Origin of the sequence: Nocardia suismassiliense (assembly GCF_900269665.1) — a bacterium.
Classification (GTDB): Bacteria; Actinomycetota; Actinomycetes; order Mycobacteriales; family Mycobacteriaceae; genus Nocardia; species Nocardia suismassiliense.
The window spans coordinates 7810004-7867674 of sequence record NZ_LT985361.1; the positions used below are offsets into that span (position 1 = coordinate 7810004).

Genomic DNA, 57671 nt, shown 5'->3' on the forward strand with positions numbered 1-57671 from the left:
CGGCCAGCTGCGCCAGCTCCACCGTGCGCCGCCGTGCCAGCGCATGCCCCTTCGGCAGCAATACGATCAACGGATCGTCGAGCAACGAAACCTTGTACAGGTCATCCGATTCCGGCTGCTCCGATGAGGCGTCATAGGTGAACGCCAACGTGATGTCACACTCCCCCCGCCGCAACGCCTCCACCGAATCCGGCGGCTCCGCATCGAACAACTCGACCCGGATCCCCGGATGCCGCGTCTTGATCGCCGCCACCGCCGACGGCACCAACGTCGCACTCGCACTCGGAAACGCACACACCCGAACCCGCCCCGTCTTCAACCGGGTAATCGCCGTCATCTGCTGCTGCGCCGCCGAGATCGTCCCCAGAATCCCCGCCGCATGCTGCGCCAGCACCTGCCCCGCATCCGTCAACCGCAACCCCCGCCCCACCCGCACGAACAGCGGCGTCCCCACCGACCGCTCCAACGCCTTCATCTGCTGACTGATCGCCGGCTGCGTATACCCCAAACTCCGCGCCGCCGCCGCAAACGAGCCCGTCCGCACGACCTCGTCGAACACCCGAACATGCCGTGAGTCGAACATCGGTCCAGAATAAGCATTTCTTTGGGGTGCATAGGGTTTCGCGGGGATTGGGGAGAAGAGTCAGCAGGTCGACCCCGCCTGACCTTCGTCAGCTACCACCCATAGACAGAGAAGGGCGTTCCATCCGCAACATGCCGCATAGCCACTTGGCAGTACCCGATCATGTGCTCCGGCAACTCATCGACCGCGAACCACCCGATCGCACTGCACTTCTCAGGTTCCCTCTTGACAGGCTCCCCCTCCCACTCAGCCACAGTGAAGAAGAACGCCACCCTCCCACCAGCCGAGGAGTTGTGCATAACGTGACTGAACTCCACATCCCCCGCCTCGACCACCACCCCAACCTCTTCCTCAGCCTCACGAATCAGCGCAGTAACCACAGACTCACCCGCCTCGAGATGACCGGACGGCAGATGCCACGCCCCATCCTCGAAACCAGTGTTCCACCGCCGCCCGAACAGCACTCGGTCACCACGCCACAGCAACAGGTGAACGTCCCCAGTCACCTTGTGCCGTGGAGGTTTCGTCTCCCGATCAGGCACACAAACAGTTCCACTCATCGGTTGACCCGCTTCTCTCGTAGGGGCCGAACTCCTCGTTGAAGTTCAAAATTTGACTCAATTTGAACTTCGTTTGACGTTCGGTACGAACTGGCTGATGCACGGGCGGAAGCCGTGAGGACGAGACTGTCGGCGCTGGTGGCTGGGTCGTCGTAGAACTAGGGCGAGCCATCGGCTCAGCTTCCACTGGTCTGGCGCCGGACAGACCGTTGAAGTCACGCCATAGTGGCCTCCCACAACGCCGCGACAGGCATCGCCAGCATCTTCGGCCCGAATGGCAAGGTCTGCTGACCGGTGTGCAGAACTATCCCTGCCAGGAAGTCGTTGCCGAGCCGCTCAGCCAGATGTCGGAGACCACGAAAATCGTTCGGGTTCACGGTTGATGCGGCCTTCACTTCGATGCCGACTACCTGGCCGCGCCGATTCTCCAGTACTGCATCGACCTCCACCTGATCTTTGGTGCGGTAGTGAAACAACTCGACGTCCTCATCCGACCAGGTCAGCTGCCGTGCCAACTCAGTAAGGACAAATCCTTCGAGCAGAGGTCCGAACTGTCCTCCTGGCCGAAGCAGGCTACGAGCATCCGCTCCGATCTCGTTGGCGGCGATACCGGAATCAACGAAGGCAATCTTCGGCATCGCAGTCGCCCGCGTGCTGATGTTGCGGGACCACGCCGGGATCCGCTTGATGAGGAACACCTCTTCGAGCAGCGCGAGGTAGCGGGTCACGGTGGTGGCGCTGAGCCCGAGGTCCCGGCTCAGGGTGGCGGTGACAAGAAGCTGGCCCGAGCGGGCTGCCAACATCTGGATCAGCGCACGCATCTCGCTTGTCCGCTCGATCTCGGCCAATTGCTGGACGTCGCGCGCAATGAGATCGCCCACGTACGAGTTGAAGAAGGCACGCCGCCGCTTGTCGTTGGTCCGTGCCAACGCCTCCGGAAATCCACCCCGCACCACGCGATCGGCATAGTCGGCCCGGGGCACCGCCGAACTGTGCCGGATTCCATCTCCCTGGGCGAAAACCGCGTCGACAAAACAGTCCGGCGTGCCATCGATCTCTCCCTGGGAGAAGGGCCACAGTTCGATGGTTTCCATCCGACCGACCAGGGTGTCCGGCAGGGCACGGAGTCCGAGCACGCGCGCCGACCCGGTCAGTAGGAAACGTCCGGGCCGCGGATCCGCGTCCACCTGAGCTTTGATCGACAACAACAGCTCGGGGGCTCGTTGGATCTCATCGATCACCATCAACCCAGGAAAGTCGACGAACCCATCCGGGTCGCCCAATGCGGCCTGCCGGGTAAGAGCGGTATCCAGATCCCGCCACTCCGCGTCCCTGCCTTTGGCGGCCAACCGTACAAGCGTGCTCTTGCCACACTGACGAGCTCCGTTCACCAGAACTACCCGCGTATCTTCAAGTGCCTCGGCAACCATCGTCTCGGCATGCCTAGGCTTCGCAGGGCCGAGAAGTGTCTGCACCACGCGTCCTCCTCGAGTCTGTGGGTGGTGGATCCGTCGCCAGTGTACTGGTGGAATCGTCGCCGACGTTCTGGTGGATTCGTCGCACAGTCCCTGGTGGATATGTCAACACGCTGGTGCTCCATTCGTCGCAGTGCACGGACGACAAGTGGGGTCCGAGCGCAGTTGACGGTGGAACATCAGATTGGCCCAGCGGACGGTGGCGGAGGCGCTGCACGACGCGGGAGTACCGATCCGACCACACGGCGGTCAGCGCCGCAGCTGTACTTTAGGTGTTTTATCGAATCACGAGACGATCACCCAGGACCCTAGAATCTAGCCATGAACCAAGCGGGGGAAGCAAAGCGGATCGCCGCGCTACTCAACCAGACAGAGGCTCTGGCTGAATTCGGCCGAATGGCCCAGGGCGAGGATGATTCCGATGCCGAGCGGGCGGTACGCCAGCTACAGGACCGCTATTCCCTCTGGTACTCGGCTTCGCTCTCTTCGCTGCCTGAGGATCTTCGTGGGCGGTTTATCGACCAATTCGAAGCCAAGCATCCGAACACGAGTCCCAAAATCAAGCAGTTCATTGCCCACCCCAGAAAGCCGTGGGCCCTATACAACTCCGTTCCCCGCTTCATGAAAAGCCATGGCAGATGGCAACATTCGCTGAAGCAGAGCTACGAGGAACCCCTGTTCGAGCAACGCCGTCTCCTTTTGGAAGCCAAAGGGCGGCTGGCCATCAACCCTGACGTCCACGACACCATGGACCAGCTGACAGAGCTGTTTCGCCGACTTCCACCTGCTCTGACCATCTTGGAACGCCCTAATCGTCATGGCCCTGGCCTCACAGTGTCAGACGAATACGACCTCCAGAAGATCCTGCATGCCGTGCTCCGACTTCACTTCGATGACGTGGAGCTGGAAGAGACAACCCCGCGCAGGGCAGGCGGCTCGTACCGGATCGACTTCGTATTACGACAGGAACAAGTGGCGATCGAGGCAAAAATGACTCGGTCATCCTTGGGAACTAAGGAGATTCGGCGGCAACTCATCGATGACATGTTTGGTTATCGAGGGCAGGCAAATGTCGCCGCACTGGTCGCGGTGATTTACGACCCGACTCGGCGAATCGACAACCCGGCCGGATTTGAGCGCGATCTCAGTACTGACGACCCCGAACTCCCCGTCCGAGTAGTCATAGCTCAGGGCTGATTCGCGCGTCTACCTCGTCTCCAAGGGGAGCGCGGATTGGGGCCTACCAAACCGGGAGGGGAGTTTGGGGCCGCGACATCGACAGTGGCGAACCGGGGAAGGGGCCCGGTGCCCGGCATCGGGGCTTGGCGAGCGGGGAAGGGGTGGCGGCTGAGTCGGCAGGAGGGCGTGAGCCTTCACAGGAACGATGAAGGCCCGGTCCTTGTGGACCGGGCCTTCGGGGTGGGCATGGCGGGAACTTACTCGAACCGGACCGATCTGCTGGGAGACTTCGCTGATCTGCGGAAACTGGTCAAACAAAGCGGACCGCGCAGGTCGATCCGTCGTGAACCGCGAACGTCCGGCGGCCCGAAGAAGCAACTGACGTCGGAAGAAGCCGGCACGATCGTGGCCAGGTACGAAGCTGGCACGTCGATGGCTCAGCTGAAGGTTGAGCACCACGTGGCGAAGCGGACGGTGGCGAAGGTACTGCGTGAGGCTGGCGTGGCGATCAGGCCACGAGGCGGGCAGCGCCGACGTCTACAGGATCGGCGACCCTGTAGCGCAGCTCTCCAATCTCGCCGATGCCGTCGGCGACCTTGCTCCAGTCGACAGCGGTCGCGGCGGCAGACAGAATCGACAGCACGTTCTCCTAATCGGTTTGAGGCGCATGACCTTGGCCGTGGTGGCAGGCTTTGATTCGCCCACCAGCGGCCGAGATTGAGAGCGGGGTATCCCGATGTCTGATGAGGACGTCCGCCGGGAGCTGGAGCGGATGCGCTCCGACCAGGCGCAAGCAATGGCGAACAGTCAGGCGGGAGCGGTAGCTCTCGAACAAAAGGCGCTAGAGGCCCGATCGAAGACCCTCGCGATGCTGATCCCGGTACTGCTTGAGGAAGTCGCGGCAGTTCCCTTGTACGAGTTCAAGCGTGAGAAGCGAATCTCGGACAGTTGGCGCGGGGGAATGCAAATTCGCCGCTGCCTGGAGGACAGAGGCGACTCGGGTTGGTGCGTCTCCACCCCTAACGGCGACGTCTACATCACCCTGATGGGCAAGGTCCTCGGCACCAACTGCGTAAATCAGTACACCGCGAAAATTGATCGGGGTGCCGGCCGTGGGCCCGGATTCATCGTTGTTCCACAGTTGCCGCAGGCTGCTACTGGTTTGACGGCTGGAGGCGTCAAACCATTGCCTCCCCGCGAGATCGCCAAGCTCGTGGAGTCTGCGTTGAGATGGCGTGAGGACTGCGTTCGAGCCGCACGGTAGGCCGCACGGTAGTTGGATGCCGAGCCGACGGATCCAATACCACACAAACCACAGGTGCCCACGATAGAAGAGGCCGCTTTAGCACGCGTACGCCGCAGGATGTCTTGGCAACGAATCGTGTCGCCCTCAGCGGGATTTGAACCCACTTCTTCGCGATAGGGGCCATTCACTTGCCCCAAACCGCAGGCCGACCCGGGCGCGAACTGTGGCCACCGCAGCTGTTCCCAGTGACTGAACTACAAGGCACAGGAGTTGCAGCACGAAACGACCTCGACAATGTCGCGGAGCGCATGGGCGATGGGCTGCGCGCCAATGCCGCACGGTGTGGGCAAAATGTGCGCGCGCCACCGAATCTCTGAGTCGTCGGGGCATTAAAAATGCCCCTCACCTGCAATGCAAGTGAGGGGCAAACAGTGGAGCTGCCGGGAATCGAACCGATCCGGACCAGTGGTCAGACTCACCAAGCGTGCCGATGCCGCGCAGGTGCCTATTCCGGCGCAGCCGCAGTCTGCTCGATCCACTCGACATAGCTGTCGATACACCACTCGACCGGAGTCGCGGTCACCTCTGGGCAATCCCATGGATGCAGTTCTGCCACCCGTGCCGCGAGGCGGTCGCGCACAGCAGCAGCGGTTCGCAGAGTGACCCGCCATTCCTTGCCCTCGCCGAGCTCCCCCAGATGCCAGAACACCGACGCCGCAGGACCGCTGATCTCAGCTCCGGCCGCGAGCCGGTCAGCGACGACGGCCCCTCGCAATGGCTCGCGCATCGTCCTCGGTCGGAGTCGTCGACGTAACTGCCCACACCCTCGCCACAGTCATGCCGCCCACACTATGCCGATTCTCAAGCCGACTTCTACGACGGACCTTTACGTAGACCTGGCACTACCACAGCGGCGAGCACAGCCGTTCGTGGTGCCCTGCATCTGCGCGCGGCGATCCTGGCCGCACGAACGAGCGATACCTCGCCGACGCCCACCTCGATGCAGCAGCGGACCTGGCCGCGCCCAGGCAAGAACGGGCCAACTTCTACGGGACCTAGTTCAGCGCGCGGCGTACGTCGATATCCACCGCATCGCCGTACCCGTCGAATTGTCCGACGGCACAACCGCGGTAAGCCGCGCGATTGATATCCGCCTGCCCGCGGGCACCGCTCCCAGTCGCTGCGGACACTACTGGATCGACATCTCGCGAGCCTGGTTGCTGCACGGCGACAGACAGCGCGCTCTCGATGCGCTTCAGCCGCGCGCCGAATCGCTCCACAGCTCACCCGATATCACCCGCAGGTGCACGAAACGGTCCGTACGCTCGCGGCACGCGATGTCCGATCCACAAGCAGCCTGGCCGGTTTCGCCGCATGGTGCGGAGTCCGCGACTGACACGATGGAAACCATGAACGAGCACGGCAGCCCCGTCCTGTACGCCATCCCCTGCGGCCCGCGACATCAGCAAATTGGTGGACCTGACCCACGCCGACGGCTGGGACGTCTGCGTGATCGCGTCACCGAACGGCCGCCAGGTCATCGACACCGACGCGCTCGCGCTCAAGACCGGCCACACGGTACGCAGCCAGTAAAAGGAACCGGACGCCCCCGGTGTACTTCCGCCGGCCGACGCGATGATCGTCGTGCCGGCCACCTGTAACTGCTGGCGAAGTGGGCGGCAGGCATCTCCGATAGCTTGCCGCTCGGGCTGTTGGTCAAAGCAGTCGGCAAGGGCTGCCCGTTGTGGCAATGCCCTTCTCCAACTGGGCACAGATCAGCTTTCCTGCAGTCCAGGACGCGATGTGCAAGCTCTCCGACTGGGGTGTAATCGTGCTGGTCGGTGACGACGTCTACAAGCAGCACGAACCGGGGACCGGCGAGAATTACATTCACCTGTTCCCGTGGGACAAGGCATGGCAAGCGCTACTCGCTCACCCGTTACGCACGGGACCGAGCTAGCCGCTGACTGCTGCTGGCCACTTCTTGCATCGAACTGCCGGGCTGTTGAAGCTCGACGCCAGCAGTCTGCCTGAACTGGTTGCGTGCCCTCTGGACAATCTCGTACGGCCACCGCAGCCAGGCTGCCTACCGCACAATGAGTGCAGGCATCCTCGTCGGACCAGTACAGCCGAGGGTGGTCGACCGCAGTTCCTGTACGAACAATTGCCGAGCCGGAGCTTTCGTGTGACGACACTTGCCAATGTTTACTACGCCCTCTTAGGCGCGATTTTCGGGGTTCTTCTTGGCATTCTTCCCCGTTGGCGTGCAAGCCTCCTCAAATGGAGGGTCTCAATTAAAGTAAGAAAGCGTCAAGCCCTGACGACATCGGGAGCAGTTAATCGCTGGCTCATTCATTACTACGATCGACATGGCCTCTCGTTATTCGTCAGCGAAATAAACGGAAATACCAAATACGTACCAGTGCTTTATGATCCACGGCTCATTTTTACGCGAATACTAGATCTAAAAATGGATTGGCCGCTGAAGGTGGAGCCTCAACGACCGATTCCATTTCGCATCGATCACAAATTGCTAAATAGACGCCGCGAAATGGGGGCCGTACTCTTTCAATCGTGGCGCAAATCAATGCATCTGGATCGAATAGAATTCGCGCATCCCCCGGAGATATCTATCCGACCCTGCGAATACTTCGAGATAGCCACTACACTTCTCGGACTCGAAGAGGAGACGTATCTCTGTACGAAATGGAGTTCGCGCTGGCGCAGATGGCGACGACCGAAAGCACCACTCAGAGATACACATCGACAAACACTTCCACTTGAGGGACACAGGCAACCGCTTCCGCTATCCGTCGGAAGCAACACGGTGCTCGTGATAAAAATCGGCGGCGACTATCAAGTTGCAATACAAACACGCGCAGAAACCGTAATCACCTCGCCAAACAGCAAGGCCGTGATACCCAATTTCGGATTCGAGCCCAATGAATTTGCAGGCGGAAAAAGCTCCTATGGCATCGTATTCTACAACTTCGTTAGAGAATACCTTGAAGAATTATTTGACTACGAGGAGATCATTGGCCGCAGCAGGTGGGCTCAATCGCCCGATTGGTTCCTGAGACTTCCAGAAGCCAGGACGCTACTCACTGCCGTCAGCAACAGGAAGTTTACTCTCGCGTATCTTGGAACCGGAATCGAATGCCTCAGCGGGACAGCTACCATAGCTCTACTAGCTATAGTTGAAGATGACAACGTAATCGAGGAATTGATGCAGCAACTAACACCGAACTATGAAGTCGCTGCGCCGTCGACTACCCAGGCTCCTGTTGAATTCATAAGCATCAATGACTCCCGGCTGGCGATCTGGCACGAGCAAGGAAAGTATCAAGCCAGCACCGACTTCGCATTAGCACTGGCGCTCAAATATCTACGGCAATTGACTCCCTAATCTATTCAACAAGATCCAGGACCAGAGTTCTGCGTATACGGCCGAACCCAACCAAGCCGATCACCAAGAAAGCGGTCATCCGAAAGATAGTAGGTTTTCGCGAAGGACTCATCCTGCGGTTGAGCCGCGATAGAGTCTATCTTAGGCAAGGTATCAGAAATTAAGAGAGCCGCGTACTTTCTCGAGCGAATCCATACATCACGGACTTCATCCACGGCAGGCCAGATTGGAAACAATACTTGAGAAACGATCGGTCCGGAATCCACCCTCTCTATAACTTCGTGTATTGTTACACCGTGCACACTTTCACGATTCTTCAATGCCCAGTTCACGGGACGCATTCCACGGTAGCTGGGGAGCCTGCCAAGGTGGCAGTTCAGCACTCTTCCACTCTCTAACAGCAGGCTACCTCCGATGACCCGGTCATACTGCATGCTCAACACGAGGTCAAATTCTCCCCAAAGCAGCTCACGCCAATCGCCAGACCGACAAAGCTCGATATCAGGCCAGCGATCTGCGACGTGATCAGAGAACCTAATGTCCCAGTCGGGTTCGATCTCATTAACTACTACCTTAGAGACGGACCAACCGTCTATTTGACTCGCAATTTCACAAGCATGGAGGGCGATTGCCCCCTTACCTAATATCGCCACTCGTTTCATAACAAGACCTAGTCCGATCTACAGTCGGCCACTGAGAGCCATTAGTCATGGATGGTGCGACGATGCGGAAATTGCAAGGTAATAGGTAATCGCCAGAAGGCAAGGGCCATCCTTTATCTTTCCAGTCCGAACCAGTTCAGAAAGCTCACTGACTGGGATCCATTTAATCTCGCTGGCCTCGCTGATATCCGTTGGATCACCTATCAGATCTGCCGTTTCTATAAGGTAAAGCGAGAACCGCATATTGCTCATGCCGCTCTGCGCATAATAGACGCTGAGTAGTTGCGGGGTTTTCGAGCGCCATCCCGTTTCTTCTTCTACCTCACGACATACGGCCTCTTCGGACGATTCCCCAAGATCGACCCAGCCAGCAGGAACCTCCCAGCCCCACGCATTGGTTATGAAACGGTGCCGCCACATCATAAGCAATTTGCCGTTTTGGATGACTAGCGCATAAACTGACTCACGCGGATACCGAAGAACATGATGCTCGAAGCGGTGCCCATCTGGAGTCTCCACGTCATCCAGCCAAAGCTCTACCCATTCACTCTTGTAAATATTGCGTTGGCCGTGCACTCGCCAGATCTCCGATTCATACTCACCAGAACACATATTCAACTACCTTTCTTGAACTAGAAGAATTCGCCGTTGATAAATTGAAGAGGAGGACTTTGATTTATCCACGGACTAACAAACTGCGACACAGAATCAAGTATGAGCAGGTGGCATCAGTATGTCAATGCAGCCCCAGCAGTGAAATCACTGATATTTTGGGAGCGCTCACCAAACAAATGAATGCCGACCTTCAACCCGATGCAATGCTGCACAGACTAATTCAATCTCGCGGCTGGCCAGCAGGGGTGAGATCGGGAGCGAAAGTATGGATTTGGCCGCATCCTCAATGACGGGCAACCGAGCACCATACATGCTATATGCGGGCTGCAGATGACAGGGCGTTGGATAGTGTATTGCCCAACCGATTTTGCAATGGTTTAGAGATTCAATAACAGCCCGGCGATCAACAGTTCTTATTATTGCAATATGATAAACTGGCGCCGAACCATCGTGGATATCCAGTAAACGACATGTGTCAGGAAGCATCTCCCTGTAATCGGCCATCACACGTGACCGCATGAAATTGTCCTGGTCTAATATTCGCAACTTAACGTTTAGCACCGCTGCCTGCAGCGAATCTAGGCGACTATTGCAACCGCGATGAGAATGAAAACTCCGATCGGAATCTGTTCGGCCGTGATGAGCTAAAGATCTCACCCGATCGATCAATCTGAGATCATTCGAAACAACCGCGCCTGCATCACCGAGTGCACCGAGATTCTTCGCTGGATAAAAGCTGAACGCAGCAGCATCACCAACGCTACCGGATCTGCGCTCGAACAGCGAAGCTCCATGCGCCTGAGCCGCGTCTTCAATAACTGCTATTCCGAGCCGGTGCGCTATTCTGACAATTTCGAAAAAATCCACCATCTGCCCATAAAGATGCACGAGGACGATAGCCGCTGTAGAGGCGTTTATTGCGTCCTCTACAAGAGCCGCGTCCATAAGCAAAGTATCGTGCCGCACATCGATAAAACGTGGTCGCGCACCTACACTACATATGGCCTCGACTGTCGCAATAAAAGTGTTTGCCGGGACGATAACCTCATCGCCAGCTCCTATCCCCATTGCCATAAATATAAGCTGTAAGGCGTCGGTTCCGCTCGCCACTCCGACGCATCCTTCTACCCTGCAGTACCGTGCAAACTCGCTCTCAAACTCGGCGACTTCTGGACCATCGATAAATTGCCCATGCATCCAGATTAGGCGCCACGACCGTTCGATATCGCTACGCACGCGTGCGTTCAACTTCACCATATCAACAAACGGAACGACGAGTTGGGCTGACTCCTGCAGCAGCTCGAAATCACTCATCGGGACACCTCGTCCAAGTACACTTCGTGGCCACTACGGTTGGAGATATCCAACCCAGCGAGAACTTGCACAGTAGCGAGCCCATCGATTGCGGGTGTCTCGGATTGTCGACCTGTCCGGATACATTCAACAAAGTGTCGATCTTGCTCCGATAGCGGATCGCCTGAGTACGGGCCTATCCGGTCCAGCCCATCTTCCGTTTTATCAAACCCGAATCGGGAATATCGGTACAGCCGAAGTGTTTCCGTTGGTGACACATAGTCACATAAAGCCATACCGCGGTCGCCGATAACACATACTCGGCGGATCTTGACTGGAGACATCCAGCTGACATATACAGCCGCAACGGAATCAGACTTTCTAAACCTCATCGTTAGCTTTGCTTCATCAGAGTGCCCTGTTCGGACATGGCTATACCCTTGCGCCGAGACAGCGTAGGGCATCTCTCCTAGAAGGTACCCAATTATCGCGATATCGTGTGGAGCCAAGTCCCAAACAACGTCTACCGAATTTTGGTATCGACCTAATGCGAGTCGATCTGAACGTATCGCTAAAATATTACCAAGCCGACCTTCTTCGATTACCGCCTTCAAACGACGGGTTGCCCAATGGTATTGGAATGTGTGAGCAACCGCGAGTAGCAATTCGCGCTTCTTGGCCATTCCGACAAGCTCTTCAGCATCCCTGATAGATGTTGTGAATGGCTTCTCAACAAGAACATGCTTGCCCGCGTACAAGGCCTGCCTAGCAATATCGGCATGGAAGAGAGGTGGCGACGACACAACAACTGCATCAATACCATCGATTATGTTTCCAAGGTTGTCTGCGAGCGAGAACGCAGGGTGGCAGGCGCCAGCCACAATCAATCGAGTTGGATTATTGTCCACAATCGTGACCTCTACATTGGGCACATGGCTTAATGCCCTAACGTGGCGAGAACCCCAGTATCCGTATCCAACGACCGCTACTCGTAGATTCACAGGACCGCACTGCTCCCTCTCTGAATAGCGAGAATAACCAGAAAAGACCGCGACGCCGTCCTCGTTCTGCGCGAGCGGTCAGTGATCGTCTGTAGCACCGCAATGGCGGTGGGCGACAGCGCATCTACACGTAGCTGAACAAGCATGATGCGTATAGCCATCCGAACTGCCTCTGGGCCTGCGGTTACGTCGCAGCTATCCATGACGAACTCGAGTGAACCCACGACAGTGCTGCCGCTGATAGCTGTGGAATGAAGGGCTGATGCTGCCATAGCGTGTCTCTCGTGGATCGAGCCAAGGATCCTTGCCACCGACGAACGAAGAAGTCGGTTCCACCCATGATCCGCCGAAAAGCGGACCGCCGCGAGAGTAGTTGGTCTACTTCACCTCTCACCTTCGGCTCTACTGAGCAATGACGACCGCCGGCGGTAGAGCCGCGATTGTCTCGATGTGGCCGAGACTCTGACCACGACTCACTGCCACGATGCCGCGCCACGGCGCGGCTCATCCACGCAGAGGAGAAGGGGCGCAACGGCACCGGCTACGGGCTATCTGTGCCAATTCCCGCCTTCCTCCCAAAAACTTGAGTAGGCGATCGTCGATCACCGCCGCATCCGACAACGGCCCGTCAACTTCGCCACTGAGGCTTCTTCCTGGGAGGTGAGCCTTCGTCGCGGTCTGAAGGACGCAGCTGCCGGGAGCCGACGGGAGCGCCTGATCGATCTGACGCTGTACGCCTGCGACCAAGGCACGACCGCAGAGATTCGGCCGCAGCGTGGCCGAGGGAAACGAGAAAGGCGGCCCTACCGTCCCCGAGGTCCTTTCGGACCCCGGTTCGAGTAAGACCGCCTTGGTGGAGCTGCCGGGAATCGAACCCGGGTCCTCCGCCGCGTCTCCAGGGCTTCTCCGTGTGCAGTTCGCTGTGTCTCTACTCGGATCTCTGGGTCTCGCGAACAAGCTCAGATGACGATCCCAGTCGCTGTTTGATGTTCCATCCTGGTCCGCGACCGGCCAGGACGGTGAGTCCCTCTAGCTGATGCCAGGACCCGGGTCGAGGGACGAACCCGGGCTGACAGAGACGACCTGCTACTTAGGCAGCGAGGGCGTACTCGCGCTGATTGGAATCGGCGCTTAATTGGTTGCAATGACGCTTACGGTGGTCTCTTGCCTGCACCGACACGCTTCCCCTGAATCTACGTACAAAGTCGAAACCGTTCAGCCCCGTACGTCCCGACACCTTGCCGGGCTGTTCATATTAACACCGGCCAGAGACCGATTCTTCCCATTATTCGGCCGGTGTCGCGCGACCTGGCTCACGCTGCGGCGATGAGTCCGACGGCGATGAGGGCGAGCACCATGCCTGCCTGCTGTTGCCTGCCGACGCGTTCACCGAGCAGCACCATGGCGAGCAGCACGGTGGCCGCCGGGTAGAGCGAACCGATCACGCTGACCAGGGCGAGCATCGAGCCGTGGAAGGCGTAGAGCAGCGCCGCGTTGCCGATCACGTCCAGCACGCTGATGTAGAAGGCGAGTCGCAAGGGCTCGCCGCGCAACCGCTTGAACTCGCCGCGCGTCAATGCGGTCACCCACACCACACCGGTCGCCGCGACCCGCTGCGCGAGCAGCGGCCACAGTCCGGCGGACGCGGCGGTCTCGTGCATGAAAACGAACATCAGGCCGAACGCCAAGCCGGATCCGACGGTCAGCAGGGCGACCATCTTGGTGAAGCGCAGTTCGCGGCCGCCGGTGATCTCCTCGGTGACGGCGTCCGGCGACTCCCGGCTGACCAGCAACACCGCCACCAACGCGAAAACGATGCCGACGAAGGCGAGCGGCCCAGGTCGCTCCCCGGCGATCAGGCCGACGAGCACGGGGATGCCGGCCACCAGCACCGCGGTCAGCGGCGACACCACGGCCATCGGACCGCTGGCGAGCGCGGCGTAGAACCACCAGACGGCGACGCCGCTGGCAACGCCTGCCGCCAGCCCCCAGCCCATCGACGCGGCGTCTGCTACCCCATCGACGAACGGCAGGAGCAGCAGCACCAGCACGATCGACATCGGGTAGGAGTAGATGACGACCCGCAGCGCGGTCACCTTGCGGGCCGCGACGCCGCCGAAGAAGTCGCTGACGCCGTAGCCGATTGCGGCTACCAGCGACAGCACGATGGCGGTCAGCGCATGCCTTTGATACGCCGCCCTAGCTCGCGGGTGACCTCGCGCTCGGCGGTGCGCTTTGCCAGATCTTGCCGCTTGTCGTAGTCCTGCTTGCCCTTGGCCAGCGCCAGTTCGACCTTGACCTTGCCGTCGGAGAAGTACATGGACAGCGGGACCAGCGTCTGGTTGCCCTCGCGCGATTTGCCGACGAGGCGGTCGATCTCCCGCTTGTGCAGCAGCAACTTGCGGGTCCGGCGCGGCGAATGATTGGTCCACGTGCCGTGGCTGAACTCTGGGATATGCAGGTTACGCAGCCACACCTCGCCGTTGTCGACCGTCGCGAACGCGTCGACCAGCGAGGCCTTGCCCTCACGCAGGCTCTTCACCTCGGTGCCGACCAGCGCGATCCCGGCCTCGTAGACGTCCAGGATCGTGTAGTTGTGCCGCGCCCGGCGGTTGGTCGCGATGACCTTACGCCCCTGTTCCTTCATAACGATCAACCTTAAGTGACGCGGCAACCGGATTATTCCCAGGTCGCGGCGCGGCACTAGCCACCAGGGCGCAGGACGACCCAGAGCGCGAGCAACGAGATGAAGGCGACGACGAGCAAGACGGTGGAAACGCGAGGTCTGCCGGGCCGCGGCGGCAGGCGATGGCGCAGCCACACGCTCTCCACCGACGGGTCGGTCTCCCGGCGGACGTTCGGCGGCGCGTCCGGAGCCTCGGAACCAGGGGAACTGCCCGACCCTTCATCTTCGTCAGGGCCATCACCGGTAGCCATAGCCAGCACCGTAGCGGGGGCCGGCGCCGATCGCCGTAATTCCCGCGCGCCGCAACAGAGTTGGTACTCAGGCGAGACGTCGGGCGAAGACCTCGGTGGGGGCCGCGTCGGCGACGTCGACGGTGAAGACGCGCAGGTCGACTGCGGTCGGCGTGAGATCGAGCACCATGAAGCCGAGCTCGTGATAGTTCTCGAACAGCGCGGGATTCCCGCCGCGGTGTCTGGCGTCTTCGGCGCCGGCTACTTTCGCGGCGGCCCCGGACACGAGTTGCCTGGTGCCCTTGGAGGCGATGGTCGGCTCCAGTACCTGCAGCGCATGGTCATGCCCGGAGAGCAGGAACTGGCAGGTGCCCGCGACGTGGTCCTCGATGAAGCGCTGCACGTGGATGCCGTTGATCGGTTCGATGGGCAGACCCTCGTAGTTTCCGGCGTTGCCGTGCGGGCCGTTGCTCAGGTACGGGTGGTGCGTGCAGGCGATCTTCCAGGTGGCGGTGGACGCGGCGACCGCCTGATCGAACCACGCGCGCTGCTCGTTCATGAACTGTCCGTCGACCGCCCAGTAGGGCGAGAAGATCGGCGGGATATAAGCCGCGAGCGGGTTGAGGTCGAGCACGAAAAACTCGACGACGGGGGTGTGCTCCGGCACCCGCACCGAGTAGTACCGGCTGGGCATCCACCAGCGCGGCGAGTTCGCGTGGTACTCGACCTCGTGGGTGCCGCGCAGCAGCCAGCCACCGTCACCGGGCAGGACGGAGCTGGTGTCGTGGTTGCCGAGCACCATCAACCACGGGAAATCCAGTCCGGCATTGGGGGTTTCGAATTTGTCGGCGAACTGGCGGTCGGTACCGCTGTTCGGGCCCGCCTCGTAGATGTTGTCGCCGAGGCCGAGCGCGAGGGAGACGGGCTCCCGGCGGTGGAATGCACGCATGGCGTCGGCGACTGCCCACTGGGTGCGTGTTCCGGTGCCCGCGTCACCGGTCACCAGCACCCGCAACCGGTTTCCGGTCGGGAAGCCGAACTTGGTGACACCGTCCGCCACCGGTACCGCCTGGGCGGGTGTCAAGCCGACCAGCGACGCGATCCCCGCCGCACCGGCCAGGAAGCCCCGGCGACCAAAACTGTTGTCATGCATGCGATGTCCTCGAGAATCCGTAACCCACCCGGCTATCATCCTCGCCCATGGCGATGCCGGGTGGGCCGGGAGTGGACTACTTTGCGGCAGCGAGCGCTTTCTTGCTCCGGTCCAGGCCGAGCGCGTCGGACATGGTGAAGAACAGATCCGTCTGATCGGTGAGGCCGACCACGTTCGCGGCGTGCGGGCCGTAGGCGGCGACGCGCAGCTGGGTGCCGGTGTGCTCCTGCGAGCCGCCCGCGTCGGCGTTGCCGTAGGAGACACCCATCTCGGCACCGTCCTTGGTGACGACCTTGGTGGTCAGCGACGGAGACTTGGTGTCGAGCGGGACGATCTGGCTGCTGTGCGCGTGGTCGGCGGTGACGATCACCAGGGTGTTGCCGTCCTGCTCGGCGAAGTCGAGCGCGGCCCGCACGGCCTCGTCGAGGTCGACGGTCTCACCGACCTGACCACACGGGTTGGCGTTGTGGTCCTGCTTGTCGATCGAGGCACCCTCGACCTGGAGGAAGAAGCCGTCCTTGCGCGGCTTCAGCAGGTCGATCGCCTTGCGGGTCATCGTCGCCAGGTCGGGCTGGGTGGCGGCGCGCTCGGGGTTGGGGCGGCAGGTCTGCGCGGGCAGGTTCAGGCCGTTCGGCACGGCGAGATCGCCGGTCCAGCGCACCGGCATGTTGCCGGGGGTGAACAAGCCGAGCACCGGAGCGTCCTGGTCGGCCTTGGCGAGTCCGTCGAGGCCCGCCTTGTCGGCGACGACGTTGTATCCGCGGGCCTTGGCCTGGTCACGCAGGGTCTGACCCTGCCACTGGCCCGCGGCCGCCTTCTGGTCGAAACTCTTGGCGCCACCACCGAGGGTGACGTCGGCGCGCGTGTTCAGCAGCTGCTCGCTGATGGAGCCGAGGCCGCCCTGCTCCAGCGCGTTGGTCGGGCACTTGAGCGCCGTCTCCGCCGGGCCGTAACACTTGCGGTCGGTGACGTGCGCGCCGAGCACGGCCGGGGTGGCGTCCTGGATCTCGGCGGTGGTCACGTTGCCGGTGGCCTTGCCGTTGGCCTTGGCGATCTCCAGCAGGTTGGTCTGCGGGGCGCCCTTCAGGTCGACGCCGATGGCGCCGTTGTAGGTCTTGGTTCCGGTCGCCCAGGCACTGCCGCTGGCGGCGGAATCGGTGACGTAGTCCGGCTTTCCGGTCTTCTTGTCCAGGGAGTAGTGGGTGTAGGAACCGGTGAGCGGCAGGGCGTCGATGCCCTTGAAGTAGCCGCCCGCACCCTCGGCGACGTTGCGCGCCACCGTGATTTCGGAGTCGCCCATGCCGTCACCGATCAGCAGGATGACGTTCTTGGCCTGGTTACCGTTGAGCGAGGCGCGCAGGGCGTCGGTCCGGTCGCCGGTGGTCCGGCGGGCGCCGCCGTTCTCACTCAGCGTGCCTTTGGCACCGGGGCTGAGGAGTTCGCCGTTGCCCTGCTTCGTGGCGTCGGACGAACCGCAGGCGGCCAAGGCTCCGACGAGAACGGCGGCACCCAGGACGGCACCGGCGCGGAACCGGCGGGGCATAGAGCGCGACGAGACAGAGGGCATCAGCGAAAACTCCGTTGTTCGTAGATACATGGGATGTTCGGAGCTTTACCAGGTCGTCTGAACAAAAAGGGTGCACCGGGCAACCATTCGGTTACCGCACGTTTACTCATTCACATGTTCGCATAAGTGAACACGTTGCAGGGCAGCCGAATCTTGCTGCCGCGCAGTTACTTTGATGCCATCCGGCAGACAGGTCGCGCCGGCTGCCGGATCGAGCCGAGGGTGCAGAATGTCACTCTGCGCCCAGCACCTCCAGCACTCCCTCGCCGTACTTGGCGAGTTTGTTCTCGCCGACGCCGGTGACCGTGCCGAGCTCGGCCAGGCTCGTCGGCTTGCGCGCGGCGATCTCGCGCAGGGTCGCGTCATGGAAGACGACGTAGGCCGGAACGCCCTGTTCCTTCGAGGTCGCGGCCCGCCATTCGCGCAGCTTCTCGAACACCGGAACATCCGCGGGTGCCATCTCGGCGGCCGCGGCCTTGCCCGCCTTGGCGGCCCGCGCCGGTTTCGTCGGCCGTTCGCGCTCGCGGCGCAACAGCACCTGACGGCCCTCGAAGAGCACCTCGTTGCTCGCGTCGGTGAGCGTCAGCACGCCGTAGTCACCGTGCACGGCGAGCAACCCGCCCGCCAGCAATTGCCGCACCACACCGCGCCATTCGATATCGCGCAGATCGGTGCCGATCCCGAAGACCTTCAGCTCATGGTGATCGTGCTGCAGCACCTTGGGATTCTTCTTGCCGAGCAAGATGTCGACGATGTGGCCGGCACCGAAGCTCTGGCCGCGTTCGCGTTTCAACCGCAGCACCGTCGACAGCAGCTTCTGCGCGGGGACGGTGCCGTCCCAGGATTCGGCCGGGTTGAGGCAGGTATCGCAGTTGCCGCACGGCTGCTGCTCGTGCTGACCGAAGTAGTTGAGCAGCTGCACCCGACGGCACGACACCGTCTCGCACAGCGCGAGCATCGCGTCCAGGTGCAGTTGCAACTGGCGGCGATGGGCGGCGTCACCCTCCGAGGAGTCGATCATCTTGCGTTGCTGCACAACGTCGTTCAGGCCGTACACCATCCACGCGGTGGACGGTTGCCCGTCGCGGCCCGCCCGGCCGGTCTCCTGGTAGTAGCCCTCCACGGACTTCGGCAGATCGAGATGGGCGACGAAACGCACGTCCGGCTTGTCGATGCCCATGCCGAAGGCGATGGTCGCGACGACGACCAGACCGTCCTCGCGAAGAAACCGTGTCTGGTTCTCCGCGCGGGTGCGGTTGTCCAAACCCGCGTGATACGGCACCGCGCTGACACCGTTCTCGGTGAGGAACGCCGCGGTCTTCTCCACCGAATTGCGGGACAGGCAGTAGACGATGCCCGCGTCGCCCGCGTGTTCGGTACGGATGAACTCGAGCAGCTGACGGTCGGGCTTGTTCTTCGGCTCGATCCGGTACTGGATATTGGGTCGATCGAAGCTCGCGACGAACCGGCGGGCGTTGCCCAGGTCGAGGCGTTGCACGATCTCGTCACTGGTCTTCGCGGTGGCGGTCGCGGTCAACGCGATGCGCGGCACGTCGGGCCAGCGCTCGTGCAGCATGGACAGCGCCAGATAGTCCGGCCGGAAATCGTGGCCCCACTGCGAGACGCAGTGCGCCTCGTCGATGGCGAACAGCCCCACCTTGCCGCGATCGAACAGCTGCGCCGTCGTTTCCAGCCGCAGCCGCTCGGGTGCCAGGTACAGCAGGTCCAACTCCCCCGCCACGAACTGCGCCTCTACCGCGCGGCGCTCGTCCGGGAACTGGGTCGAATTCAAGAATCCGGCGCGCACACCGAGCGCGCTGAGCGCGTCCACCTGGTTCTGCATCAGCGCGATCAGCGGTGAGATCACCACGCCGACGCCGGGCCGGACCAGTGCGGGCACCTGATAGCAGAGCGACTTGCCGCCGCCGGTCGGCATGAGCACCAGCGCGTCACCGCCCGCAACCACGTGCTCCACGATCTCGCGCTGGTCGCCGCGGAAGCTGTCGTAGCCGAAGACCCGGCGTAGAACCTCTTGCGCCGCACCGGATCCGGCGTCCACACCGGGATCGGTGTCGGTCGCCGCGGCCGCGAATGCATCGGGGAGAGTCACCCGGCCCATCCTACGAGTGCGCGTACGCGGCGCCACCGGTACGCCGTCAGAATCCCCAGCTCGGTTCTCGAGTACTCCACATGTGGATAGATCGACGGCCTATTCGCGCTGCCGACGCACCGACCTGGGATTTCCGCACCACAACCGAAATCTGCCGCGCTGCCGGAGTATTGCGGTTTTGTTAGGTTGACGCACATGGCAAGAGGGCTGGGGAGTAATCGAATTCGCGCGGCGGTGCTGGCTGTCGCGGTCGTCGCAGGGCTGGTCGCGACAGCACCGACCGCCGGCGCCGACCCGGTCCCGTCGATGTGCGCCGATGGCTGGGAAGCAACCACGCTGGTCGAGGGGGTCGGCAATCTGGAGAACCTCGACGCGGACGGCAAGGGCGGCTTCTATGTCACCGGCCTCCTCGACGGGTACCTGGCACACGTCGACAGCGCGGGCCGGTTCGAGAAACTGCTGACCGGGCTCGACCATCCGGCCGGGGTCCGGGTCGCCGGGCCGTACGTGTACTTCCTCACCGGCGACGGACTCACGGAAAAGCCCGGCACACTGCAGCGATACGAGATCGCCACCGGCGCGACGACGGTCCTGCTGACCGAGCTGAACGGCCCGAACGGACTCCTACTGCTACCGGACGGCGACCTCCTGTTCAGCACGATCGGCGTCAACGGTCCGCCCACCGGGATCGGGCGCTACTGGCCGTCCACCGGCGCCTACACCAAAACCTGGTCCAGCCTGCCGCTGACCAACGGTCTCGCGCTCGCGCCGGACGGCAAGTCCATCTACACCGACAACCTGACCATGCGGATCTTCCGCATCCCCCTGGATGCTCCCGAGAGCCCGGTGGTCGTCGCCGCGGTGCCGAATCTCATTTCCATGCCCGACGATATGGAGGCCACCCGCGCCGACACCCTCTACGTCGCCGACCATGCCTTCGGCTCCATCAACCAGGTGAACACCACGACGGGCGCCACCTGCGCGATCATCACTGGCTTGACCAAGCCCGGTCCGACGCGTAATCCGCCCGACGGCACCACCTCGGTACGCATTGCCCGCGACGGCGACGGCTGGGCGCTGTACATCACCGGTATGGACGGAACACTGCGCCGACTACGACCGCCGGCGGGCATCGACCTGACCCCGGCCACGCCGAGCCGGTAGAACAAAAGGGTTGGACCCGTGCGGAAAGGAACCAGCATGCCGGAACCGGCTCCTATGATCGTCGCCACCCCGGACGATGCCGAAGACATTGCTCACCTGCGTAATCGGCTCGCCCAGTGGATGGTCGACAACGGCATCGGCCAGTGGGTGCCGGGCGAGTATCCGAGCACGCTCGTCGCCGAGGAAGCCGCACGCGGCGAATGGTTCGTCTGGCGCGAGGCCGGCGCGCTGGTCGCCGCCGTCCGGGTGGTCTGGCGGGATCCGGACTTCTGGGGCGCCGACGACGACACCGAGGCCGGTTATATCCACGGGCTGATGGTCGCGCCGGAACAACGCGGACGCGATCTCGGTACCCGAATCATCCAGTTCTGTGCCGACTACACCCTCGCCAACGGCGTCACCCTGCAACGGCTGGACACCGCCGCCGATAACGCGGTGCTCCGGAAGTACTACACCGCACAGGGTTTCACCGAGCTTCGGGAGACGCGGTTGCCACCCCAGTTCCACGGCACCACGCACGTCGTCCTGATGGAGAAGATGCTGGCCTGATGACCGGAACGGCCCCCAGGTACCTTTATCTCGCCCGGCACGGCGAGGCGACGCCGGACGAGAGTGCGCTGAGTGAACGTGGTCGCAGCCAGGCCTGGCTGCTCGGTGAGCGGCTGCGCGGTAGTTCGCTCGCCCACGTCCACCACGGTCCACTGCCCCAGGTGACGCAGACTGCGCAGCTGATCGCCGAGCGCCTGGACGGCGTGCCGCTGCACGCCACGGAGTCCGCCGGTGACTACCTGCCTTATCTGCCACGCAAAGACGAACTGCCCGCAATGTCCGCCGACGCCATCCTCGGCTTCCTCGCCCAGTTCCCCGCCGAGCAGCGGGCGCGCGGACCGCAACTGGCGCAGGCAGCCGTCGAACAGTTCACCGGACCGGTCGCGGGCGACACTGCCCGGCACGAACTGCTGGTGACGCACGCGTTCCTCATCGGCTGGCTGGTGCGGGCCGCGTTGGACGCACCGAAGTGGCGGTGGATCGGGATCAGCCCAGCCAACGCCGCGCTCACGGTGATCCGTTACGCCCCAGGCAGACCCGATTCGGTGCTGTTCTTCAACGACACCGGCCACCTACCACCGGACCTGCGCTGGACCGGGTACCCACCGGAACTACACCTCTGAGAAACGGAGGTGCGGATAGATCAGGTGCAGCTCGACCTTGCCCGGCACCGGGGTGCCGACCACCCGACGGTGCCGACGGGCTGCGCGAAATCGCCCGCCGCGTGCACCGGCACGCGGCCAACCACGGCGTACGACTCAGGCCCGCAACCGACTCAGCGTCTCGTCGTGCAGCAACCCATTCGTCGCGACAGCGTCACCACCGTGCGGACCGGGCTCCCCGGCCAGCGAGGTGAACCGCCCGCCCGCCTCACGAACGAGAATGTCGAGCGCGGCCAGATCCCACAGCGAAACTTCGGGCTCGGTCGCGATATCGAGCGCACCCTCCGCCAGCAGGCAGTAGGTGAAGAAGTCGCCATAACCACGCACCCGCCACACCTCATCGGTGAGCGCCAGGAACTTCTCCCGCAAACCACGCTCCCGCCAGCCGGACAGACTGGAGAAGGCCAGGCTGGCCGACCCGAGTTCGCCGACGGCGGACACCGAAATCGGTTTCGGCGCTTCGGCATCGAAGCTCGTCCAGGCCCCCGACCCGGCCGCCGCCCACCAGCGCCGCGACAGCGCGGGCGCGCTCACCACACCGACCTTCGGCACGCCGTCTTCCAGCAGCGCGATGGGCGTGGCCCAGATCGGCACCCCGCGAACGAAGTTCTTCGTGCCGTCGATCGGATCGATCACCCACTGCCGTCCGCTGAACTCGGCGTCCCCGCCGAACTCCTCCCCCAGCACCGAATCGTCCGGCCGCTGCTCGGCGAGCACCTGCCGGATCGCCTGCTCCACCGCCAGGTCGGCATCCGAGACCGGCGTCAGGTCCGGCTTCGAATCCACCTTCAGGTCGAGCGCCCCGAATCGTGCCCGGGTGATGCCGTCGGCCGCATCGGCCAACCGCAGCGCAAGTTCCAGGTCAGAAGAGTCCACAGCCACGCCCGCACCTTAATGGATGCCGGCGAACGAGGTCCGTGGTGCTGGCTCACGCCACCGCGGCAACCGTGCGGGCCGCGACCAAAGCGTCGGCCCACCACTGCAACTGATCGAGCATCGCCAGCGCCGCCTCAGCAGGCTCGGCCGGTTCACGCAACCGGCCGTCCGCATTGAAGAGCAGGTAGTAGCGCGGGAACGAGACGTAGTTGCGCACGGTATGCGCGTTGAGTTCACCGAAGATCTGCCGCAGATGCTCGATGGCGAGCAGCCCGCCGCTCGCGCCGCTGTAACCGACGAAACCGATTGCCTTGGCGTCCCACTGGGTGAAATGCCAGTCGATGACGGCCTTCAGCGCGGCCGGAATACTGCGGTTGTAGTCCGGCGTGACGATCACGAACGCATCGGCAGCGGCGAGCCGCTCGGTGAGATCGACCATGCCGACGGGCCGCTCGGGATTCGGTTCCATCGCCGGTGGCGCGGCGGGCAACGCCAGCGGCAGGTCGGCCTGTGCCAGATCGATGACGTCCACCTCGAACGCACCGTGGCTCCTGGCGTGCTCAGTGAACCATTCGGCCACCACAGGTCCGAAGCGGCCTTCCCGGACGCTGCCGATGATCACTGCGAGTTTCAATGCCGACATGAAGTTCCTCCTACAGATCGGCGACCGGTTTCGGCCGCTCCTCCAATCTGCTGGCCGCCGTGCCGACCAGGAAGGCCGCCGTAAGGGTGGTAGTGGCAGGGACACCCTCCGGCCGCCGCCGCTTGTTAGGTTCGAGAGGTGAGTGACAACGAGCTGGGCCTGTTCCTGCGCACCCGGCGCGAGGCGGTGTCCCCGGCCCAGGTCGGCCTGCCCACCGGTGCGCGCCGCCGCACGCCGGGCCTGCGCCGCGCTGAACTGGCCACGCTGGCAGGCGTCAGCGTCGAATACATCACCCGGCTCGAACAAGGCCGCGACCGCCGGCCTTCACCACAGGTGCTTTCCGCGCTCGCCGACGCGCTGCGCCTCGCCCCGAGCGAGCGAGTCCACCTGCACCGCCTCACCAAATCCGCGGACCTCGGCTTCAGCTGCATGGGCGGTGCCCAACCGCTGCGCGAGGTACGTCCTGCGGTCCGCGCCATTCTCGACCGCCTGGAACCCGCGCCCGCCGTTGTCGTGAACCGACTCACCGAGGTGCTCGCCTACACGGCCGGCTACCACCGCGTGATGGCACCGATCGGCCTGTTCGAGAGCGGTCCCGCGAACCTGGCCCGCTTCACGTTCACCGATCCCCGCGCCCGCACGGCCTACCCGGACTGGAGTCACGTGGCCGACCACGAGGTCGCCACCCTCAAACATGGTCCGTTCCGCAAGGATCCGCACATCGCGGCGCTCGCCGACGAACTCACCGTCACCGTCGGCCCGGAGTTCACCGACCGGGTCGAGACCGTGCCGAGCCTGCCCGCCGCCACCGGCATCACCCGGCTCGTCCACCCCGAGGCAGGCCCCCTTCGTTTGGCTTTCGAGATCCTCGACCTCTCCGCCGACGACGATCAACGCCTGATCGTCCACCTTCCCGCCGACGAAGCCACCGCCACCGCGCTGGACAAGCTGACGGGTATCCGCCCCGGTGCCCTCCGCGCGGTCTAGCCGGTAAGTAGTTCGGCACGCCCCGCGAAATCAAGCCGTGCGGGCAGGACGCCACGCGGTCTAGCGTCAAGTCGGACAGCACGCCGCGCGGAATCAAACCGACAGGTCGCCCGCGCACGCCGCGCGATCTGGCCGATAAGCACCCCTGCACCGCGCCACAGCAGCACACACGCGACGCATCGACCTACGGCACCGCCCGCACGTTCGCATGCTCCCAAATCATCGATCCACGAACGCAACCCATTCGAGCCGCACCACTGCTATAGCGGCTACGCCGAACCAGTAGGCTTGACCACCGTGCATCCTGACGTTTCCGCTGATCTCGCCGAACTCGACGCCACCCTCAAGACGGTCGAATCGGTCCTCGACATCGAGGAGCTGCGCCGACGTATCGACGAGCTCGAGCACCAAGCCGCAGATCCCGATTTGTGGAACGACCAGGATCACGCGCAGCAGGTGACGAGCGAGCTCTCGCATGCCCAGGGTGAGCTGCGGCGGGTGGAGGAATTGCGGCAGCGCCTCGACGACCTACCGGTGCTGTACGAACTGGCCGAGGGCGAAGAGGGCGAGTCGCGCGAGACCGCGCTCGCCGACGCCGACGCCGAACGCGCCGCCCTGCACGGTGACGTGGAGGCGATGGAGGTCCGCACCCTGCTCTCGGGCGAGTACGACAAGCGCGACGCGCTGGTCAACATTCGCTCGGGCGCCGGTGGCGTGGACGCCGCCGACTGGGCCGAGATGCTGATGCGCATGTACATCCGCTGGGCCGACCGGCACAAGTACTCCGTCGAGGTCTACGACACCTCCTATGCCGAAGAAGCCGGCATCAAGAGCGCCACCTTCGCGGTGAAGACGCCCTACGCCTACGGCACCCTCTCGGTCGAGATGGGTACGCACCGCCTGGTGCGGATCAGCCCGTTCGACAACCAGGGCCGCCGCCAGACCTCCTTCGCCGAGGTCGAGGTGCTGCCGGTGGTGGAGACGACCGACCACATCGAGATCCCCGAGGGCGAGATCCGGGTCGACGTGTACCGGTCCTCCGGTCCCGGCGGGCAGAGCGTCAACACCACCGACTCGGCGGTGCGCCTGACGCACATCCCGACCGGTATCGTCGTCACCTGCCAGAACGAGAAGTCGCAGCTGCAGAACAAGATTTCGGCCATGCGCGTGCTGCAGGCCAAGCTGCTGGAGCGCAAGCGCCAGGAGGAGCGCGCCGAGATGGACGCGCTGAAGACCAACGAGGGTGCGTCCTGGGGCAACCAGATGCGCTCCTACGTGCTGCACCCGTACCAGATGGTCAAGGATCTGCGGACCAACTATGAGGTCAACAACCCGTCGGCGGTGCTCGACGGCGATATCGACGGCTTCATCGAATCGGGCATCCGCTGGCGCATGCGTGAGCAGCCGAATTAATCATTGCTGGTAGCGCAACAGCCGACGAACAGGTCCGCTTGCGCGGAATGGTAGGACGTACGGCGGTAACCTGTCTGGCGTGCGTCCAGTTGGGAGTTCAGTCGAGGTGTTGACCATGTCACTCGCGACGACCTCGGAGACGACGAACTGGCTACGTTCCAACGGGCTCGAGATCGTGCTGTTGATCCTCGGTGCCATCCTGTTCAGCCGGTTCGCCACCTTCATCAGAGATCGGATCACTCGCAAGATCGATGAGGGCTTCCAGGGCGGCGACGCGCTGGTGCGGTCCGAGGCGGCCAAGCACCGGCACGCGCTGGCGCAGGTGGTCACCTGGGTGGTGCTGACCATTGTCTATGTGCTGGTCGGCATGGAGGTGCTGCGCAGGCTCGGCTTCGCGATCACCGGGCTGGTCGCCCCCGCGGCGGTGCTCGGTGCCGCGCTCGGTTTCGGCGCGCAGCGCATCGTGCAGGACATCCTGGCCGGGTTCTTCCTGATCACCGAACGCCAATACGGCTTCGGTGACGTAGTTCGCATCGCGGTGACTGGAGCCGCGGAGATGGCAGAGGGTACCGTCGAAGACGTCACGTTGCGGATCACCACACTGCGCAACTCCGACGGTGAAGTGATCACCGTGCCCAACGGCCAGATCGTGAAAGTGACGAATCTGTCGAAGGATTGGGCACGCGCCGCGATCGACGTTCCGGTGTCCGCGAGCGCGGACATCACCAGGGTCAACGAGATCCTGCACGAGGTCGGTACAAGGGCGTACGAAGACGCTCGTCTCAAGCCACTGCTACTCGACGAGCCCACGGTGATGGGCGTCGAGGATTTGACCGTTGATCAAATGAACATCCGAATGGTTGCCCGCACCTTGCCGGGCAAACAGTTCGAAGTCGGACGCGAACTGCGGGTACGAGTAGCCGCTGCGTTGCGCCGGGAGGGAATCAGTGAGACCACGTAGAACCATCACGCTCTTGAAGGAATCGGTGCGACCCACCACACTCCTCAAGGAATCGAGGCCACGGCGATCCACCGCGATCCTGATAGCCACCTGGGTCGCCACGTTCGTGCTGTATCTGGTGGTCAAGCCGGATCAACCGTATACGCCGCAGTCGAGCCTGAACACCGTTCCGGCAGCGGTGAATCCGGCCGTAGCGCCACGCTGAGCTCGGCGGACTCGCCGGGCCTCGGCGCTCGGCAACGCGGTGCGCACGGGGTTGCTGGTTACACTGGCTCCCCGTGATCACCATGCGGAACGTCACCAAGTCGTACAAGACCTCGACGCGACCCGCGCTGGACAACATCACCGTCGATGTGGGCAAGGGCGAGTTCGTCTTCATCATCGGACCGTCCGGCTCGGGCAAGTCGACCTTCATGCGACTGCTGCTCAAAGAGGAGAGCCCCACCGCGGGGCAGATCCAGGTCGCCGACTTCCGGGTCGACCGGCTGCCGGGCCGCAAGGTGCCCAAGCTGCGCCAGCGGATGGGATGCGTGTTCCAGGACTTCCGGCTGCTGCAGCAGAAGTCGGTGCACGACAACGTCGCGTTCGCGCTGGAGGTAATCGGCAAGCGCCGCCAGTTCATCGAGCGCACCGTGCCCGAGGTGCTCGACATGGTGGGTCTCGGCGGCAAAGCCGATCGACTACCCTCCGAGCTTTCCGGTGGCGAACAGCAGCGGGTGGCGATCGCCCGGGCCTTCGTTAACCGGCCGCTGGTCCTGCTGGCCGACGAACCGACCGGCAATCTCGACCCGGACACCAGCGGCGACATCATGATGCTGCTGGAGCGGATCAACCGGATCGGCACCACGGTGCTGATGGCCACCCATGACAACCACATCGTCGACGCCATGCGTCGGCGGGTGATCGAACTCGACCGCGGCCGCTTGGTGCGCGACGAGGCGACCGGTGTGTACGGGGTGGATCGCTGATGCGCGCGAGTTTCCTGTTCAGCGAGGTCTTCGCCGGCCTGCGGCGCAACGTCACGATGACCATCGCGATGATCCTGACCGTCGCGGTGTCGCTCACCATGCTCGGCGGTGGTCTGCTCGCGGTGCGCATCGCCGACAAGACCGAGCAGTACTTCCTGGATCGGCTGGAGGTGCGGCTGTATCTCACCGAGGACATCTCGGCGAACGATCCGGACTGCTCCCGCGATCCGTGTAAGACACTGATGGCGGATCTGAAGTCGACCAAGGACGTCGAGTCGGTCCAGTACCTCAGCCGCGACGACGCTGTGCGCGAGGCCAAGGAGAAGACGTTCAAGGACCAGCCCGAGCTGGCCAAGTACGTCAGCGAGACGCCGCTGCCCGCGTCGCTGCGGGTGAAGATGCGCAATGCGGAGCTGTATCCGTCGATCTACGAGAAGTTCTATCAGCGACCAGGCGTCGGCATGGTGCGCAACGACAAGGACATCGTGGACCGGCTGGTCAGCCTGTTCGACGGGCTACGCAACGCGGCGTTCGGTCTGGCCGTGCTGCAAGCCTTGGCCGCGTTGCTGCTGATCGCGAACATGGTGCAGATCGCCGCGTTCACCCGGCGCACCGAGGTCGGCATCATGCGGTTGGTGGGTGCGACGCGCTGGTATACCCAGCTGCCGTTCCTGCTGGAGGCGGTGGTTGCGGCACTGGCCGGTTCGCTGGTCGCGGTGATCGGGCTACTGGTCGCGCGGCCGCTGGTGATCGATCGCGCCCTCGGGGATCTGTTCTCCAGCAAGGTTTTTCCGCGGATCACCGGCGACGACATCGCGATGGTCGCGTTGGTGATCGCGCCGGTCGGCATCGTCTTCGCCGCGCTGACCGCGTACGGGACGTTGCGGTACTACGTGCGCGAGTAGCGGAGGTACGACTCAGTGCGAGCCGGTCCAGGGTGCTGGGCCGGCTCGTATTGTTTCCGGGGGTCGGCCTCCGTGGACACTTTTCGTACCGCACAGCGGTTTTCCGGCGGTGCGGTGCCGAAAGTGTCCGCGTAGACCGGGAGGTCACTGGCCTGCAGGCATCGCATCCCTGATCGAGGCTCGCTGCACGGTCAGCAGCGCGCGCTGCCGTTCGAGTTCCGCGATCTTGCTGTCCAGGTCGCTGTATCGGCTCTCGACGATCTGCACCGACTTGTCACAGGACTGGATCCACGCGCCGTGGTCCATCTCGCACGGCAGCAGGCCACGAATGTCCTCGGTGGACAGGCCCGCGGCCAGCATCGCTCTGATCCGACCCACCCGTTCGGGCGCGTCGTCGGCATAGGAGCGGTAGCCGAGCGAGTCCCGCTGCGGCGAGAGCAAGCCCTGCTCCTCGTAGTACCTGAGCAAGCGGGTACTCACGGCGGTACGGCGCGCCAACTCTCCGATCAACATGGGAACTCGTTTACCTCCGTTTGCCTTCACACTGATGTCAATTCCTAACTTGGCTGCCATGACAGCAATTCCCTTGCAGACCACCGTCACCGGTTCCGGACCCGGCGTGGTCCTCGCGCACGGCGCGGGCGGCACCATCGACACCAACTTCGGCGCACTGATTCCCGCGCTCGCCGCAACGCACACCGTGGTCGCCTCCGACTATCCGGACAGCGATATCCAGCTCACCCTCGACGGTCTCGCCGACGCACTGGTCGCGGCCGCGGTCGACGGCGGAGTCGAGCAGTTCACCGTGCTGGGGTATTCACTCGGCAGTACGGTCGCGGTGCGCGCCGCGGTGCGTCATCCGGAGCGGGTGCGTGGTCTGATCCTCGCCGCGGGGTTCGCCAAGGCCGACAACCGCGCCCGCCTCGCGGTGCAGATCTGGCAGGACCTGCTCAGTCGTGGCGACAACACGACCTTCTCCCGCCTGACCCTCTCGCAGGCGTTCAGCGCGGCGTTCCTCAACGGACTGCCCGCTGTCCAGGTCGACGAGTTCGTCCGCGCGGGCGTGACAGCCATTCCCGGCGGCACCAGCCAGCAGGCGAGTCTGGTCGAAAGCGTCGATACGACCGGCGATTTGGGGCGGATTGCCGTGCCGACGCTGGTCGTCAATGCCACCGAGGATCTGCTGATCGATCCGGCGAATTCGCGATTCCTCGCCGACACCATCCCCGGCGCGGAGTACGCCGAGATCGCGGCGGGACACGTTTTCATGGCTGAGCAGCCCGGGCAGTGGCGCAAGATCGTGGAGGATTTCCTCGCCCGCCACCAGCTCTGATTTATCGCCGGACGGGACATGGCTGCGGTGTTCACCGAGGATGTCCGGATTCGGACGGGAGGGTCAGCCGAGGTGTTTGGCTTGCGGCCAGAGTTCCGACCAGGAGGCGCGCGGGTTTCGGCAGACGAAGAGGGGTTCGCCCTGTTCGTCGTTGTCGATATCCAGGCCGTTGTCGATATGGCCTGCGGGTTGCAGGTCGGTGCAGAAGCGCGTCAGGTAGTCGCGCTCGAGGCCAACGGTGAGCACCTCGGTGGCGGCGTCGCTCGGCGGGCCCCACCACCAGTAGGAATTATGACCGGAGTGGGGTTTCGGCAGGTCGTAGGGTGCGCCGAAGCGTTCGATGGCACCGGCTTCGCCGTAGTTGGCGGTCAGGATGGCGACGTCGGGTCCAAGGCGGGCGCGCGCCTCGCCGACCTGCCTGGTGAATTCCGGCCAGCCGATCGTTTCGCCCGCGTCGTAGTTGACCGCGAGAACCGGTGTGTCCTTCAACATCGAGACGGGCAGCACCGGCAGGAACAGTACCGCCGAGCCGGCCGTGTTCACCGCTACCACGAAACCGACTGCCGCCCAACGTGTTCGCCGGTGGCCGAGCCACGCCGCCGCCGGCACCGCGCCTGCCGCGAGCAGGATCGGATACATGCCACCCAGGTAGTACGCCTTCCCGCCGACCGCCAGGAACAGCACGAAAAGCAAGCCGTAGGCGACCACGAACGCCCGATATCGGGCGTCCCGCGCCAACCGCCACAACCCGAACGCCCACAGCGGCACCAACAACGGGCCCATCAGCCCGAATTGCAAGAGCACGAACATGATCGGCGTATCCGAGGTGCCGGAGGACCCACCCGCGATCGCCCGGCTCATCTCCCACTGCGGCCAGCCATTGCCTGCCTGCCACACCAGATACGGCAGCCAGATCAGCACGGCAATCCCGATGGCTATCGGAAAGAACTTGGTGGCGAACAGTTTTCGCGGACCGAACAGCAGCAGCGACACCAACAGCGCGAGCACCGGGAAGATCAGCAGCAGCTTGTTCTGCAGTCCTACGCCGACGACCAGGCCGATCACCAGCCACCATCGTGGACCGCTGAGCCACCCGGCGACTCGACGGGCCTGCTCACCATTCGCGCTCTCGTGGGGTGCGCCGATCTCCCGTATCAGTCGCAACACCACCAGCGTCACCACCGACCACGCGGCCAGGTCGAACACGGCCGTGCTCAGCATGTGCCCGACCCCCATGACGAACGCCGCGCTCGCCACCGCCGCGGCGGCCAACGCCTGCGCCGCCCGCCCACCGCTGAGCTCCCGCGCCATCAGCCCGGCGCACACCACCACCAGGGTCGCCGCGAATACCGCGGGCAGCCGCAGCATCAATAACGAATCGGGATCGATCGCCGCCATGACCCTGGCCACCAGCGGCGTGAGTGGCGGCTGATCCGGGTATCCCCAGGACAGGTGGCGACCAGCCGCTAGGAAGTACAGCTCGTCGCGGTGATACCCGTAGCGCGGGGCACATGCGATCAGAACAACGGCAAACAGCGCCGCGACTATGGGCACCCGTTCAGCCTGGCACAGATAAGCGGCGTATGCTGCACCTCGACGCGGTTCTTACTCCGGAGTAAGATAGTCTTACTCAGGAGTAAGATAGCCGGGACAAGACCTCACCCCCACCCACCCGAGAAAACAGGTGATGATGAGTACTCGAGACAGCGCAACGAAGCGAAGTCCAGACACGTCCGCAGTCGGCCTCAGCCACCCCAAGCGGGACTGGATGGGCGCGGCCATGCGGGTGATGACGACCATTACCGGGTCGGAGCTCGCCGAGAAGTACAACCTGCGCAAGCCGATCGAGCGAGTCACCTACGAGGGCACCAAGACCGGCTTCCGCACGCTCGGCGCCGCTACCCGCGCCTTCGCCAAGGTCACCGGCAACGGTCAGCCGAAGCGGCTCGCCCCGAACGAGTCCAAGAACAAGGACTTCTTCGACCTGACCCCCAGCGACGAGCAGCAGATGATCGTCGAGACGGTGCGGGAATTCGCCGCCGAGATCCTGCGCCCGGCCGCCTACGACGCCGATGCCGCCGCGAAGGCTGCGCGCGACCTGCTCGAGCGCGCCGCCGAGCTGGGCATCACCCTGATCAATGTGCCCGAGGAGCTCGAGGGCGCTGCCTCGGAGCGCGGTGCGGTCACCAATTCCCTGGTAGCCGAGGCGCTTTCGCACGGCGACATGGGTCTGGCCCTGCCGATCCTGGCGCCGAGCGGTGTCGCGGTCGCGCTGTCCCAGTGGGGCACCGACGCGCAGCAGAAGACCTACCTGCCCGCCTTCACCGGCGAGAACGTGCCGCAGGCCTCCGTGGTGATCAGTGAGCCGCGCGCCCTGTTCGACCCGTTCGCGTTGCAGACCAAGGCCGTTCGCTCGCCGAGCGGTTACCGGATCTCCGGTGTGAAGAGCCTGGTGCCCGCCGCCGCGGATGCCGAGCTGTTCGTGATCGCCGCCGAACTCGACGGTCGCCCTTCGCTTTTCATCGTGCCGTCGGACACCCCCGGCCTGGTGGTCGAGGCCGATCCGAGCATGGGTCTGCGGGCCGCCGGTCTCGGCAGGCTGCTGCTGGACAACGTCGCGGTCGGCACCGACGCCATCCTCGGTGACGGCGACGCCAAGCAGCGGGCCGAGGACTACGCCGACGCCGTGCGGCTGGCTCGCCTCGGCTGGGCTTCGCTCGCGGTCGGCACCGGCCAGGCCGTGCTGGACTACGTAATTCCGTATGTGAACGAGCGGGTGGCGTTCGGCGAGCCGATCTCGCACCGTCAGGCGGTCGCCTTCATGGTCGCCAACATCGCGATCGAGCTCGACGGCCTGCGGCTGGTGACCCTGCGTGGTGCGTCGCGCGCGGAACAGGGCCTGTCCTTCGCCCGCGAGGCGTCGCTGGCCCGAAAGCTGGCCACGGACAAGGGAATGCAGATCGGCTTGGACGGCGTGCAGCTGCTCGGCGGCCACGGCTTCACCAAGGAACACCCGGTCGAGCGCTGGTACCGCGACCTGCGGGGCATCGGCGTCGCCGAAGGTGTCGTGCTCATCTAACCGGCTCGTTCCTTACCTTCCAGGAGACTTCCCATGATCAACCTCGAACTCCCCAAGAAGCTGCGGGCCAGCGCGAACCAGGCCCACCAGGTCGCGACCGAGATCTTCCGGCCGATCTCGCGCAAGTACGACCTCGCCGAGCACGAGTACCCGGTCGAGCTGGACACCATGGCCGCCATGGTGGAAGGCCTCGCCGACTCCGGCACCCAGAAGATCGGCGGCGCCGCCGGTGGCCGCGAGGACGACAGCGAGTCGGACAACCACGCCACCGAGCTGCTCGGAAACTCCAACGGCGGCAACATGTCCGCGCTGTTGAACGCCCTGGAAACCTCCTGGGGTGACGTCGGCCTGATGCTCTCGATCCCCTACCAGGGACTGGGCAACGCGGCCATCGCCGCCGTCGCCACCGACGAGCAGCTGAAGCGGTTCGGCAAGGTGTGGGCCTCGATGGCGATCACCGAGCCGTCGTTCGGTTCCGACTCCGCGGCCGTCAGCACCACCGCCGTGCTCGACGGCGACGAGTGGGTGCTCAACGGCGAGAAGATCTTCGTGACCGCGGGTCAGCGGTCCACCCACATCGTGGTGTGGGCGACGGTCGACAAGAGCCTGGGTCGCGCGGCGATCAAGTCGTTCGTCGTACCGCGCGACGCTCCGGGGCTTTCGGTGGCCCGGCTCGAGCACAAGCTCGGCATCAAGGCCTCCGACACCGCCGTATTGCTGTTGCAGGACTGCCGGATTCCGAAGGACAACATCCTCGGCAGCCCGGAAGTCAACGTGGAGAAGGGTTTTGCCGGGGTCATGCAGACCTTCGACAACACCCGTCCGCTGGTTGCCGCGATGGCGGTCGGTGTCGCCCGCGCCGCCCTCGAGGAGCTGCGTGCCATCCTGACCGACGCCGGTGTCGAGATCTCCTACGACACCCCGCCGAACAACCAGCACGCCGCGGCCGCCGAATTCCTGCGCATGGAAGCCGATTACGAGTCCGCCTACCTGCTGTCGCTGCGCGCCGCGTGGATGGCCGACAACAAGAAGCCGAACTCGCTCGAGGCCTCCATGTCCAAGGCCAAGGCCGGCCGCACCGGCACCGACGTCTCCCTCAAGGCCGTCGAACTCGCCGGCGCCATCGGCTACTCGCAGCGCACCCTGCTGGAGAAGTGGGGCCGCGACTCGAAGATCCTCGACATCTTCGAAGGGACCCAACAGATCCAGCAACTCATCGTGGCCCGCCGGATCCTCGGCAAGACCAGTGCCGAGCTGAAGTAGTAAGTCGCACAAGGGAAACCGGTGCGCATCCGTTCGGCGGACGCGCACCGGTTTTCTATTGCATCAGCAGCTGCATCGTTCCAGGCCGGGGCCGTCAGTAGGCCGCCATGCGCCGAAGCCCCTGCTGACGCGTCGAGCTGGCTGGTTGCTGGCACGCGAGCGGGGTGGGTTGGTAGCATGAGGTCGTCACGCGAGTGATGCTGAGCGGTAGGACCGCCGCGCGAACGACGGCCCTACCTGGTGGGTTACCTAGCCAGCCAAACTCGGCGGACCAAGATGAGTGCCCCGGCGATTGCGACAGCAACGGTCAAGCTGATGCCGTAATCGACCGGGGCCTTGCTCTTCTTCTGGCGATGTTTCGCCATCCCCACCACCTCCTCCCTGGGCGCGATGTCTGGACCATGTCCATCGCCCCTCGGAAGGAAGTGCGCACCACAATACCCGCGTCTACCAACAACTTTCGGCTGCGCTCGAAACCATGTGCGAACGTGTTCGTTTCACTTTTGGCCTGGGTGATGACCGCAAAAGACGGTGGTTGCGGTCGGGAACTTCGAGACACGTATGCGTCTGGAACCCCCCTGGCCGGGGGTCGACACGGTGGGGCGGATAGTGGACCCGATCGGGGAACGCTGGCAACGTAACGTGCTGCGTTTCTTGATCGACAATTCAGCGGACGAATTTCTTTCGAGCTGTACCAGAGACCCTCGAGGAGCAACTGGATATGGAACGACTGAGCGTGACGCGTCGCCTTGCTACCGTTTTTGCCGCGACCGCGGTGGTAGCGAGTGTTTTTGCAGGTAGTGCCGGCGCGGAGCCGGCGACCGTAGACTGGGCAAGTGCCGCGCAGCAGCTGCGGGTGGCCGCGGCGGGTAACCCGGCGGCCGAGCAGGCGGTGGATCGCCTGGTGGCGTCGGGGCAGCTGAACAAGGCCGGAGAGGTGGCGCTGCCTGCGCAGCCGTTCCAGATTCCGGCGCAGTCGGATATCGGCCGTGGTGACGGGCCCGGTGTCTACGGTTCGGGCATCGCGCTCGGGATCGACGGGTTCCGGTTCGGATTCTTCGGCGGACCGGGCACGATCGCGCCGAACCAGGCGGGTGCCAAGCTGGAAGTGCTGTGGATCAACCTGTCCAACGGGCGCAGCGGCACCGAGGTGCTCAACGAGCACCAGGACATTCCCGTGGACACCACGATCAGGACGCGCCAGCTCGACACCGGCGGCGGCATGATCGTGGCCGCGGTGTACGGCAGCCTGTGGCACCGCTGGTCGGTTCCGGTGAGCGACGCGAACCCGGACGGGTTCCAGTACCAGCGCGGCACCATCTCGGTGCCGTCGTTCGGCGCCGTCTACAACTGATCGACCCGACGTTTCGGCCCCCACGGTGCGCACTGTGGGGGCCGAAACATTCTCGGAGCACCCGCGATCCACCTCTTGTCCGGAATTACGTAATTCCGTAGCTTCGGTGACGTGAGTCTGGAAGAGCGGGTTGCGGAACTCGAACGGCGGCTCGACGACATGATGGCCGACCAGGGCGGGCAAGAGGCGGGCGACCTCTGGGCGGTGACCCGCCTGCACGACGAATTCGTCGCGGGCGACGAGCCGAACGGCGGTGTGCTGTTCGCCGGTTCGGCCCGGCTACCTACCGGTGAGCACTACGGCTGGCAGGCGACCTTCACCACGGGCGACCTCATCGAGGACGACTGGGCCGAGACCGCGGAATGCCTTGCCGCGCTGGGCAACCCGGTGCGCCTACGGCTGTTGCGCGAGATCATGGGTGGTCGAAGGACCGCAGCCGAACTCGTCGGGCTGGAGGGCGTCGGCACCTCCGGGCAGGTCTATCACCATCTACGCCAGCTGGCCGCCGTCGGCTGGTTGCACACCGCGGGCCGCGGGCGTTTCGAAGTGCCCGCGGCCCGAGTGGTGCCACTACTCATCGCATTGGCCAGCGCGCGACGCTGACCGCCGGGCTCAGCAGCGATCGCCGCAGACGCACGGACCACCGGACTGACACCCGCACTGACAAGCCGGACCACACGTGCAATCCGGTGCGACAGCCGATCGAACAAGCTCGAGATTCATCATCGACGCAGCTCCATTCTTCCTTCGACTACCCCCTACCGGTATCGAACGCGCTCCGCGCGCCGCTGTCAAATAGCTCGCGGCCGGACTCGAGACGCCGTGGTGATGTGATCCCCGACACCCCGCTGCTACGGTAGTCACCTGATACGCCGTTTCTATATCGCTAGGTCGAGTACCGACGCGAGTTTGCTGGTGGAGGTGTTCGACCATGAAGTTGGCGCACGCGCTGGAGACTGTTAAAGCGCTTGGGGTGCTCCGGTCCCGCGGGGTTTCCGACCCGCGCAAGCCGTTGGAGACCATCAGGACGATCAAGGAATCCAAGATCTTCGGCCCCCAGGCCACCTTGATCCGGCATGCCGCGCGCATCACGCCCGACTCCCCCGGCCTGGCCGACGAGCGCGGCGAGCTGACCTACGGCGAGCTCGACAAGCAGTCGACCGCGATCGCGCGCGGGCTGCAGGCCGCCGGGATCACCGAGGGCACCGTCATCGGCGTGCTGGCCCGCGACCACCGCGGCCTCATCCTGTCGATGGTCGCCGCGGGCAAGCTCGGCGTGCGGGTGGCCCTGATGAACACCGGCTTCGCCAAGCCGCAGTTCGCCGAGGTGTGCCAGCGCGAGAACGTCAAGGCAATGCTGCACGACAGCGAGTTCCTCGACCTGCTCGACGCGCTGCCCGCCGACCTGCCCCGCTTCCTGACCTGGGTCGACGAGGGCACCGAACTGCCCGAGGGCGCCCAGACGCTCGACGATCTGGCGGCCGCCAATTCCACCGACGAACTGCCCAAGCCTGCCAAGCCCGGCGGCTTCATCATCCTCACCAGCGGCACCACCGGCCTGCCGAAGGGTGCGACGCGCAGCAAGGTCTCCCCGCTGGCGACCGCGCAGTTCCTCGACCGAATCCCGTTCCCCTTCCAGGGCGCCCAGGTGATCGTGTCGCCGATCTTCCACAGCACCGGCTTCGGCACCGGGCTCGTCGGCATGGCCATGGGCAACAAGGTGGTGGTGCGCAGGCGGTTCGACGCGGAGGCCACCCTGCAGCTGATCGCCGATCACAAGGCGCAGTTGCTGGTCGCGGTGCCGACCATGCTGCACCGGATGACTGAACTGGACCCGGCGATCCGCGCCAAGTACGACACCTCGTCACTGAAGGCCATCGTGCTCGCAGGCTCGGCGCTCTCGCCCGAGCTGACCATGAAGGCCACCAAGGTGTTCGGGCCGGTCCTGTACAACGTGTACGGCTCCACCGAATGCTCGGTCGCCACGGTGGCCAATCCGGAGGAGCTCGCGCTGTCCCCCGGCACCGTGGGACGCCCGCCGATCACCTGCGAAGTGCGGCTCTACGACGACAACGACAAGCAGGTCACCGCGATCAATACGACCGCGCGCATCTTCATCCGCAGCGGCACGCCGTTCGAGGGCTACACCGACGGCCGCAACAAGCAGATCATCGACGGGTTCATGTCCAGCGGTGATGTCGGCCACATCGACGAGCACGGCCTGCTCATGGTGGACGGCCGCGACGACGACATGATCGTCTCCGGTGGCGAGAACGTCTTCCCGCAGGAGGTGGAGAACCTGTTGCTGGAGCGGCCGGACATCTTCGACGCCGCGGTGGTCGGCGTGGACGACGCCGAATTCGGTAAGCGCCTAAGGGCTTTCGTCGTTCCCGAGCCGGGCCAGACGCCCGACGGCGAGGAGATCAAGGCCTACGTCAAGAACAACCTGGCCCGCTACAAGGTGCCGCGCGAGGTCATTTTCCTCGACGATCTGCCGCGCAACCCGACCGGCAAACTGCTGCGCCGGGTGCTGGTCGAGTACGAGGTCAACGCCTGACCCGGCGCGGGGCGACACCGTTTGGTTACCCGGCGGTAGGTGCTGTTGAGATACGTGACACACCGGGTTACAGATGCTTGCTATTGTTAGCGACAGCACTGGATCCCGAAGCTGCGGTCCGCACCACCCACCGGCTCAGCCCTGGGTGGGGCCGCCGGAAGGTTGTTGTCGAATGGTTGTCTCCTTCCCCGCGTTGAGTGGTACCGCCCGCAAGGCCGGCGTTCTCGCCTTGGGCGTGAACGTCATGGTCAAACGGCGGTTGTTCAATCCGCTCCGGCTCGATCACGCCGCACGCTCGGCGTTCAACGTGGTCAAGTTCGGCCCGTTCGCGGGCGTCGCCATGCACGCCGCCCAGACCAGGCCCGAGGCGGGCGCCATCGTCGACGAGGCAGGCGAGCTGACCTTCGGCCAGCTGAACGAGCAGTCGAACGCGCTGGCTCGCGGCCTCGCCGCACAGGGCCTCGAGCCGGGTGACGTGGTCGCGGTGCTGGCCCGCGACCATCGCGGCATGGTGCTGAGCCTGCTCGCGACCGGCAAGCTCGGCGTGCGCACGGTGCTGATGAACACCGGCTTCGCCAAACCGCAGTTCGCCGACGTGGCCGCGCGCGAGCAGGTGAAGGCGGTGCTGCACGACAGCGAGTTCGTCGACCTGATGAGCGCCATTCCCGCCGAGATCCCGCGGGTGCTCACCTGGGTCGACGCGAAGGACAATGTCGACCCGTCGGCCGCGACCATCGAGTCGCTGTCGGCGGGCCGGTCCACCGACCCGCTGCCCGCGCCCGCGAAGCCGGGCGGCATGGTCATCCTGACCAGCGGCACCACCGGCACCCCCAAGGGCGCGCCGCGCGACAAGGTGAGCCCGTTCGCCTCGGCCCAGTTCGTCGACCGGGTGCCGCTGCCGCACAACGGCACCATGATCATGGCCGCGCCGATCTTCCACGGCACCGGGCTCTCCCAGTTCACCATCGGCGTCGCCCTCGGTAACCGGGTCGTCTTCCAGCAGCGGCGGTTCGACCCGGAGCAGACGCTGGCGAACATCGTGAAGTACCGGGCCGATTCGCTGGTGGTCGTGCCGACCATGCTGCAGCGCATCCTCGACCTCGACGACGAAGTGCTGGCCAAGTACGACCCGAGCACCATCAAGGTGATCTTCGCGGCGGGCTCGGCCATCGCACCCGACGTCGTCACCCGCACCCTGGATTACTTCGGCGACACCCTCTACAACCTCTACGGCTCCACCGAATGCGCGGTCATGACGGTCGCCACCCCCGAGGACCTGCGCAAGGCGCCGACCACCGCGGGCAAGGCACCGGTCGGGATCCGGATCGTGCTGCTCGACGAGAACCGCAAGCCGATCACCGAGCCGAATGTCACCGGCACCATTTTCGTCGACAACGGTTTCGCGTTCACCGGATACACCGACGGCCGCACCAAAGAGGTGGTGGACGGCATGATGTCCAGCGGCGACGTCGGGCACTTCGACGCCGACGGACTGCTGTTCATCGACGGCCGCGACGACGACATGATCGTCTCCGGCGGCGAGAACGTCTTCCCGCTCGAGGTGGAGAACCTGATCGCCGGGCGCGAGGACATCTTCGAGGCCGCCGTGGTCGGGGTGGACGATCGCGAATTCGGCAAGCGTTTGCGGGCGTTCGTCGTGCCCGGCCCGGACTCCAAGCGCGATCCGCAGGAGATCAAGGACTTCGTCAAGGCGAACCTGGCCCGCTACAAGGTGCCGCGCGAAGTGATCTTCCTCGACGAGCTGCCCCGCAATGCCACCGGCAAGCTGCTGCGCAAGCCGCTGGTCGAGATGGACATCGAAGCGAGCTGAACCCCCGGAGTCCCGCACTCCCGGCCCGCACACCGTTAATTGAGCTCCCCACACGAATTCACAATCGGATTCGTGTGGGGACGACAGTGCGGGTGCAGCAGTGACCGCACGTGATCGGCATTTTCGGTTTCGCGCTGTTTATCGGGCGTTTGTCGGTGGGGAAGATGCGCGCAATTGGTCGGCTACTATCAGCGCGTGAGTATCGAGTTCGGCCGGTCGACCGCGGGGCACCGCGGCGCCGTCGCGTGGGTACGCGGTGGTTCGGCCGGAGCGATCTCGGCGACCATTTCCGTTGCGGCCCATGGCTGGGCGTCCGGGGGCATGTCGCCGGCCAGCACGACGCTCGTCCTGCTGGCCGCGGCCGCCGCGGTGATCGGCGCGCTGGTGGCCGCGCTCGCGCCGCTGCGTGACACCGCCGTCGGCCTGATCACCGCGCTCGTGGCCGGGCAGCTGCTCGGCCACTTCACCATGGGGTTCAATTCCGGCCATTTGCACCACGGCGATGCCCAGCTGACGCCGGCGATGCTCACCGCGCACGTGCTCGCGGCCATTGCCGCCGCACTGGTGATCCGCGGCGCGGAAACCGCCTATCGAACCGGCACCGCCGTGCTTTTCCACGTGCTGCGGTCGCCGCGCTCCGCACCCGTGCTCGCGGACCCCGCGCCGCTGCGCACCACACACCGCGACCGCGTCATCCTGCGCGTGCTCGCCGCCGCGTCGCTGCGGACCCGCGGTCCGCCACTCATGGTCAGCTGACCTCGACTCAGCACTTTTCACACGAAGACATCGCTCGTCGCCGTCTCGTGTCGTCCTGTCGACACCGCTGCGGCACCGGTCTTTCCACCGTGCCGTCATCGCGAAGCACTGCCGCGCAACGGATATCGGTCCAGCGCGCGATAAACATTGCTCGCGCCGCCGACGCATGCCGTCTTCGACCATCGCAGGAGTCCCGACCGAACATCGGGAACTACGCCCGCACACCGGGTTTCCCGAGCTGCAGAAACGAAAAGACCGTGAGCACAACAGAAACCATTAGACCCGACGCCGAATTACCACCGCCGCCTCCCGAATCCACGCCCGCGCGCAAACCGGCAACGCGAAACGGGCTGTACGCATTGGCCATGCGACTGCATTTCTACGCGGGCATATTCGTCGCCCCGTTCATTCTCATCGCCGCCGTCACCGGCGCCCTCTACGCGATCTCTCCGACCCTCGAGTCGATCGTGTCGCGCGACCTGCTGGCGGTCGAGGCGAGCGGCACACCGAAACCGCTGTCCGAGCAGATCAGCGCCGCCGTCGCGACCCAGCCGCAGCTCGCCCTGGCCGCGGTCGCACCCGCGCCGGGCGCCGAGGACACCACCCGGGTCTTGTTCGACGACCCCTCGCTCGGCGAATCCGAGCGCCGCGCGGTGTTCGTCAACCCGTACACGGCCCAGCCGGTCGGTAACTCCGTCGTCTACGGCAGCTCCGGCGCACTGCCCTTGCGCACCTGGATCGACCGGTTGCACCGGGATCTGCACCTGGGCGAGCCGGGCCGCCTCTACAGCGAGCTGGCCGCGTCCTGGTTGTGGGTGATCGCACTGGCCGGCCTGATCGTGTGGATCCGCCGGGTGCGCACACGGCGGAACCGGAACTCCGCGGGCTGGCTGTTCGCGCCGGATCGTTCGCAGAACGGCCGCGGCCGGACGGTGAATTGGCATGGCTCCGTAGGCATGTGGGTGCTGCCGATCATCCTGCTGCTGTCCGCGACCGGCATGACCTGGTCGACCTACGCGGGCGCCAACATCACCGAACTGCGTCAACAGCTGAGCTGGACCACCCCCGCGGTCACCATGGCATTGCCGGGAAGCGTTGCGCCCAGCCATGATTCGGGCGGCGATCATCACGATGGCCACCAGATGTCACCGATGCCGAGCAACCCGAGCGACCGGATCGCCGAGGTCGACCGGGTCGAGGCGACCGCACGCGCCAACGGTGTGAATCAGGCCGTCGAGATCACCATTCCCGCGCAGCCGGGTCAAGCGTTCGCGGTGAAGGAACGGCGGATGCCCGGCACGTACACGGTCGACGCGGTGGCGGTCGACGGCGCCACCGGTGCGGTCACCGATCGGCTCGCGTACGCCGACTGGCCGCTGATGGCCAAGCTCACCAACTGGGGCATCCAGTTCCACATGGGCTTGCTGTTCGGGCTGCTCAACCAGCTACTGCTGCTCGCCGTCATGATCGGGTTGATCACCGTGCTGGTGCGCGGCTATTTCATGTGGTGGCGCAGGCGTCCGACTCGTAGGACTGGGCGACCCGCGCTGGGCCGGGCACCGCGACGGGGTGCCTTGCGCCGGAGCTCACCGTGGATTGCGGTACCGGTAGTGGCGCTGGCGCTGGTGGTCGGCTGGTTCGCCCCACTGGTCGGGCTGAGCTTGCTCGCCTTCCTCGTGGTCGACGTGCTGGTGGGAGTCACGGCAAGAAGGCGCGCCGCGTAACCCGAAAAGGGTGCGCGGCGGTTGACCGCAAAGGTGCACGCCGCGTAACCCCCGCACTGGGTTCCTCCCCGGATGAGACGGTCCGGCTGGTCTAACAGCCAGGCCGTCTCGACCGGAGAGGAACCCCGTGCACCCCGAGTGTGCTTGCGCTGTCGCGGAACTCGGGGTGCGGGTTCGGCGAGCGGAGTGTCAAGTGTCGGCGCATGGCATCTACCTCCGTTTCATTGTTTCGATTGATCAACTAGTGGTGACTAGCTGTAGAGCCTGGCGACGAACGCCCGCATATTGGCCAGCATCCGCTCGACCTTCTGCTCGGGGTTCAGGTTCTCCCGATACCGGTTGCCCAGCGCCGGGGTCTTCTTGCCGCGCGCGTACAGCGAGCAGGCCAGATCGGTGCACATATAGGTGCCGATCGTGTTGCCCTTGCGTCCGGACGGACCCGCTTTGGCCGCCGTCAGCAAGGAAACGGCGCTGCCGGTGTGCGTGGTCAGGCAGATCGAGCACATCTGGGCCCGACCCGACCCGCCGGTCTCGTAGCGCAGCGCGACGCCGACCAGTTCGTCGTCGTCCTGCGGGATGACCAGATAGCACCGGCCCGGCAGCGACGGGTCGCTCCAGCCGAGGAAATCGAGGTCGTCCCAGGGGCGTTCGTCGAGTTCTCTGGGCATCGGCAGCCGTTTGGCCTCGGTTTTGGAACAGTTGATGAACGACGACCTGATGTCGCGCTCAGTCACGGGTTTCATGGCGTTTCACTCCATTCCTTCTGATCGGTAACAAACCGCAGTGACGTTACGGGGCGCGACGGTCGCCGATCAAACGCATTTCACTCGCCGATACCGGCTGGTCAGCTGCCTGTGCAGAGAATCACCGGACCGGTCGGTCGCTGTTGAGCGGGCCAGATGGCCGTGTCGGTCTGTTTGTCCCCCATCGCGCCGGGTATGCGCGGGATGTCCTGAGTCGCCACGTCACGAGCGACCGAGTGAGTGCCCGCCCCGGCGAGGCTGCGGGGTCGGGCGACGAAAGGGGTTTATGTGAGTACGTTGGCCGCCACAGTGGACGTCGAAGTCCCGGTACGCACCGCGTACAACCAGTGGACGCAATTCGAGACGTTCCCCCAATTCATGGAGGGCGTCGAAGAGGTGCGCCAACTCGATGACAAGCACACGCACTGGCGGATCCATGTCGGTCCGGCCACGCGTGAATTCGACGCCACCATTACCGAACAGCATCCCGATGAACGGGTCGCCTGGAAATCCGACAGCGGCCCCGAGCATGCGGGTGTCATCACGTTCCATCGCCTGAGCGATACCACCACCCGGGTCACTGCCCAGATGGAGGTCGATCCGGAGGGCTTCGTGGAACACGCCGCCGACAAGCTCGGCGTGCTGAAGCACCGCGTCAACGGAGATATGCAGCGCTTCAAGGAGTTCATCGAAAAACAAGGTCACGAGACCGGCGCCTGGCGCGGCGATATCCCGCGTCCGGACGCCTGACCGAAAGGCAGCCAGTCATGGCAACATTCCAGCCGAACGCGGCAACCACCGAATGGACGCCGACCAGAATCGCCGCCCTCGCCGTAGGCGCCGTCTTCTTGATAGTCGGTGTGCTCGGCTTCATCCCGGGCGTCACCACCGACTACGACACGATGACCTTCGCCGGGCACCACTCCGACGCCGAACTGCTAGGCGTATTCGAAGTTTCGGTGCTGCACAACATCGTGCACCTGCTGTTCGGCGTAGCCGGCCTGCTCGCCGCACGCACCTTCCAGGGCGCCCGCTGGTTCCTGCTCGGCGGCGGCGCCATCTATCTGGTGCTGTGGTTGTACGGCCTGATCATCGATAAGGGCAGCGCCGCCAACTTCGTCCCGGTCAACGATGCCGACAATTGGCTGCACTTCGGCCTCGGCCTCGGCATGGTCGTCCTCGGCGCCCTGCTGCCACGGCTCGGCGCGCCGGGTCACGCGGGTCAGGGCAGCCAGGCCTTCCGATAACCCTTGCGACACAACTGAATACGCTCTGCGCGAGCCCCGCCCGGGTAGTCCGGGCGGGGTTTCGCAGGTGTCAGGGCATTTCCGACGGTTCGTCCGGTAACTCGGCGGCGGGCGCCTTCTCCGGCACCGCGATCGGGCGCAGGACGACCCAGGCGATGAAGAGCAGGGACACCACGCCCATGCCGATCCCCGCCCAGAGATTCACATTGATGCCACCGGTTTTGGCTTCGTCGGCGGCGGTATGGCTGACCAGGCCGGTGATGATCAGAATGATGCCGTAGCTGCCGAGTAGGGCGCCGACGATGGTGCGGATGTCGAAAAGCATGGCGGCTCCTTATCCGACAATGATGTTGAGAGCGATGACGAGCACCAGGGCGATGCCCGCGAGCAGCACCGGGCGCTGATACCAGGGCAGCGAGGCCTGCTCCGGATCGGTGCGCACTTCCTTCGGCGTCTCCGAGTAGACCAGACCGACGAGCTCGGCGACCGGCTTGGGCTGGGTCACCTGGGTGACCAGCACGCTGACCACGATGTCGACCGCGAACGCCACACCGGCGGCCACGAAACTCGACCCCTGGCCGGACAGGTGGAACACCTCCATCTGGTGCAGGATGAAAATCACCACGGCGGAACCGGTTCCGCAGACCAGACCCATCCAGCCCGCGGTCGGGGTCATCCGTTTCCAGAACATGCCGAGGATGAACGTCGCGAACAACGGTGCGTTGAAGAAGCTGAACAGCGTCTGCAGGTAGTCCATCATGTTGCTGAAGCTGGACGCGATGAACGCGGTGAAAATCGCCGTCACCGTCGCGCCGACGGTAGCCCATCGGCCGATCGACAGGTAGTACCCGTCCGGGCGGTCCTTGCGCACGTACTGCTGCCACAGGTCGTAGCTGAACACGGTGTTGAACGCCGAGATATTGGCCGCCATGCCGGCCATGAACGCCGCGAGCAGACCCGCGATGCCCACCCCGAGCAGGCCGTTGGGCAGCACGTCCTTCATCAGATACAGCAACGCCTGGTTGTAGGTGGTGTCACCGCTGAAGTCCGGATTCGCCGTCTTCGCCGCCTTGTACTCACTCATCTGCGGCACCAGCACCGCGCTGATCATGCCGGGGATCACCACGATCAGCGGGATGAACATCTTCGGGTAGGCGCCGATGATCGGGGTGCGCCGGGCCGCCGAGATGGAGTGCGTCGCCAACGCGCGCTGCACCTCGACGAAGTTGGTGGTCCAGTACCCGAACGAGAGCACGAACCCGAGCCCGAACACGATGCCGAGCACCGAGAGCATGTTGTTGCCGAACCCGCTGAGCTCGTTGCCTGGCCACGAATCCAGTTGCGTCGCACCGCCCGGCGATGCGGACACCTTCTCCCGCAACCCGTCCCAGCCGCCGACCTTGTGCAGGCCGACCAGCGTGAGCGGCAGCAGCGCGGCCACGATCACGAAGAACTGCAGTACCTCGTTGTAGATCGCGGCCGACAGCCCGCCGAGGGTGATGTAGGACAGCACGATCACCGCCGCGATCACCACCGACAGCCACAGCGGCCAGCCGAGCAGCACATTCAGGATGGTGCCGAGCAGATACAGGTTGACGCCCGCGATCAGCACTTGGGCGATCGCGAAGCTGAGCGCGTTCACCAGGTGCGCGCCGGTACCGAAGCGCCTGCGCATGAACTCCGGCACGCTGCGCACCTTGGAGCCGTAGTAGAACGGCATCATCACCACGCCGAGGAACAGCATGGCGGGGATCGCGCCGATCCAGAAGTAGTGGAAGGTGGGGAAACCGAATTGGGCGCCGTTGGCCGACATGCCCATGATCTCGACGGCACCGAGGTTCGCGGAGATGAACGCGAGGCCGGTCACCCAGGCGGGCAGCGAACGCCCGGACAGGAAGAAGTCGATGCTGGACGAGACCCGCTGTCTGGCGAGTAAGCCGATGCCGAGTACGAACACGAAATATAAGGCGACCAGCGCGAAGTCGACCGGAGCCGCGTCCAGGCGCAACTCCGAAGCGTCTAAATAGGTCGATGCCATCGACTGCGGCTCGGCGGCGAGCAGCGCGGACGGCAGAACGGGTGAATCGACAAGCGGCACAGCGTCCCTCCTGGCGGTGAAACCGGGCGTCGAGCGAGATCCTTCGTGGTACGAGATCGTGCGTCTACGGGTACTGCGTGGCGCGCGCGACTCCCTCGTCGCCGGCCGAATGGTGTCGGCCGACACCTACTCTGCGTGATTGTGCCTCACTCGGGGGGCACAATCGTGCACAAAAAGCTGGGCGGTCGCTCAGTCGGCGCGGTGCGCCCCGGTGGAAGGGCCAACGACGAAGGTGCGTGGCTCGGCAAAGCCCGCGCGGGCGAACCGATTCCGCACGGCCGCCACCACGGCCTCGGTGCGTTCGCGATCGACCAGCGCGAGGGCACTGCCGCCGAATCCGCCACCGACCATCCGCGCGCCGTGCGCCCCCGCCGCGAGCGCCGCGGCGACGGCGGCGTCCAGCTCGGGCGTCGACACCTCGAAATCGTCGCGCAGTGAGGCGTGCCCCTCGGTGAGAACCGGCCCGATGGCACGCGGATCGGCACCGCTCCGCAATTTTTCCGCAACTGTCAACACTCGGGCGTTCTCGGTCACCACGTGTCGCGCCCTGCGGCGCAACACCACATCGGTGATCCGGGTGAGCGCGGCCACCGAATCGACGTCGCGCAGGGCGGGCACCCCGAGTTGCGCGGCGGCAGCTTCACATTGGGCGCGTCGTTCGCCGTAGCCACCGTCGACCAGCTCGTGCGGCTGGCCGGTGTCGATCACTAACAGCTCCAGTCCGTATCGCGCCAGATCGAACGGAATCTGTTCGTGCGCACCAGTATTCGCGTCCGCATCGGCGGCCTCGGCGGCGAAGCGCCGCACGTCGAGGAACAGCGCGTGCCCCGCCGTGCAGAGGATCGAGGCGGACTGGTCCAGCAAACCGGTCGGCGCGCCGACATAGCCGTTCTCCGCGGCGCGGGCGAGGTCGATCAGCTCGCGATCGGTGACGGCGGGCGCGAACAGATCCCGCAGCGCGATGGCCACCGCACAGGACAGCGCCGCGGACGAGGACAGTCCGGCGCCGATCGGCACGGCGCCGTCCAGCTCGAACTCGACCCCGCTGATCTCATGACCACGCCGCACGAATTCGGCGACGACGCCCAGCGGGTACCGCGACCAGCCGGGCACCCCGTCCCGGCGTTTCGCGAGCTCGGCCACCTCGACCAGCACGATCTCGTCCGGCCGCTGCCGGGAGACGACCCGCACCTGCCCGTCCGCGCGCGCCTGGGCCGCGCACTGCACTACCAGCGGCAGTGCGATGGGCAGCACGAACCCGTCGTTGTAATCGGTGTGCTCACCGATGATGTTGACCCGCCCCGGTGCCACCCACGTCTGCACTTGCCCCTCGCTGTCTGTCGAGTCCGGTTGCCCTGGCCCACGTTACGAGACACGCCGCACGAGCACTGCTTTCGGCCGGCGCAGGTGCGCGATGTTGTTTCGTGCCGCACAGTCGATTTTGATGTAATACCGGCCTGCAAAATGGGCCGCGCGTTTTCGGAGGCACTATGATTCACACCACCCCACGCAGCGGACCAGTGGGGCCGCGCAGCCGCCTACTCGGGCTGCCGTGGATAGATCGACTACGCCCGCCCTCGGGCAGACCGGTCTACGGGGCACCACTGACGATAGAGATAGGCGCTGCGACGGGAGTAGGGCCGACAGCCATGTCGGCCTTCGATGCGGCACTACGCGAGCTGGGAGTGGGTGATGCCAACTTGATTCGACTCTCGTCGGTCATTCCGCCACGCGCCACGCTCGAACGCACCGCACGAGTACGCAAACCGATCCCGTGGGGCGACCGCCTCTACTGCGTGTACGCGGCGCAGCACGCGCTCGAACCCGGCCAGACGGCGGCCGCCGGTATCGGTTGGGTACTGCGCGACGACGGTTCCGGCGCAGGCCTTTTCGTCGAGCACGAGGCCGAGACCACCGAAGAGGTGACCACACTGATCCAGTCGAGCCTCGACGACATGGCACGGCATCGGCCCGAGAGCTTCGGGCCGGTCCGCATGTGCACGACCGAAGCCCGCTCCACGACCGGGCCGACCTGTGCATTGGTGCTGGCCGCCTACCGCACCGCACCGTGGGGTTGGCGCGGATGAAAAGCTATGCCGAGGGTGCCGAGTCCGGGGTGGCCTCGCGAGGCAACGTGCACGTCACCGTGGAAAACGCGATTCCGGATGACCAAATAGCCCTATTTCAGGGCCTGTACGAAGAGGCATTCGGTCCACTACGAACCAAAGCCATCGCCAGGCAGGTGCTGCATCCTGAGGAATTTCGCGCGGAGATGGTCGATCCCCGGGTAAACAAGCATGTGGCACGCCTCGAATCCGGCGAGCCCATCGGAATGACCACGCTGACCAAGCATCTCGACACAGTCCCGTGGATCAGCCCGGAGTACTTCATCGCCCGGTATCCGGAACACGCGGCGCGCGACGCGATCTACTACGCCGGATTCACCCTTGTTGCGCCAAGTGCCCGACATGGGTCCGCATTTCATGCCATGATCGAGTCAGTTGTCCAGGTTCTCGTTGCCGATCGTGCCGCGGTCGGTTGGGACATTTGCTCGTACAACAACACTCGGTTTTCGTTCGCCGACAGTATTCGCGTCATGGCGGAGGAACAGGCGAACGTCGAGATCGTGGTGGAGGATTCGCAGATCTACTACGCGGCTCGGTTCACAGGGGATGGAGCGACCTAGGGGGGCTGATGACAGTCAGCGAAGAGCGTTCGGCAGACCAGCGGCGCCAGTTCCGAACACGTTGGTATGCACTCCTCCTGGGGGCAAGCGCGGCCGCGATCGCAGTGCACGTGACGGTCGACTCCCAGCTGCTGTCGTTGCTGACACTGACGATCGTGCTCGCGGGCACCGTCGCGATGATCGCTTTCGGCCTGTGGGCGTACCGCCCGCCGCACCCCTTGCCCTGGTATCTGCTGTCGGCTTCGGCGGTGCTGTCCGGCACGGGCGCCGCCCTGCGCAATATGTCCGAACACGGCCTGCACCCGCTCGACGACGTGTTCACGCTACTCGGATATATGGGCGTCGGCCTGGCCGCGCTGATTTGGCTGCGCCCGCGTCGAGTTCGCTCGAACTATGACTTGCTGCTGGACTCCGCGCTGATCGGGCTCGGCGCTCTGCTCGCGTCCTGGACCTTTCTGATCTCACCGATCTTGCAGTCCCACGACACCACCCTGAACACGATGGTGGCCGCCACCTACCCGGTGCTGGATGCGATGCTGTTGACGCTGATCGCGCATTCGGTGGCCACCTCGATCCGCTCGGAATCCTCACTGCGGCTACTACATGTCGGCCTGATCGCCGCGCTGCTCGGCGATCTCGGCTACAGCCTCCAGACCACGGGCGCTATGACGATCGGCCGTCAGATGCTGATGGTGCCGCTACTCGCGGCGTACGCGATCGTCGGCGTCGCGGCGCTGCATCCGACGATGACGAGCCTCGGCACGCCGCGGCAGATCCACCCGCACCATTCCCGTCAGCGCGCCAGCTTCATCGCGATGGCGTTGATCGTGGCGTCGTTGGTGCCCGTGGTCGGCTCAGCCCTGGACCCGCTGAACCGAGTGGTGGTGTCGTCGCTGTTCGCACTGCTGCTCATCGGGGTGCTGGTGCGCAGCGAGCGCGCCATCGTGCGCAGCTCGCGCAGCGAGCGGCGCGCGCAGTATCAGGCCGACCACGACGTGCTCACCGGGTTGTTGAATCGATCCGCGTTGCTACGCGCGCTGAATCGCAACAGCGAGCGCTGGGCCGAACGGCCGCTGTGTCTGCTGTTCATCGACCTGGACGGCTTCAAGATGGTCAACGACAGCTACGGGCACGCGGTCGGCGACGAGCTGATCGCGAACGCGGCCTCGCGAATTCGACGGGTAGTGCTGCGCGAGGATGTGGTCGCGCGCTACGGCGGCGACGAATTCGTGGTGCTGTCCCCGCTCGACCGACAGCACGCCGCGACGCTCGCCGAGCAGCTGCTCGGCGCGTTCGTCCGGCCGTTCGACCTGAGCGCGGGCGAGATCCCGATCACCGCGAGCATCGGCATCGCCTGCGGCAGCCCGCGCAGCGCCGAATCGACCGTCTACGACCTCATCCGCGAGGCGGATTCGGCCATGTATCACGCGAAGGAATACTCGCTCGGCTACGCGTTCCACGACGACGCGCGGCACGCGCCCGACTCCGCTGTGCGACACATGACGAACGACCCGGCGCGGCACGCCGCCACCGAGCCGGGCCGGCGGATCTGGCGCGCGAGCCCCAGGTCCACCAGCACCGCGGTCTGAGCTAGTCGACCAGTTCGTCGAGCAGGCGCTTGGCGGCCTCCAGCTCGGCCTGTAACTGCTGCACCTTGGCCTCCTGCGCCTCCCTGGCCGCGTCGAGGATGCCGGCCACCACGTCGGCCACCTCGGGGTGCAGGATCTTGGCGGCCTGCGCCACGGCCGAACTCGGCACCGCGAGCCCGCGCACGGCGCGCTTCTTGCCGCTGACCACGTCGACGGACCATTCGCCGTCGGCGGTGCCGGTCAGCGTGACGGTGACCTCCGCCGTCTTCGCCTTCGGCCGGGCGGGAGCCTTGGCGGCCTTCGCCGGGGCCGGGGTGGACTTGGCGGCGGGCTTGCCCGCACCGCCGTCCTGATCGTCGGATTCCGGCGTGCTCGCAACGGGTTTCGGGACGACCGGTGGCGGCGTGACAGAACTGGGGGTGGGTGGTGTCGCAGTGCTCGTCAAGGTCGACGGCTGGGTCACGGGTGATTCCTTCCTGGTTGTCGACTTCGGCTGGGCAGTGGAAACAGGGGCCGCCCCGCGGGGCGGTTTGGTCAACGTCACTTCTGTCGGAGAAAAGGACAGTACATCCTTCGATCCGGTGGGCCGGACCTGCAGGAAGTCTCCGTCGGCCGGGTCGCCGAGGGAGATCACCTTTCCCGACCGTCCTTCCGGCACGCCCACCGCGGCGGCGGTGAACCACACCATGGGCGGTCGGCCACCGGCGATATCCGTGGCGATCCGCTGAATCTCGCTGTCCGACAATGGCTTGGGCTTGGTTTTAGGCGACGGCATGGTGACTCCGAGCAATATTCGTGGATGGCTGCGTGCACAGATGATGCCGCACCGCACCGACAGATTCGCAGGCCGCTACGAAATCGAGTCCCAGAACACGATTCTCGCGAGGCCAGCGAATATCGAGCTACGGACGTTTCCGGCGCCCGATCGCCGGTTAGCTCAGTCGCCGTCGAGCGGCGCGCGCAACGCCGGGAACCAAATATCGGTGAGCACCTCGGCCGCGCGTTCGGCGGAGACGTTGATGGTGCCCTGCACCGCCCAGCGGGTGAAAAAGCGCTCCAGTTGGGCGACAAGCAGTTCCACCCGCAGCCGCGCCTCGTCGGCGCGTTCGGCGGGCCAGCGGGCGAGGTAGGAGGTCATCGCGTTGGGCAGCGCCAGGATGCCGTTGCGGGCGATCTCCCGGAATTCCGGCTCCAGCGCGGTGGCCTCGTCCCAGGCGGGCAGCAGGTCCTTGTATTCGTGGAACCAGTCGATGGCCCTGGTCACCCAGGCGACGAACTCGGCGCGCGAACCGGTGTCGAGCACCCGGTCCAGATCCTCGTAGAAGTGCAGGGCGCTGGGTGCGGTGCTCTGCTCGGCGATCGCGCGCAGTATCTCCAACTTGCTGGTGAAGTGCAGATAGAAGGTGGCCCGGCTGCAACCGACCGCCGCGACGATGTCGTCGACCCGCACCGCCGCGTAGCCGCGCGTACTGAACAGCTCCTTGGCCCCCGCCATCAGCCGGGTCCTGGTCTGCTGCTTCTGCTCGTCCCGCAGGCTGCCGCCCACCGGCGTCGAGTTCGTGCGCAACGGCTACCCCTTGTCGGTCGAAAGTTGTGCTGACGTGCGACTTTCGCTGGAGCAAGTCTACTGGTGCCCGTGCCGTCCACGGCCTTCACTAGACAATACGTCATTCACTAGACACGCTGTCTAGCCAGTGTTACGTTGTTGCCTACGTCACCCCCGAAGCCGCAGGGCTACGGACGGTTTCGGCGCCGGGCGCGCCACCGCTGGTGACTCCCTCCCAGCACGAGGACAAAAGAATTGACTCGAACCGATCTGCCCCGGGTCTGCGTCATCGGCGCGGGCCCCTCCGGGATCACCGCCGCGAAACGCCTGCAGGACTTCGGCATTCCCTTCGAGGTGTTCGAAGCCTCGGACGAGGTCGGCGGCAACTGGTACTTCAAGAACCCCAACGGAATGTCGGCGTGCTACCAGTCACTGCACATCGACACCAGTAAGTTCCGCCTGGCATTCGAGGACTATCCCGCGCCTGAGGGCTGGCCGGATTTCCCGCACCATTCGCAGCTGTTCCAGTACTTCCAGGATTACGTCGACCATTTCGGCTTCCGGGACAAAATTCTGTTCAACACCAAGGTCACCGCGGCCGAGCGGCAGGCGGACGGCCGCTGGCTGGTCACCGCGTCCGACGGCCGCACCCGCGACTACGACGCGCTGATCGTCTGCAACGGTCACCACTGGGATCCGCGCATGCCCGACTACCCCGGCGAATTCGACGGCGAACTCCTCCACAGCCACGCTTACAACGATCCGTTCGATCCGGTGGATATGCGCGGTAAGAAGGTCGTTGTCGTCGGCATGGGCAACTCCGGACTGGATATCGCCTCGGAACTGTCGCAGCGCTTCGTCGCGGCGAAGCTCACCGTCTCCGCCCGGCGCGGGGTGTGGGTGCTGCCGAAGTACGTGCACGGCAAGGTCGGCGACAAGCAGAGCGTGCCCGCGTGGATTCCGCGCAAGGTCAGCCTGAAACTCAAGCAGCGCTTCGTTCGTAAATTCCGCGGCGACATGGAGTTCTACGGGCTACCCAAACCCGATCACGCGCCGTTCGAGGCGCACCCGTCGGCCAGCGAGGAATTCCTGCACCGCGCGGGCTGCGGCGATATCGCGTTCAAGCCCGCCATCACGGCGCTGGAGGGCCCGCGCGTGCGCTTCGCCGACGGCAGCACCGAGGAGGTGGACGTGATCGTCTGCGCCACCGGCTATCACATCAGCTTCCCGTTCTTCGCGGATCCGAACCTGGTGCCGGACGAGCAGAACCGCATGCCACTGTTCCAGCAGATGATGAAACCGGGCGTGGACAATCTGTTCTATCTCGGCCTAGCGCAGCCGCTGCCGACGCTGGTGAACTTCGCCGAGCAGCAGAGCAAGCTGGTCGCCGCCTACCTGACCGGTAAGTACCTGCCGCCCAGCGAAGCGGACATGCACGCGGCGATCCGTGCGGCGGAGCAGCGCCGGACCGGGCGCTACTACGACTCGCCGCGGCACACCATCCAGCTCGAGTTCGAGCCGTACGTGCGCGACATGAACAAGGAAATGGCAAGGGGCGCAAAGCGTGCCGCCGCCACGGGGTACGCGCTACCGGTGCCTGCCCGCGCACTCGAGCACGCGTGACAACGATGACTACTTCGGGATTCTGCGCCGCTCAATTCGCCGGCGTACGGGAACAATTGGCGAACCAGCTGGCCGCGGGCGAGGAGCTCGGCGCGGCGATCTGCGTGACGGTCGACGGCGAACCGGTGGTCGACATCTGGGGCGGGCACCGCGATATCGAGCGCACCGTGCCGTGGACCGAGGACACGCTGGTCGATGTCTTCTCGATCAGCAAGACGATGACCGCGCTGTCCGCCCTGCTGCTCGTCGATCGTGGTGAGCTGGATGTGCGACAGCGGGTCGCGCACTACTGGCCGGAGTTCGCGGCGAACGGCAAGGGCGACATCGAGATTCGGCAGCTGCTCGGGCACACCTCCGGCGTCTCCGGCTGGGAGCAACCGATCGAGCTGGCCGACATCTACGACACCGAGGCGGCCAGTGCGCGGCTCGCGGCGCAGGCGCCATGGTGGACACCAGGCACCGCGTCCGGCTATCACGCGCTCAACTACGGGCACCTCGTCGGCGAGGTGATCCGCCGCATCACCGGCCGCGGCCTCGGGCAGTTCTTCGCCGAGGAGCTCGCCGGACCGCTGGGCGCCGACTTCCATATCGGCACCGCCCCAGAACACCATCACCGGATCGCGCCGTTGGTACCGCCGCCGATGCTGAAGTTCGATATGGCCTCGCTCGATCAGACGAGCATCCTGGTCAAGACCCTCACCAGTCCCCTGCTCGATCTCCAGGAGGCCAACAGCGCCGCCTGGCGGCAGGCCGAGATCGGCGCGGTGAACGGCCACGGCAATGCCCGGTCGGTGGCCCGGATCCAGTCGCTGGTCTCCAACGGCGGCACGATGAACGGGCGAAAGTTGCTGTCTGAGAAGACGATCGATCTCATCTTCGAGCAGCAGTCCGACGGCCCCGATCTGGCGCTGCTGCTGCCGCTGCGCTTCGGCCTCGGCTACGGGCTGCCGCAGCGACAGACCGCACCGGAGGTACCCGACGGCCGGGTCTGCTGGTGGGCGGGGCTCGGCGGCGCCATCGTCGTCAACGACCTGGATCGCCGAATCACCTTCGCCTACACCATGAACAAGATGGCGCCGGGACTGATCGGCTCCGCCCGCGCCGACGCCTACCTGCGCGCGGTCTTCACCGCGGTGGCTGCCGGGGCTCGCGCGTGATGCGGGCACTGCAACTCACCGAGCCGGGTGTGCTGGAGCTGCGTGAGGTTCCGGTCCCCGAGATCGGCCCGACCGAGCTGCTGCTGCGGGTCGGTGCGGCCGGGATCTGCCACTCCGATCTGCATGTGCTGCACATCCCGTTCCGGCTGCGCGACGAGCCGCTGACGCTCGGGCACGAGGTCGCAGGCACCATCGAGGCGGTCGGCGCCGAGGTCGACGGCCGCACCGCCGGTGAACGCGGCATCGTCTACCTGTGCTGGTCGTGCGGCACGTGCCGGGAATGCGTGTCGGGCAACGAGAATGTCTGCCTGGCCGCGGGCCGCACCGCGATGCCGCCGTGTCCCGGCCTCGGCCCGGACGGCGGCATGGCCGAGTACATCCGCATTCCGGCAAGCTCTTTCGTGCCGATCGGCGACCTCGACTTCCGCCAGGCCGCCCCGCTCGCCGATGCCGCGCTGTCCAGCTATCACGCGATTCGTGGTGCCCGCGAACACCTTCGGCCCGGCTCGGTGGCGGTGGTGATCGGCATCGGCGGTCTCGGTCATGTCGCGGTACAGATCCTCGCCGCGACCAGCGCGACCCGAGTGATCGCGGTCGATGTCGGCGCGGACAAACTCGCCTTGGCCACCCGGTGCGGTGCGGCCGAGGGCCTGCTCGCGGACGCCGACACCGCCCGACACATTCTCGACCGCACCGACGGTCGCGGCGCGGACGCGGTGTTCGACTTCGTCGGCGTCGATCAGACGGCCACGCTCGCCGTGGAATCGGTGGCCCCGAACGGCGCGTACCGGATGATCGGCCTCGGCGGCGGCGCACCGGAGCTCACCGCGGGTCCCGCCGGTGGGCCGGGCTGGCCGTGGGGCGCGTCGGTCCGAAAGTCCTACGGCGGCACCAAATCCGACTTGATCGAGTCCGTCGCCCTGGCCCGCTCGGGCAAGCTCACGGTCGAGATCGAGCAGTACGACCTGGCGGCCGGCCGCGAGGCGCTCGACCGGCTGGAGCGCGGCCTGGTCACCGGCCGTGCGGTATTGGTTCCGTAGACGAGGAAGTGCGGTAAATGACAAAGCCTTTCGATCAGCAGGCCTTCGCGGCGGCCGCGGCGGCCCGGTTGACCGGGCCCGGTGGCCGATTCGAGATGGTGGTCGAGGACGTCCTCGGCGCACCGCTGCCGGTGCTGCGGCACCGCGACAAGTCGCTCGGCGATGTGCTCGCGGCGTCGACCGCCTGGGGTGCGCGCGATTATCTCGTCACCGAGGACCGCCGGATGTCGTTCGCCGAGCACGCGGCGGCGGTAGGTGCGCTGGCCACCGCGCTGCGCGACCGCTACGGCATCCGGAAGGGCGACCGCATCGGCATTCTGGCTGCCAACACCGCCGAGTGGGTCGTCACGTTCTGGGCGGCGCAATGCCTCGGCGCGATCGCGGTGGGCTACAACGCGTGGTGGACGGCCCGCGAAATCGCCTACGGTGTCGAGCACACCAAGCCCGCCGTGCTCGTCGTCGACGCGAAACGCGCGGCGCTGGTGGCGGAGCTGGATATCCGGGTCCCGGTGCTCACCATGGAAGACGAGTTGCCCGGTCTGATCGCCGAATTCGGCGACAGCGAGCTCCCGCGCACGGCGGTGGACGAGGACGATCCCGCGGTCATCCTGTACACCAGCGGCACCAGCGGACGGCCGAAAGGCGCGGTGCATTCGCAGCGAAACGTGGTGGCGGTCATCGGCTATCACCTGTTCAACGACGCGATGGCCGCCGAGTTCACCGGCGCGACCGAACTGCCGAGCGGCCGGCGGTTCCTGCTCACCTCCCCGCTGTTCCACATCGCCAGCCTGCACAACCTGGTGGTGCCCCGGCTGGTGACCGGCGATACCGCCGTGCTCTACCAGGGTTCGTTCGACGCGGATCGGGTGCTGCGCCTCATCGAACGCGAGCGCATCACCAACTGGGGCGCCATGCCGACCATGGCCACCCGGCTGCTCGACCAGGATCTGTCCCGCTACGACCTGTCCTCGCTGGCCTCCTTCTCACTGAATTCGGCGCCGTCCTCGGCCGCGCTGCAACAGCAACTGCGCGAACAACTTCCGGTGGCACGGACCGCGCTGGTCACCAGTTACGGGCTCACCGAGTGCAGCACCGCGGCGACCCTGGCCGGTCCGGCCGAGCTCGCGGCGTTCCCGGATACGGTGGGCCGC

The 57671-nt window shown here is 64.9% G+C and carries 56 protein-coding genes, 1 other RNA gene and 1 pseudogene (2 of these 58 running past the window's edge); 32 read left to right on the forward strand and 26 right to left on the reverse strand.

Features of this window, described 5'->3' with window-relative positions; translation table 11 throughout:
* The 3 genes from DBO33_RS34865 to DBO33_RS34875 form a co-directional block, all read right to left on the reverse strand.
* A protein-coding gene (locus DBO33_RS34865) for a LysR family transcriptional regulator (RefSeq protein WP_107658841.1) crosses the window boundary here: on the reverse strand, positions 1 to 583 show its 5' portion. The gene continues 326 nt to the left of window position 1, outside the view; the window shows 583 of its 909 coding nt (coding positions 1-583); it begins with the start codon at positions 581 to 583; its stop codon lies off the left edge, out of view.
* A gap of 92 nt (positions 584 to 675) precedes the next feature.
* Positions 676 to 1047 (reverse strand): NUDIX domain-containing protein, encoded by a 372-nt coding sequence (locus DBO33_RS34870; RefSeq protein WP_234391213.1) that lies wholly within the window; start codon positions 1045 to 1047, stop codon positions 676 to 678.
* Positions 1048 to 1358: 311 nt separating this feature from the next.
* A complete protein-coding gene (locus DBO33_RS34875; protein ID WP_234391214.1) occupies positions 1359 to 2621 on the reverse strand; it encodes an ATP-binding protein in 1263 nt (420 codons plus the stop codon).
* A 318-nt stretch (positions 2622 to 2939) separates the two neighbouring features.
* Here DBO33_RS34875 and DBO33_RS34880 point away from each other — a divergent pair, with 318 nt between their 5' ends.
* Both DBO33_RS34880 and DBO33_RS44825 read left to right on the forward strand, forming a co-directional pair.
* Positions 2940 to 3815, forward strand: coding sequence for a PD-(D/E)XK nuclease domain-containing protein (locus tag DBO33_RS34880; RefSeq protein ID WP_107658843.1), 876 nt, complete (start codon positions 2940 to 2942; stop codon positions 3813 to 3815).
* A gap of 228 nt (positions 3816 to 4043) precedes the next feature.
* A pseudogene (locus DBO33_RS44825) lies at positions 4044 to 4271 on the forward strand (hypothetical protein); the annotation flags it as partial.
* A gap of 34 nt (positions 4272 to 4305) precedes the next feature.
* Here the strand turns inward: DBO33_RS44825 and DBO33_RS44510 are convergent.
* On the reverse strand, positions 4306 to 4440 hold the full coding sequence (locus tag DBO33_RS44510; RefSeq protein WP_267897908.1) for a hypothetical protein: 135 nt from the start codon (positions 4438 to 4440) through the stop codon (positions 4306 to 4308).
* 93 nt (positions 4441 to 4533) lie between these two features.
* On the opposite strand from DBO33_RS44510, the gene DBO33_RS34885 reads away from it, so the two are divergent.
* Positions 4534 to 5061 carry a hypothetical protein gene (locus DBO33_RS34885; protein WP_107658844.1) on the forward strand — a complete coding sequence of 176 codons (528 nt, stop codon included), beginning with the start codon at positions 4534 to 4536 and terminating at the stop codon, positions 5059 to 5061.
* 487 nt (positions 5062 to 5548) lie between these two features.
* Here the strand turns inward: DBO33_RS34885 and cutA are convergent, their stop codons facing one another.
* Entirely contained in the window at positions 5549 to 5830 is a 282-nt protein-coding gene (gene cutA, locus DBO33_RS34890) for a divalent-cation tolerance protein CutA (protein WP_107658845.1), read from the reverse strand.
* A gap of 957 nt (positions 5831 to 6787) precedes the next feature.
* Here cutA and DBO33_RS44265 point away from each other — a divergent pair.
* Positions 6788 to 7003 (forward strand): hypothetical protein, encoded by a 216-nt coding sequence (locus tag DBO33_RS44265; RefSeq protein ID WP_234391215.1) that lies wholly within the window; start codon positions 6788 to 6790, stop codon positions 7001 to 7003.
* 225 nt (positions 7004 to 7228) lie between these two features.
* A complete protein-coding gene (locus tag DBO33_RS43245) occupies positions 7229 to 8449 on the forward strand; it encodes a hypothetical protein (protein ID WP_159080681.1) in 1221 nt (406 codons plus the stop codon).
* Between the two features lie 5 nt (positions 8450 to 8454).
* Here the strand turns inward: DBO33_RS43245 and DBO33_RS34905 are convergent, their stop codons facing one another.
* The 11 genes from DBO33_RS34905 to recQ all read right to left on the reverse strand — a co-directional run bounded on the left by DBO33_RS34905 (position 8455) and on the right by recQ (position 19766).
* Positions 8455 to 9111: a formyltransferase family protein gene (locus DBO33_RS34905; RefSeq protein WP_199856850.1), complete on the reverse strand. Its 657-nt coding sequence runs from the start codon at positions 9109 to 9111 to the stop codon at positions 8455 to 8457.
* 45 nt (positions 9112 to 9156) lie between these two features.
* Positions 9157 to 9723: an NUDIX hydrolase gene (locus tag DBO33_RS34910; protein WP_107658847.1), complete on the reverse strand. Its 567-nt coding sequence runs from the start codon at positions 9721 to 9723 to the stop codon at positions 9157 to 9159.
* A 168-nt stretch (positions 9724 to 9891) separates the two neighbouring features.
* On the reverse strand, positions 9892 to 11040 hold the full coding sequence (locus tag DBO33_RS34915; protein WP_107658848.1) for a DegT/DnrJ/EryC1/StrS family aminotransferase: 1149 nt from the start codon (positions 11038 to 11040) through the stop codon (positions 9892 to 9894).
* Positions 11037 to 12020, reverse strand: coding sequence for a Gfo/Idh/MocA family protein (locus DBO33_RS34920; RefSeq protein ID WP_107658849.1), 984 nt, complete (start codon positions 12018 to 12020; stop codon positions 11037 to 11039). The genes DBO33_RS34915 and DBO33_RS34920 overlap by 4 nt, the downstream gene beginning before the upstream one ends.
* 851 nt (positions 12021 to 12871) lie before the next feature.
* Positions 12872 to 13243: a transfer-messenger RNA gene (ssrA, locus tag DBO33_RS34925) on the reverse strand.
* Positions 13244 to 13333: 90 nt separating this feature from the next.
* The gene (locus DBO33_RS34930) at positions 13334 to 14185 is read right to left on the reverse strand and encodes a DMT family transporter (protein ID WP_107658850.1); all 852 of its coding nucleotides are present in this window, start codon (positions 14183 to 14185) and stop codon (positions 13334 to 13336) included.
* Positions 14186 to 14193: 8 nt separating this feature from the next.
* Positions 14194 to 14667 carry an SsrA-binding protein SmpB gene (smpB, locus tag DBO33_RS34935; protein ID WP_107658851.1) on the reverse strand — a complete coding sequence of 158 codons (474 nt, stop codon included), beginning with the start codon at positions 14665 to 14667 and terminating at the stop codon, positions 14194 to 14196.
* Positions 14668 to 14723: 56 nt separating this feature from the next.
* Positions 14724 to 14957 (reverse strand): hypothetical protein, encoded by a 234-nt coding sequence (locus tag DBO33_RS34940; protein ID WP_107658852.1) that lies wholly within the window; start codon positions 14955 to 14957, stop codon positions 14724 to 14726.
* A 67-nt stretch (positions 14958 to 15024) separates the two neighbouring features.
* Complete coding sequence (locus DBO33_RS34945) at positions 15025 to 16089, reverse strand: metallophosphoesterase (protein ID WP_107658853.1); 1065 nt, start codon at positions 16087 to 16089, stop codon at positions 15025 to 15027.
* Between the two features lie 76 nt (positions 16090 to 16165).
* The gene (phoA, locus tag DBO33_RS34950; protein ID WP_107658854.1) at positions 16166 to 17632 is read right to left on the reverse strand and encodes an alkaline phosphatase; all 1467 of its coding nucleotides are present in this window, start codon (positions 17630 to 17632) and stop codon (positions 16166 to 16168) included.
* Positions 17633 to 17888: 256 nt separating this feature from the next.
* Entirely contained in the window at positions 17889 to 19766 is a 1878-nt protein-coding gene (gene recQ, locus DBO33_RS34955; protein ID WP_107660854.1) for a DNA helicase RecQ, read from the reverse strand.
* A 195-nt stretch (positions 19767 to 19961) separates the two neighbouring features.
* Here recQ and DBO33_RS34960 point away from each other — a divergent pair, with 195 nt between their 5' ends.
* Genes DBO33_RS34960 through DBO33_RS34970 form a run of 3 tightly spaced genes read left to right on the forward strand, consistent with a single transcriptional unit; the run spans position 19962 to position 22102 of the window.
* Positions 19962 to 20930, forward strand: coding sequence for an NHL repeat-containing protein (locus DBO33_RS34960; RefSeq protein WP_107658855.1), 969 nt, complete (start codon positions 19962 to 19964; stop codon positions 20928 to 20930).
* Between the two features lie 36 nt (positions 20931 to 20966).
* On the forward strand, positions 20967 to 21479 hold the full coding sequence (locus DBO33_RS34965; protein WP_234391216.1) for a GNAT family N-acetyltransferase: 513 nt from the start codon (positions 20967 to 20969) through the stop codon (positions 21477 to 21479).
* The gene (locus tag DBO33_RS34970; RefSeq protein ID WP_107658857.1) at positions 21479 to 22102 is read left to right on the forward strand and encodes a histidine phosphatase family protein; all 624 of its coding nucleotides are present in this window, start codon (positions 21479 to 21481) and stop codon (positions 22100 to 22102) included. Before DBO33_RS34965 ends, DBO33_RS34970 begins: the two co-directional genes overlap by 1 nt.
* Before the next feature lie 135 nt (positions 22103 to 22237).
* Here the strand turns inward: DBO33_RS34970 and hisN are convergent, their stop codons facing one another.
* Both hisN and DBO33_RS34980 read right to left on the reverse strand, forming a co-directional pair.
* Positions 22238 to 23023 carry a histidinol-phosphatase gene (gene hisN / locus DBO33_RS34975; protein WP_107658858.1) on the reverse strand — a complete coding sequence of 262 codons (786 nt, stop codon included), beginning with the start codon at positions 23021 to 23023 and terminating at the stop codon, positions 22238 to 22240.
* 46 nt (positions 23024 to 23069) lie between these two features.
* Positions 23070 to 23660 carry an NADPH-dependent FMN reductase gene (locus tag DBO33_RS34980; RefSeq protein WP_107658859.1) on the reverse strand — a complete coding sequence of 197 codons (591 nt, stop codon included), beginning with the start codon at positions 23658 to 23660 and terminating at the stop codon, positions 23070 to 23072.
* A 138-nt stretch (positions 23661 to 23798) separates the two neighbouring features.
* Between DBO33_RS34980 and DBO33_RS34985 the strand changes: the two genes are divergently transcribed.
* The 6 genes from DBO33_RS34985 to ftsX all read left to right on the forward strand — a co-directional run bounded on the left by DBO33_RS34985 (position 23799) and on the right by ftsX (position 28894).
* Entirely contained in the window at positions 23799 to 24647 is an 849-nt protein-coding gene (locus tag DBO33_RS34985) for a helix-turn-helix transcriptional regulator (protein WP_107658860.1), read from the forward strand.
* A gap of 297 nt (positions 24648 to 24944) precedes the next feature.
* Positions 24945 to 26060, forward strand: coding sequence for a peptide chain release factor 2 (gene prfB, locus DBO33_RS34990; RefSeq protein ID WP_107660855.1), 1116 nt, complete (start codon positions 24945 to 24947; stop codon positions 26058 to 26060).
* A 115-nt stretch (positions 26061 to 26175) separates the two neighbouring features.
* Positions 26176 to 27021 carry a mechanosensitive ion channel family protein gene (locus DBO33_RS34995; RefSeq protein WP_107660856.1) on the forward strand — a complete coding sequence of 282 codons (846 nt, stop codon included), beginning with the start codon at positions 26176 to 26178 and terminating at the stop codon, positions 27019 to 27021.
* A gap of 25 nt (positions 27022 to 27046) precedes the next feature.
* Positions 27047 to 27226 (forward strand): hypothetical protein, encoded by a 180-nt coding sequence (locus tag DBO33_RS35000; RefSeq protein WP_159080682.1) that lies wholly within the window; start codon positions 27047 to 27049, stop codon positions 27224 to 27226.
* Between the two features lie 73 nt (positions 27227 to 27299).
* A complete protein-coding gene (ftsE, locus tag DBO33_RS35005) occupies positions 27300 to 27989 on the forward strand; it encodes a cell division ATP-binding protein FtsE (protein WP_107658862.1) in 690 nt (229 codons plus the stop codon).
* Positions 27989 to 28894 (forward strand): permease-like cell division protein FtsX, encoded by a 906-nt coding sequence (gene ftsX / locus DBO33_RS35010; RefSeq protein ID WP_107658863.1) that lies wholly within the window; start codon positions 27989 to 27991, stop codon positions 28892 to 28894. Before ftsE ends, ftsX begins: the two co-directional genes overlap by 1 nt.
* A 144-nt stretch (positions 28895 to 29038) precedes the next feature.
* Here ftsX and DBO33_RS35015 read toward each other — a convergent pair whose 3' ends face one another.
* Positions 29039 to 29407: a MerR family transcriptional regulator gene (locus DBO33_RS35015; protein WP_107658864.1), complete on the reverse strand. Its 369-nt coding sequence runs from the start codon at positions 29405 to 29407 to the stop codon at positions 29039 to 29041.
* A gap of 58 nt (positions 29408 to 29465) precedes the next feature.
* Between DBO33_RS35015 and DBO33_RS35020 the strand changes: the two genes are divergently transcribed.
* Positions 29466 to 30227 carry an alpha/beta fold hydrolase gene (locus DBO33_RS35020; RefSeq protein WP_107658865.1) on the forward strand — a complete coding sequence of 254 codons (762 nt, stop codon included), beginning with the start codon at positions 29466 to 29468 and terminating at the stop codon, positions 30225 to 30227.
* A 63-nt stretch (positions 30228 to 30290) separates the two neighbouring features.
* Here DBO33_RS35020 and DBO33_RS35025 read toward each other — a convergent pair whose 3' ends face one another.
* Complete coding sequence (locus DBO33_RS35025) at positions 30291 to 31781, reverse strand: ArnT family glycosyltransferase (RefSeq protein WP_107658866.1); 1491 nt, start codon at positions 31779 to 31781, stop codon at positions 30291 to 30293.
* Between the two features lie 130 nt (positions 31782 to 31911).
* On the opposite strand from DBO33_RS35025, the gene DBO33_RS35030 reads away from it, so the two are divergent.
* The 8 genes from DBO33_RS35030 (at position 31912) to DBO33_RS35065 (ending at position 42791) form a co-directional block, all read left to right on the forward strand.
* A complete protein-coding gene (locus DBO33_RS35030; RefSeq protein ID WP_407670568.1) occupies positions 31912 to 33306 on the forward strand; it encodes an acyl-CoA dehydrogenase family protein in 1395 nt (464 codons plus the stop codon).
* A gap of 33 nt (positions 33307 to 33339) precedes the next feature.
* Positions 33340 to 34569, forward strand: coding sequence for an acyl-CoA dehydrogenase family protein (locus tag DBO33_RS35035; protein ID WP_107658868.1), 1230 nt, complete (start codon positions 33340 to 33342; stop codon positions 34567 to 34569).
* 721 nt (positions 34570 to 35290) lie between these two features.
* Entirely contained in the window at positions 35291 to 35923 is a 633-nt protein-coding gene (locus DBO33_RS35040) for a hypothetical protein (RefSeq protein ID WP_107658869.1), read from the forward strand.
* A 111-nt stretch (positions 35924 to 36034) separates the two neighbouring features.
* Positions 36035 to 36526, forward strand: a complete 492-nt coding sequence (locus DBO33_RS35045) for an ArsR/SmtB family transcription factor (RefSeq protein WP_107658870.1) — start codon at positions 36035 to 36037, stop codon at positions 36524 to 36526.
* A gap of 328 nt (positions 36527 to 36854) precedes the next feature.
* The gene (locus tag DBO33_RS35050) at positions 36855 to 38480 is read left to right on the forward strand and encodes an acyl-CoA synthetase (RefSeq protein WP_107658871.1); all 1626 of its coding nucleotides are present in this window, start codon (positions 36855 to 36857) and stop codon (positions 38478 to 38480) included.
* Between the two features lie 172 nt (positions 38481 to 38652).
* Entirely contained in the window at positions 38653 to 40311 is a 1659-nt protein-coding gene (locus tag DBO33_RS35055; protein WP_107658872.1) for an acyl-CoA synthetase, read from the forward strand.
* Positions 40312 to 40506: 195 nt separating this feature from the next.
* Complete coding sequence (locus DBO33_RS35060) at positions 40507 to 41067, forward strand: hypothetical protein (RefSeq protein WP_107660857.1); 561 nt, start codon at positions 40507 to 40509, stop codon at positions 41065 to 41067.
* Positions 41068 to 41324: 257 nt separating this feature from the next.
* Complete coding sequence (locus DBO33_RS35065) at positions 41325 to 42791, forward strand: PepSY-associated TM helix domain-containing protein (RefSeq protein ID WP_407670569.1); 1467 nt, start codon at positions 41325 to 41327, stop codon at positions 42789 to 42791.
* 251 nt (positions 42792 to 43042) lie between these two features.
* Here the strand turns inward: DBO33_RS35065 and DBO33_RS35070 are convergent, their stop codons facing one another.
* Positions 43043 to 43534 (reverse strand): FBP domain-containing protein, encoded by a 492-nt coding sequence (locus DBO33_RS35070; protein WP_107658874.1) that lies wholly within the window; start codon positions 43532 to 43534, stop codon positions 43043 to 43045.
* Positions 43535 to 43822: 288 nt separating this feature from the next.
* Between DBO33_RS35070 and DBO33_RS35075 the strand changes: the two genes are divergently transcribed.
* On the forward strand, positions 43823 to 44284 hold the full coding sequence (locus DBO33_RS35075) for an SRPBCC family protein (RefSeq protein WP_107658875.1): 462 nt from the start codon (positions 43823 to 43825) through the stop codon (positions 44282 to 44284).
* Positions 44285 to 44301: 17 nt separating this feature from the next.
* Positions 44302 to 44781: a DUF4383 domain-containing protein gene (locus DBO33_RS35080; RefSeq protein ID WP_107658876.1), complete on the forward strand. Its 480-nt coding sequence runs from the start codon at positions 44302 to 44304 to the stop codon at positions 44779 to 44781.
* A 70-nt stretch (positions 44782 to 44851) separates the two neighbouring features.
* Here DBO33_RS35080 and DBO33_RS35085 read toward each other — a convergent pair whose 3' ends face one another.
* From DBO33_RS35085 to galK, 3 genes are all read right to left on the reverse strand, one after another.
* Positions 44852 to 45106 (reverse strand): hypothetical protein, encoded by a 255-nt coding sequence (locus DBO33_RS35085; protein ID WP_107658877.1) that lies wholly within the window; start codon positions 45104 to 45106, stop codon positions 44852 to 44854.
* Between the two features lie 9 nt (positions 45107 to 45115).
* Positions 45116 to 46819: a sodium:solute symporter family protein gene (locus DBO33_RS35090; RefSeq protein ID WP_107660858.1), complete on the reverse strand. Its 1704-nt coding sequence runs from the start codon at positions 46817 to 46819 to the stop codon at positions 45116 to 45118.
* Positions 46820 to 47068: 249 nt separating this feature from the next.
* Positions 47069 to 48202, reverse strand: a complete 1134-nt coding sequence (gene galK / locus DBO33_RS35095; RefSeq protein WP_107658878.1) for a galactokinase — start codon at positions 48200 to 48202, stop codon at positions 47069 to 47071.
* Between the two features lie 287 nt (positions 48203 to 48489).
* Here galK and DBO33_RS35100 point away from each other — a divergent pair, with 287 nt between their 5' ends.
* The 3 genes from DBO33_RS35100 to DBO33_RS35110 all read left to right on the forward strand — a co-directional run bounded on the left by DBO33_RS35100 (position 48490) and on the right by DBO33_RS35110 (position 51154).
* Positions 48490 to 48966 (forward strand): pyruvoyl-dependent arginine decarboxylase, encoded by a 477-nt coding sequence (locus DBO33_RS35100; protein ID WP_267897923.1) that lies wholly within the window; start codon positions 48490 to 48492, stop codon positions 48964 to 48966.
* Entirely contained in the window at positions 48963 to 49565 is a 603-nt protein-coding gene (locus DBO33_RS35105) for a hypothetical protein (RefSeq protein WP_107658879.1), read from the forward strand. The genes DBO33_RS35100 and DBO33_RS35105 overlap by 4 nt, the downstream gene beginning before the upstream one ends.
* 110 nt (positions 49566 to 49675) lie before the next feature.
* Positions 49676 to 51154, forward strand: coding sequence for a GGDEF domain-containing protein (locus DBO33_RS35110; RefSeq protein WP_234391218.1), 1479 nt, complete (start codon positions 49676 to 49678; stop codon positions 51152 to 51154).
* A 1-nt stretch (position 51155) separates the two neighbouring features.
* Here DBO33_RS35110 and DBO33_RS35115 read toward each other — a convergent pair whose 3' ends face one another.
* A complete protein-coding gene (locus DBO33_RS35115; RefSeq protein ID WP_107658881.1) occupies positions 51156 to 51929 on the reverse strand; it encodes a DUF6319 family protein in 774 nt (257 codons plus the stop codon).
* Positions 51930 to 52091: 162 nt separating this feature from the next.
* Complete coding sequence (locus DBO33_RS35120) at positions 52092 to 52721, reverse strand: TetR/AcrR family transcriptional regulator (RefSeq protein ID WP_234391219.1); 630 nt, start codon at positions 52719 to 52721, stop codon at positions 52092 to 52094.
* Positions 52722 to 52955: 234 nt separating this feature from the next.
* On the opposite strand from DBO33_RS35120, the gene DBO33_RS35125 reads away from it, so the two are divergent.
* The 4 genes in view from DBO33_RS35125 to DBO33_RS35140 are tightly spaced (at most 17 nt apart) and all read left to right on the forward strand, a layout consistent with a single transcriptional unit that may run on beyond the window.
* The gene (locus tag DBO33_RS35125) at positions 52956 to 54323 is read left to right on the forward strand and encodes a flavin-containing monooxygenase (protein WP_107658882.1); all 1368 of its coding nucleotides are present in this window, start codon (positions 52956 to 52958) and stop codon (positions 54321 to 54323) included.
* Positions 54324 to 54328: 5 nt separating this feature from the next.
* Entirely contained in the window at positions 54329 to 55480 is a 1152-nt protein-coding gene (locus tag DBO33_RS35130; protein WP_107658883.1) for a serine hydrolase domain-containing protein, read from the forward strand.
* On the forward strand, positions 55480 to 56520 hold the full coding sequence (locus DBO33_RS35135) for an NAD(P)-dependent alcohol dehydrogenase (RefSeq protein ID WP_107658884.1): 1041 nt from the start codon (positions 55480 to 55482) through the stop codon (positions 56518 to 56520). The genes DBO33_RS35130 and DBO33_RS35135 overlap by 1 nt, the downstream gene beginning before the upstream one ends.
* A gap of 17 nt (positions 56521 to 56537) precedes the next feature.
* Positions 56538 to 57671, forward strand: partial view of a class I adenylate-forming enzyme family protein gene (locus DBO33_RS35140; RefSeq protein ID WP_107658885.1) — the 5' portion only. Its footprint extends 516 nt past the window's final position; the window shows 1134 of its 1650 coding nt (coding positions 1-1134); it begins with the start codon at positions 56538 to 56540; its stop codon lies off the right edge, out of view.

What these genes read in the sequence shown, in the direction of transcription:
- DBO33_RS34905 (WP_199856850.1), bottom strand. Translation starts at nt 9,111, where the DNA reads ATGAAACGAGTGGCGATATTAGGTAAGGGGGCAATCGCCCTCCATGCT.
- DBO33_RS34940 (WP_107658852.1), bottom strand. Translation starts at nt 14,957, where the DNA reads ATGGCTACCGGTGATGGCCCTGACGAAGATGAAGGGTCGGGCAGTTCC.
- DBO33_RS35015 (WP_107658864.1), bottom strand. Translation starts at nt 29,407, where the DNA reads ATGTTGATCGGAGAGTTGGCGCGCCGTACCGCCGTGAGTACCCGCTTG.
- phoA (WP_107658854.1), bottom strand. Translation starts at nt 17,632, where the DNA reads ATGCCCCGCCGGTTCCGCGCCGGTGCCGTCCTGGGTGCCGCCGTTCTC.
- DBO33_RS35035 (WP_107658868.1), top strand. Translation starts at nt 33,340, where the DNA reads ATGATCAACCTCGAACTCCCCAAGAAGCTGCGGGCCAGCGCGAACCAG.
- DBO33_RS35105 (WP_107658879.1), top strand. Translation starts at nt 48,963, where the DNA reads ATGAAAAGCTATGCCGAGGGTGCCGAGTCCGGGGTGGCCTCGCGAGGC.
- DBO33_RS34970 (WP_107658857.1), top strand. Translation starts at nt 21,479, where the DNA reads ATGACCGGAACGGCCCCCAGGTACCTTTATCTCGCCCGGCACGGCGAG.
- DBO33_RS34880 (WP_107658843.1), top strand. Translation starts at nt 2,940, where the DNA reads ATGAACCAAGCGGGGGAAGCAAAGCGGATCGCCGCGCTACTCAACCAG.
- DBO33_RS35130 (WP_107658883.1), top strand. Translation starts at nt 54,329, where the DNA reads ATGACTACTTCGGGATTCTGCGCCGCTCAATTCGCCGGCGTACGGGAA.
- DBO33_RS35135 (WP_107658884.1), top strand. Translation starts at nt 55,480, where the DNA reads ATGCGGGCACTGCAACTCACCGAGCCGGGTGTGCTGGAGCTGCGTGAG.
- DBO33_RS35020 (WP_107658865.1), top strand. Translation starts at nt 29,466, where the DNA reads ATGACAGCAATTCCCTTGCAGACCACCGTCACCGGTTCCGGACCCGGC.
- DBO33_RS35085 (WP_107658877.1), bottom strand. Translation starts at nt 45,106, where the DNA reads ATGCTTTTCGACATCCGCACCATCGTCGGCGCCCTACTCGGCAGCTAC.
- DBO33_RS34960 (WP_107658855.1), top strand. Translation starts at nt 19,962, where the DNA reads ATGGCAAGAGGGCTGGGGAGTAATCGAATTCGCGCGGCGGTGCTGGCT.
- DBO33_RS34910 (WP_107658847.1), bottom strand. Translation starts at nt 9,723, where the DNA reads ATGTGTTCTGGTGAGTATGAATCGGAGATCTGGCGAGTGCACGGCCAA.
- DBO33_RS34995 (WP_107660856.1), top strand. Translation starts at nt 26,176, where the DNA reads ATGTCACTCGCGACGACCTCGGAGACGACGAACTGGCTACGTTCCAAC.
- DBO33_RS34915 (WP_107658848.1), bottom strand. Translation starts at nt 11,040, where the DNA reads ATGAGTGATTTCGAGCTGCTGCAGGAGTCAGCCCAACTCGTCGTTCCG.
- DBO33_RS34980 (WP_107658859.1), bottom strand. Translation starts at nt 23,660, where the DNA reads ATGTCGGCATTGAAACTCGCAGTGATCATCGGCAGCGTCCGGGAAGGC.
- DBO33_RS34885 (WP_107658844.1), top strand. Translation starts at nt 4,534, where the DNA reads ATGTCTGATGAGGACGTCCGCCGGGAGCTGGAGCGGATGCGCTCCGAC.
- DBO33_RS34945 (WP_107658853.1), bottom strand. Translation starts at nt 16,089, where the DNA reads ATGCATGACAACAGTTTTGGTCGCCGGGGCTTCCTGGCCGGTGCGGCG.
- DBO33_RS35040 (WP_107658869.1), top strand. Translation starts at nt 35,291, where the DNA reads ATGGAACGACTGAGCGTGACGCGTCGCCTTGCTACCGTTTTTGCCGCG.
- ftsX (WP_107658863.1), top strand. Translation starts at nt 27,989, where the DNA reads ATGCGCGCGAGTTTCCTGTTCAGCGAGGTCTTCGCCGGCCTGCGGCGC.
- smpB (WP_107658851.1), bottom strand. Translation starts at nt 14,667, where the DNA reads ATGAAGGAACAGGGGCGTAAGGTCATCGCGACCAACCGCCGGGCGCGG.
- DBO33_RS34965 (WP_234391216.1), top strand. Translation starts at nt 20,967, where the DNA reads ATGCCGGAACCGGCTCCTATGATCGTCGCCACCCCGGACGATGCCGAA.
- DBO33_RS35070 (WP_107658874.1), bottom strand. Translation starts at nt 43,534, where the DNA reads ATGAAACCCGTGACTGAGCGCGACATCAGGTCGTCGTTCATCAACTGT.
- DBO33_RS35090 (WP_107660858.1), bottom strand. Translation starts at nt 46,819, where the DNA reads ATGGCATCGACCTATTTAGACGCTTCGGAGTTGCGCCTGGACGCGGCT.
- DBO33_RS35080 (WP_107658876.1), top strand. Translation starts at nt 44,302, where the DNA reads ATGGCAACATTCCAGCCGAACGCGGCAACCACCGAATGGACGCCGACC.
- DBO33_RS35115 (WP_107658881.1), bottom strand. Translation starts at nt 51,929, where the DNA reads ATGCCGTCGCCTAAAACCAAGCCCAAGCCATTGTCGGACAGCGAGATT.
- DBO33_RS35055 (WP_107658872.1), top strand. Translation starts at nt 38,653, where the DNA reads ATGGTTGTCTCCTTCCCCGCGTTGAGTGGTACCGCCCGCAAGGCCGGC.
- cutA (WP_107658845.1), bottom strand. Translation starts at nt 5,830, where the DNA reads ATGCGCGAGCCATTGCGAGGGGCCGTCGTCGCTGACCGGCTCGCGGCC.
- DBO33_RS35050 (WP_107658871.1), top strand. Translation starts at nt 36,855, where the DNA reads ATGAAGTTGGCGCACGCGCTGGAGACTGTTAAAGCGCTTGGGGTGCTC.